This is a genomic window from Pseudomonas sp. 3JA, from assembly GCF_036961705.1.
Taxonomy (GTDB): Bacteria; Pseudomonadota; Gammaproteobacteria; order Pseudomonadales; family Pseudomonadaceae; genus Aquipseudomonas; species Aquipseudomonas fluorescens_Q.
Genome location: NZ_JBAMDJ010000006.1, coordinates 173,015 through 223,966, shown reverse-complemented (window position 1 = coordinate 223,966; position 50,952 = coordinate 173,015). Strand labels below are relative to the sequence as shown.

Genomic DNA, 50,952 nt, shown 5'->3' with positions numbered 1-50,952 from the left:
GCAGCCCAGCGGGAGCAAGCTCCCTCGCCACAGGGGAACTCACTTGTCAAAAGGTTTTGGGGGCCTTTGATCAGGTCGCTGGGCGGATGGCCTTGATCAACGACTGCAACGAATAACCCAGCCTTGGCGCCAGCCCTTCGGCCCTGGCAACCAGCCCTTGCATGTCCAGCTCCTGATCCAGGTCCGCCGGCACGATCAGGATCACATTGCCCTCCTTCACCGGCAGCTCCCAATAATGCCGGTGGTACAAACCGCGCAACAGCGCCGCGCCCAATGGCTTTCCATCGTCGGTGGCCCATTGGTTGATCACCAGCCAGCCGCCCGGGTTGAGGCGTTTCTGGCAGTTTTCCAGGAAGCCCCAGGCCAGGTGCCCGACGCCAGGACCGACATCGGTATAGAGGTCGACGAAAATCAGGTCCGCAGGCTCAGCGCTTTCAAGCAGTTCCAGTGCATCTCCAACACGGATGTACAGTCGCGGATCGTCATCCAGCCCCAGGTATTCGATGGCCAGGCGCGGCACGTCAGGGCGCAATTCGATGGCCTCGACATCTTCCAGCGGCAGGAACTTGAGGCAGGCTTGGGTCAACGTACCAGCGCCCAGCCCCAGAAACAGTGCACTTTCCGGCTGCTCGTGACACAACGCGCCAATGAGCATGGCGCGGGTATAGTCATATTCGAGCCAGCTCGGATCGGCTGTGAACACGCAACTCTGCTCGATGGCATCGCCAAACTCAAGAAACCGATAATCGGCCACTTCGAATACGCGAATCATGCCGAACTCGTCGTGCACCTCGGCGAGCAAATGCTCGACGCGCTCCTCTGTCATTTCATCTCCTGATGGTGACCGTGCCGGCTTGAGCCTGCGGATACGGGACAAAGGCGCGATTGTCCGCGAAGCAACCGGAGCAGGTCACGCACTAATTTGCTGATAACATGGCCGTCCGAGCGTAAATCACCTAGAGATCACGATGAGCCAACCCTGGAGCCCTGACAGCTGGCGCGCCCTGCCGATCCAGCAACAACCCCGCTACCCCGATGCCGCGCACCTGTTGCAGGTGGAGCAGACCCTGGCCAGCTATCCGCCACTGGTGTTTGCCGGCGAAGCCCGGGAGTTGCGCCGTCAGTTCGCCGAGGTGACCCAAGGCCGGGCGTTCCTGCTGCAAGGCGGCGACTGCGCCGAAAGCTTTGCCGAGTTCTCGGCGGCCAAGATCCGCGACACCTTCAAGGTCCTTTTGCAGATGGCGATCGTCATGACCTTTGCCGCCGGCTGCCCGGTGGTCAAGGTTGGGCGCATGGCCGGGCAGTTCGCCAAGCCGCGCTCGGCCAACGACGAAACCATCGACGGCGTGACCCTGCCGGCCTACCGGGGCGACATCGTCAACGGCATCGGTTTCGACGAGAAAAGCCGCGTACCGGACCCGGAGCGGTTGCTGCAGTCCTACCACCAGTCCACCGCCACCTTGAACCTGCTGCGCGCCTTCGCCCAGGGCGGGTTCGCCGACCTGCACCAGGTGCACAAGTGGAACCTGGACTTCATCGCCAACTCGGCCCTGGCGGAAAAATACAGCCACCTGGCCGACCGCATCGACGAAACCCTGGCATTCATGCGCGCCTGCGGCATGGACAGCTCGCCGCAACTGCGTGAAACCAGCTTTTTCACTGCCCACGAAGCGTTGCTGCTCAATTACGAAGAAGCCTTCGTGCGCCGTGACAGCCTGACCAACGACTATTACGACTGCTCGGCCCACATGCTGTGGATCGGCGACCGTACCCGTCAGTTGGACGGCGCCCATGTCGAATTCCTGCGCGGGGTGAACAACCCGATCGGGGTCAAGGCCGGCCCGAGCATGGATCCGGACGACCTGATACGCCTGATCGACGTGCTCAACCCGCAGAACGACCCCGGCCGACTGAACCTGATCGCCCGGATGGGCGCCAACAAGGTCGGCGAACACTTGCCGCCGCTATTGCGCGCCGTGCAGCGTGAAGGCAAGCAAGTGTTGTGGAGCTCCGACCCGATGCATGGCAACACCATCAAAGCCAGCAGCGGCTACAAGACCCGGGACTTTGCGCAGATCCTCGGCGAAGTGAAGCAGTTCTTCCAGGTCCACGAAGCCGAAGGCACCTATGCCGGCGGAATTCACATCGAGATGACCGGGCAAAACGTCACTGAATGCATCGGCGGCGCGCGCCCGATTACCGAGGATGGGCTATCGGACCGCTACCACACCCACTGCGACCCGCGGATGAATGCCGATCAGTCGCTGGAGCTGGCGTTCCTGATTGCCGAGACGTTGAAGCAGGTTCGGCGGTAGGTTCTTCCTCGCCGGTTGGACTGCTATCGCGAGCAAGCTCGCTCCCACAAGGGGGTCCCGGGTGACCACAGGTTTTGTGTTCACAACAGATCTAATGTGGGAGCTTGCTCGCGATAGCGTCGGGTCAGTCACCACTTAACTGGGCCAATGCCACCGCCAAGCGAACCCCACCCACCCGCTGACAATTGAGCTGGACCCTTTCCAACCCCAACCAATCGGCCATGCGCCGCAGGTTCACCGCCAAGGCTTGCACCCCCTCCTCGTCCAACCCCGGCTCTTCCTCATGCACCGCATGCACCGCCAACCGGCCCAGGGCCCGCTCCGCCCGCAGGTCCACCCGAGCGGCGATGCGTTCATTGTGCAGGAACGGCAACACGTAATAGCCATACACCCGCTTGTGGACAGGCGTGTAGATCTCCAACCGGTAGCGAAAGTCGAACAACCGCTCGGTGCGGTCGCGCTCCCAGACCAGCGAGTCGAACGGCGACAACAAGGCACTGGCGGCGACTTTGCGAGGGATTTTCGCCGCGGGTCGGCACCAGGCCGGTTGTTTCCAGCCCTGCACCTGGCAGCGCAGCAGCTCTCCGGCCTCCTCCAACTCAGCCAGGCGCCCGCGGCTGTCGGCCGGAGCGAGGCGAAAGTAGTCGCGCAGGTCTTTCTCTGTCGCAATGCCCAAGGCGTCAGCTGCATGCAGCAGCAAGGCGCGCTGGGCCTGGGCCTCGTCCGGCAACGGTTGCTGCAGGATCGAGGCCGGCAGTACGCGTTCGGGCAAGTCGTAGAGCCGTTCGAACCCGCGCCGCCCCGCCACCGTGACTTCGCCTGCGGCGAACAGCCACTCCAGCGCATGTTTCTCCGCACTCCAGTCCCACCAAGGCCCGGCCTTTTCCTGACGCGTAGACAAGCTGCCCGCACCCAGGGCGCCCTGCTCCTGGACCGCCGCCAGAACGCGGCGGATGACATCCTGGCGTTCTTGGCCGAAACGCGCCAACTGCTGATAAATCCCTTCGCCACCCGACGCCCGATTCATGCGCCAGCGCATCAGCGGATACATCGACATCGGCAGCAGCGAGGCTTCATGCCCCCAGTACTCGAACAGCGTACGACGTCGGCCCTGGCTCCAGGCTGCTTGATCAAGCAAATCGCGATTGTAGTGACCGAGACGGGAGAACAGCGGGAGGTAATGCGCGCGCACCAACGCATTGACTGAGTCGATCTGCAGGACGCCGAGGCGTTCGATCAGGCGGTTGAGGCGTGAGGGTTGCACCGAAGCTGGCGGTGAGCGCCCATCGAATCCTTGGGCGGCCAACGCCAGACGCCGGGCCTGTTTGAGGGTAAAGGACAGAGTCGCGGGCATGGAGATCTCCTTGTCTGCTCGCAACCTACCTCACCAATAAGGGGTTTGTGTAGGAAAGGATGGCTCATTTGTGCATTGGGTCGTCCCAGAATGGCCGAACCACTTCCCGCTCCACATCGGCACGACTCACGCCAATGTCCTTGAGCGCCTCGTCGCTCATTCCGGCCAGCAGTTCGCGCTCGTGGTGCAATTCGTACCAGCGGCTAAACTTGTGCAGCAGGGCGCTGACGGAAAAGCCGTGGGAGAGTTTGTCTATCAGTAGATAACCTTTTTGACCTTTCATCGTGATGTCCTCCGTTGGGGATGGATCAAGTCTCACGCTAACGATAAGATCAATCCAACGAATGTTTCTTATGCAATACATCTCGGAGATTGATCAATTGTCGAGTTACCCGAGCATCGATACGGAAGTGCTGCGTACCTTTGTCGCCATCGCCGACCAGGGCGGTTTCACCCGGGCCGGGGAATTGGTCAATCGCACCCAGTCTGCCGTCAGCATGCAGATGAAGCGGCTGGAAGAAGATGTATTGCAGCGGCGGTTGTTCGAACGTGACGGACGCCAGGTCAAGCTCACCGCTGAAGGCCAGGTGCTGCTGGGTTACGCGCGGCGGATCCTCAAGCTGCACAGCGAAGTGTTCAATACCCTGCGTGAACCGCACATGGTCGGCACGGTGCGCATCGGCACGCCGGACGATTACGTGATGCGCTTTCTGCCAGGCATCCTGCAACGCTTCGCCCAGTTCTACCCGCTGATCGAAATTGAAGTGCACTGCGAATCGTCCAAGCAGTTGCTACTGCGCCAGGACCTGGACCTGTCCATCGTCACCCGCAAACCGGGGGACGAAATCGGCCAGTTGCTGCGCAAGGAACGCTTTGTCTGGGCCGAAGCCGCTTGCTTCAATGTCCATGAACAAACACCACTGCCGCTGGCGATGTTCAACAGTGACTGTTTCTGCCGGCAATGGGCCTGCAATGCGCTGGATGCCATGGGTCGCGATTATCGCGTGGCATACAACAGCTCGAGCCTGTCGGCGCTCATGGCGGTGGTGGGCGCCGGCCTGGCAATCACGGCGCAACTGGAAAGCCTGCTGACCCCGGACATGCGCGTACTGGGCGAAGCTGAAGACCTGCCGGAACTGCCCGAGGCCAGCATCATGCTGATCCGCAACCTGCATAACCCATCGCCGATCACCGAGTGCCTGGCCGAGCACATCGTCGAAGGCTTCAAACTTTAAAGGCGAGCAGCACCGCGCACAGCACCAGGAAACCGCAAAACAGCCCGCGCAACAGCCGCTCCGGCAAGGCGTGGGCGACTTTCACCCCCCAACTGATGCTCAGCAGGCCACCGACGGCCAGCGGCAGGCCGATGCTCCAGTCCACCTCATGGTGAAACGCATAAGTGGCGAGGGTCACGCCAGTACTGGGCAAGGCCAGTGCCAGGGATAACCCCTGGGCGACCACCTGGCTGGTGCCAAAAATGCTGGTCAGGATCGGCGTCGCGACCACGGCCCCGCCAACACCGAAAAGGCCGCCCATGGTACCGGACGCCGCCCCAAGCACGGCGAGCCATGGCCAGCCATAACGCATCTGCGCCGAAGCCGGTGCGTTGGCGGCGAACATGCGGGCCATGTTGTAGAGTGTCAGCGCGATCAGGAACGCGACGAAGCCGATCCGCATGCTGTTCGCGTCGATCCCCACGGCCCAGATCGAACCCAGCCAGGCAAAGCAGAACCCCATGGAAGCCAACGGCAGGACATGGCGCAATTCGATGCGATTGCGCTGGTGATAGCGCCACAACGCAAGCATCACATTGGGCACCACCATGACCAGCGCTGTCCCTTGGGCCATTTGCTGGTCGAGGCCGAACCAGACGCCCAGCACCGGAATGGCAATCAGGCCACCACCGATCCCGAACAATCCCCCCAAGGTGCCCAACACGGCACCAAAGACCAAGAACAGTGCAAATTCGAACACAGAAGACTCCCCTTTTCCTCAGGGCGCTTATCCTACGCAGTCGGCGCCAGCGGGGAAACGTAACATCCATCCGAAATATCAGAATTATCTGGTGCATTAAAGATTCGCCCGCTAGATTCGTATCGATCATTGATTGAAGGTTCTGCCATGAACACCCTGCGCGACACCCCCGAAGCCTGCGAAGCCCTGCTACTCGACAACCAGGTCTGTTTCGCCCTGCACTCCACGTCGCTGCTGATGACCAAAGTCTACAAGCCGCTGCTACAGGCCCTCGGCCTGACCTATCCGCAATACCTGGCGATGATGGTGTTGTGGGAAAAGGACGGATTGACCGTCGGTGAAATCAGCACGCGCCTGCTGACAGACCCCGGCTCGCTGACGCCACTGCTCAAGCGCCTGGAGGTCGAGGGCCTACTGAGCCGCACCCGCAGCCGTGAAGACGAACGTGTGGTGATTGTCGAACTCACCGAACAGGGCCGCGCCCTGCGCGAAAAAGCCCTCGACATCCCCCAATGCATCCTCGCCGCCAGCGGCCAGACCCTGGAGCAGTTGAAGAAGCTGCAACTTGACCTGCAGGCACTGCGCGGGCATTTGCAAGACAGCCTCTGACTGACCTCCAACCGACCCACCGCTATCGCGAGCAAGCTCGCTCCCACACTTGATGCTCAGTGGCTATAAATCTGCCTTCGACGCAAATCTAATGTGGGCGCGAGCTTGCTCGCGATGGCGGGGTCCTGCCGCTCCTTGATCTCTAACTCGCCCATCTAAATTTTTTTTCTGCGCTGAAACGCTCTAGGTCAAGGGTTACACGCCCTTTTAGTGGCGCCAACTCAACTCGCCTCAAAAAAATATCTTGCGCGCAAAATATTAGCGCTATACATTTGCCTCACACCTAATTAGCGCGCAAACATTTAGCGCAATAACTCAACCCCAGAAACGAGGCTCTCGCCATGCAAACTCTCTACACCGCAATCGCAACCTCCACCGGCGGCCGTGATGGTCGTGCGATCTCCAGTGACAACATCCTCGACGTCAAACTCGCCACGCCCAAGGAACTCGGTGGTGCAGGCGGTGCGGCGACCAACCCTGAGCAACTGTTCGCCGCCGGCTACTCGGCCTGCTTCATCGGCGCACTGAAATTCGTAGCTAGCCAGAGCAAACGCAAGATCCCGGACGACGCCTCGATTACCGCCCATGTCGGCATCGGCCAGATCCCCGGCGGTTTCGGCCTCGACATCGACCTGCACATCAGCCTGCCAGGGCTGGACCAGGCCGACGCGCAAAGCCTGGTGGATGCGGCTCACCAAGTCTGCCCGTACTCCAACGCCACCCGCGGCAATGTTGATGTGCGCCTGCACGTGACCGTCTGACCACCAACCCTGGACCCGAACCTAAGGAGATGCACATGAACACGCTCAGCAAAGCCTTTGCCGGCACCCTTCTCGCCCTCAGCGTCAGCAGTGCCTTCGCCGACGGCATCGTCGAACACAACACCCAGGCGTTTCTCGACGTGCTGAATGCCGGCACTGGCAAGCCCCTGGAGCAACTGTCGCCCAAGGACGCCCGCGCCGTATTGGTGGGCGCCCAGGCGGGGGTGAAACTGACTTTGCCCAAGGCCGACGTCAGCGAGAAAACCATCCAGGTCGATGGCCAGCCGATCAGCCTGACCATCGTTCGCCCGGCCGGGGTCAAGGGTGAGTTGCCCGTGTTCATGTTCTTCCACGGCGGTGGCTGGGTATTGGGTGACTTCCCGACCCACGAACGCCTGGTTCGAGATCTGGTGGCGGGCTCGGGCGCTGTCGCGGTGTTCGTCAACTACACGCCTTCACCCGAAGCGCATTACCCGGTGGCGATCAACCAGGCCTACGCCGCCACGAAATGGGTGGCCGAACACGGCAAGCAGATCAACGTCGACGGCAAGCGCATGGCCGTGGTGGGCAACAGCGTCGGCGGCAACATGGCGGCGGTCGTGGCCCTGATGGCGAAAGACAAAGGCACGCCGGCGATCCGTTTCCAGGCGTTGCTATGGCCGGTGACCGACGCCAGCTTCGAGACGGCGTCCTACAACCAGTTCGCCGAAGGGCACTTCCTCGGTAAAAACATGATGAAATGGTTCTGGGACAACTACACCACCGATGCCGGGCAACGCGGCGAGATCTATGCCTCGCCGCTGCGGGCCAGCACCGCACAACTCAAGGGTCTGCCGCCAGCGCTGGTGCAGACCGCAGAGGCTGATGTCTTGCGCGATGAAGGCGAAGCCTATGCCCGCAAGCTGGACGCGGCCGGTGTACCCGTCACCGCCGTGCGCTACAACGGCATGATCCACGACTATGGCTTGCTCAACGTGGTCAGCCAGGTGCCAGCGGTGCGTTCGGCGATGTTGCAAGTGTCCGAAGAGCTCAAGCAGCACTTGAAATAACTGGGCACCGGAGCCTTGGTGGCGAGGGAGCTTGCTCCCGCTCGGCTGCGCAGCAGTCGTAAAATGGGCAAATGCGGTATGACTGGATAATCGCGTTGTCTGGGTTTGGGGCTGCTGTACAGCCCAGCGGGAGCAAGCTCCCTCGCCACAGGGTTCTGCTGTGGCACTTTGAAATAAAAAAGCCCGACTCAATGGTCGGGCTTTTTCATACACAAGGCTTCGCTTATTTAGCGCGGCCTTTGTAGGAACCGCCTTCGCGGGTATCGATCTCGATCATGTCGCCGATTTCGATGAAGTCAGCAACCGACAGCTCGGTACCGTTCTTCAGTTTGGCAGGCTTCATCACCTTGCCGGAAGTGTCACCGCGAGCGGAGCCTTCGGTGTAGTCAACCTGACGCACGATGGTGGTCGGCAGTTCTACGGAAACCAGGCGTTCTTCGAAGAACACGGCTTCGCAGACGTCGGTCATGCCTTCTTCGATGAACGGCAGAACGCTTTCGATGTCTTCGGCGTTCAGCTCGTACATGGTGTAGTCAGTGGTGTCCATGAACGTGTAGGTGTCGCCGCTGATGAAGGACAGGGTCGCTTCTTTGCGGTCGAGGATCACGTCGTCCAGTTTGTCGTCGGCGCTGTAGACGATCTCGGTCTTGTAACCGGTCAGCAGGTTCTTCAGCTTGGTCTTCATGATCGCGCTGTTACGACCCGACTTGGTGAACTCAGCTTTCTGAACCAGCCAAGGATCGTTTTCGAGACGGATCACGGTCCCGGGTTTCAGTTCTTTACCAGTTTTCATTGCGAATATCCGAATTTGGATGGGATTTACAAAAATCTAGGCCGCGTATCATATCCAATTTACATAAAACTTCACCAGCGCTGCGGCAAGATCGGCTCGCGAGGCCTGTTCCAGACACCACGCCTGGGCATGTTCGGCCAGTTCCTGCTGCTGTTCACGGGTGGCTTTCCAATATTCGGTCATGTCCTGGCCGGCATTCCAGGCCCGCCAAAGACCGCTGATCGCTTTTTGCGCAGCCGGTGAAAGCCCCTGATTGTAGAGCCTGAGAAATGCCTCGAGCTTTTCCAGGTGGACGTCTTCTTCCTGCTGGTAGATATGCCAGAGCAGCGGCCGACCAGCCCACTGGGCGCGCACGAAGGAGTCTTCGCCACGCACGGCGTTGAAATCACAGCACCACAGCAACTGGTCGTACTGATCCTGGCGAACGAACGGCAGCACCTGCACCGTCAGTGCACCGCGTCGATGCAGCGCACCGACCTTCAGGCCTTCGACACCGAGCCAACGCTCGACGTCGCCCAACACTCGCCCTTCGGGAACCAGCACATGAAATGCCTGGGTATCGGCTGCCATCGCGTCAAACCAACTCGCCAGCCCAGCGTTCTCGTAGGCAAACAGCGAGATCAGGCAGGCTTGCGGCGCCCGCTCCACGCCCAATCCTTGCAGGAAACTGCGTTGCGCTTCGGCATCCTGCTGAAATTGCCGACGGCGCTCCAGCAGGCCGGCCTCGCGCAGCAAGCCACCCGTTCCCTCCCGAAAGCCGGGGAAAAAGAAATATTTCTGCACGTGCTTGTATTTGACTGACGGTAAGCCATGGCAACCGATCACCCAGTCCTCGGCGCTCAAATAATCAAGGTTCATCCACAGGGGCGTCGTCTGGCGCGCGGCCATCGCATCCATGTAGGCGCTCGGCAGTTGGCAGGCAAACGCGGCGATCACCACGTCGGCGGCGTCGGTGGGCGCCCACTCCTCGGGCCAGTGACGCACTTGCACGCCCTGCTGCCATTGCTCGGACAGGGTGATGTCGATTTCCGGGCAAATTCGTTCGAAGGCACGCAGGTCGTCAACCCATAGCCGCACCGCGCATCGATGCTCGGCCACCAACTGCCGAGCCAGGCGCCAAGTGACACCAATGTCGCCAAAGTTATCGACGACGGTGCAAAAAATATCCCAACGCACGGTCATTCCCGACTCCCTGTGGCAAAGGCCTGATTGTCCCGAATAAACCGATCACGCAGAAGAGCCGACGGCGATTAATCTTCATGCGACAATATCGCCTGCCCATGCCCCTGCCAGGAAGCAGCCATGCCCGATCACCCGACACCCTCGCGCCTCACGGCTTTGCAATTGACCTTCAGCATCGCCCTGGGCCTGTGGCTGGGGTTCCTCGCCATCGTGTTGACGGGCTGGCTGCTGTCCAGATTCCTGTTCAACGAACAACTGGCACCCGTGGCCGCCGCCGTCCATCAACTGGCGCAACCACCGGTGGTGCAACCACCTCCAGAGCCGCCCACGCCGATGTTCGAGCAGTACCAGCAAAACCTGCAAAGGAACGAGCAGCGCCAGGCCCTCGATCAGGCCCGCAACAATCCGCGCAACCTGTCCAACCCCAAGTGCCAGTTCTGGCTGCAACAGGACCAGAATGCGCCCAGTGAGAAAAGCCGCGCCAACGTCCTGCAATTCTGCGAATGACCATGAACAAACAGACCGTCCACCAGTTGATTCTCGACAAGCTCAAAATTGATCTCGACATCGCCGAACGCGCCGCGCAGACAGCCTACGAAACCGCGACCCACGAAGAAAACATCGCCGAGAACAAGTACGACACCCTGGGCCTTGAAGCTTCTTACCTCGCTGCCGGGCAAGCCAGGCGCGTGGAAGAAATACGCCAGGCCCTCGCCCTCTGCCAGAACCTGACACTAAGGCCATACGACGAACAGCGCGGCATTCAGGTGGGCACGTTGATTGGTTTAGAGGATGAGGACGGTCGCCAGCAATGGCTGTTCCTGGGACCGGATGCGGCGGGTTTGAAGGTCTCGCTGGTGGGCCAGCCGATCACCGTCATCACCCCTCGCTCACCGCTGGGCCGCGGCCTTTTGGGCAAGTTCGAAGGGGATGAAGTAGAGATCGTGGTAGCGGGCGCCCGGCAACAGTTCGCTGTCACCGAGGCGATCTAGAAGGGTCTTAGTGCACCGGTAGCTCGACGCCGTCGAACAACTCTTCAAGTTCTTGCTTGTTGTGGCACTGGATGGCCTTGGCCATCACTTCCCGGGTCAGGTGCGGTGCAAACTTCTCGATGAAATCGCACATGAACCCCCGCAGGAAAGTGCCACGACGGAAACCGATCTTGGTCACGCTGGATTCGAACAACTCACTGGCATCCAGTACCACCAGGTCGCTGTCGAGCTTGGTATCGACGGCCATCTTCGCGACGATGCCCACACCCAGGCCCAGGCGAACGTAGGTCTTGATCACGTCGGCGTCGGCGGCGGTGAACACCACTTTGGGCGTCAGGCCACGATGGCTGAAGGCTTCGTCAAGTTTGGAACGACCCGTGAAACCGAATACGTAGGTCACGATCGGGTATTCGGCCAGGGCTTCGAGGGTCAGCTTCGGCAGCTTGGTCAACGGATGGCCCTGGGGCACGACCACACAGCGGTTCCAGCGATAGCACGGCATCATCACCAGGTCCCCGAACAGTTCCAGGGCCTCGGTGGCAATGGCGAAGTCCACGGTACCGTCGGCGGCCATTTCGGCGATCTGCATCGGCGACCCCTGGTGCATGTGCAGCGCCACGTCCGGGTATTGCTTGATGAAGTTGCTGATCACCGGCGGCAGCGCATAACGGGCCTGGGTGTGGGTGGTGGCGATCGACAAGGTGCCTTTTTTCTCGTTGGAGAACTCCTGGGCGATCTGCTTGATGCTTTCGACCTTGCGCAGGATCTCGCCAGCGGTGGTGATGATGCGCTCGCCGGCCGGCGTCACGCGGGTCAGGTGTTTGCCACTGCGGGCGAAGACTTCGACGCCCAGTTCATCTTCCAACAGGCGGATCTGCTTGCTGATGCCGGGTTGCGATGTGTAGAGGCTTTGGGCAGTAGCGGAAACGTTGAGGTCGTGGTGCGCCACTTCCCAGATGTAGCGCAGTTGTTGAAGCTTCATATGTATCCCTCAAAGCAGTTGGACGCCACGGGCATCAGCGACGGTATATAACTATATGAAAGGTTTCAGCAATAAATCTAGAACTTTTTATAAAAAGCCATCATTTCGCCTCAGGCCTCTCCCTGGCGTCGGCGCTGTACCAGCGGTACCAGATAGACCGGCACCCGGGATAACTGCAATACCCGTGCAGCGGTTCTGCCCAAGGGGATTTCACCGCTAGCCCCTTGGCAATGACTGCCTACGATCAGCAAGTCGACGGAGAGTTTCGCAGCCTGCTCCAGGATGACTTGGGAAGGATCGCCCTGGTACACCCTGACCGACTTGATCAGTTTCAAGTCCTGCTGCCCTTCCCCCAACTCCTCGCGGAAACTGTCGAGCACCCGCTGTTCGATATTGGCCATCACCGTATTCAGACCTTGGCGGTGAAATTCGTTCAGCGCCTGCTCGTCGAGATAGCTTTGCAGCACCGACTCGGCGAACAGCCCCATCGGTTCTACCGCATGCACCACATACAACTCGGCTTCAAACGTCCGTGCTAACGCCAAGGCATGCTGCATCACATAAGGGGCGTACAGCCCCAGGTCTGTGGCGTACAGCATCGAACGAATCATGTGACCTCCTCGCGTGCCAAAATGGCGGAGATTGATTCAGCTTAGCAGCGCCCAGGGGACTGCGACGTGCGGCTTGACGTCCCGGACCAAGGGCAGTCAGGGCTTCACTTCGTTACTGATACCGTGGGGCACGTGACCGGTGGCGACCACCTCCCGGGCCAGTTCGCAATGGCCGGTCTGGTCATCGAAAAAAACATCGGCGGCGAAGGCTTCGAGGAACGCCGATTTGGTCAGGCCACCCAGGAACAACGACTCGTCCAGGCGAATATCCCACTCACGCAAGGTCCGGATGACCCGCTCGTGGGCCGGTGCCGAACGGGCCGTCACCAACGCCGTACGAATGGGGCAGGCGTCCTCGGGAAACTCGCGCTGCAGTGCATTGAGCGCCGCCAGGAACCCCTTGAACGGCCCGCCTCGTAGCGGCTCGCGGGCGGCCTGTCGCTCGCTGGCCTGGAAGGCCTCCAACCCATCGGCCTGATAGACGCGTTCCGACTCATCGGAAAACAGCACGGCATCGCCGTCGAAGGCAATGCGCAGTTCCTCGCTGGCCGCGCGACTGGCACCACCCGACAGGATGGTCGCGGCGGCAAACCCGGCGTCCAGGGCACTGCGCACGTCTTCAGCGTGGGTGGACAAAAAGAGATCACAACCGAACGCCTTGAGGTACGGGTACGGGCTGCGACCGCCCACGAAAGCCGCGCGCGAGATCGCCAGCCCATAATGATGGATCGAGTTGAACACCCGAAGGCCGGTGTCGGCGCTGTTGCGCGAAACCAGGATGACTTCGACCCGGGCACGCCCCAGGTGCTCGTTAAGGCTCAGCAGCTTTTGCACCAGGGCGAAGGCGTCGCCGGGTGCCAGGACTTCGTCTTCATGCTCGATCTGGTATTGCCGATAGGCTTCGACACCACTCGACAAGTACACCTTGTGGCTTTCCCTAAGGTCGAACAGCGCCCGCGACGAAATCGCCAGCACCAGTTTGTCGTCGATGTTGTTTGCCATACCGCTCCCCTTTTGCCCGCTCAGCGGTTATATCGGTCCACGAACGCCAACGCCTGGTACAAGGCTTCGATTTTCGGCAGCTCACACCCTGCCGCTTTCGCTGCCGCCAATGGCCGGCCGTAGATCGCGTCCAGTTCCAGCACACGCTTGTGGGAATAATCGTGGTACATGCTCGGCCAGTAGTCGGGCATCTTCTCGGTCATCGTGAACAGATACTCGGCATAACCCGGCGCGATATGATGCCCACAGGCTTGCGCACCGCGGACCACCTCCCCCATCAGTGCCTGGATCAATTCGCGGCTATGGTCGTTGGCCATCAATGGTGTGGTACTGGCGCCCAACAGGACCGAAAGGCCGTTGTACGGCACATTCCACACCAGCTTCTGCCAGCGGGCCTGTTGCAGGCCCGGCATGGCCTGGGCGTCGATACCGGCGCTGCGGAACAACGTCGCCGCCTCTTCGACGATCACCATGCGTTGTGCCTGATCGGCGCAAGGCCCACTGTGATAACCGACGTTGACCGCGCCCAGGGCCTGGTGGGTGACGACACCAGGGCCGACGCGATGCACGCAGATCAGGCACAGGCCGCCCAACAGGTGCAACGAATCGGGCAACAGAGGGCGAAGATCGTCTTCGACATCCAGGCCGTTCTGCAGCAAAAGGACTTTTGCCCCCTCAGCGGCAGCCTGGGTAATGACCGGGGCCAGCTCGGTATTGCTGGTGGTCTTGGCGCCAACCAGCAGCCAGTCGCAGGGCGGCATGTCGGCTGCCGAGCGATACGCCTGGACGGGGTTGAGGGCCAGCGTACCGTGGACCGCGCTGTCGATCCGCAAACCGGCTTCGGCCACGGCAGCAAATTCGCTGCGCAGTAAAAAGTGCACGTCAAAACCGGCACGCGCCAGCATCACGCCGTAGAACCCACCGATCGCCCCGGTGCCGATCATCCCGATCCGCGGTTTCACGCCTGCCTGCATCTTTGCAACTCTCCTGGTAAAAGTCCCTGCACACTATCAGCGCGAGCGGCATGGCATGCAATCATCATTACATCTGCTCACGAATCTGCTGCAGAGCCATCGCCAAGGCCTTTTCCCCCGCCTATAGGGCATTAAACCCGTCCCAGCCCATTGTCGAGCCCCCTCGTAACGCGATAAGGTTCGGCTCCCCGACGCGCTTAAAATCCGCTGTGCACCGCCGCGCGGGGATCGCTGGCGGCCGGCACCCGTGACCTGACGAGTAACACGATGGCTGATTTACCGATCAACGACCTTAACGTCGCCTCCAACGAGACCCTCATCACGCCTGACCAGCTCAAGCGCGATATTCCCCTGAGCGACGCTGCCCTGCGCACCGTGACCAAGGGCCGGGAAGTCATCCGCAACATCCTGGACGGCACCGATCATCGCCTGTTCGTGGTCATCGGGCCCTGCTCGATCCATGACATCAAGGCCGCCCACGAATACGCCGAGCGCCTGAAGGTGCTGGCTGCGGAAGTCTCCGACACCTTGTACCTGGTCATGCGGGTGTATTTCGAGAAGCCCCGGACCACCGTCGGCTGGAAAGGCCTGATCAACGACCCGTACCTGGATGACTCCTTCAAGATCCAGGACGGCCTGCACATCGGTCGTCAGTTGCTGCTGGACCTGGCGGAAATGGGCCTGCCCACGGCCACCGAAGCCCTGGACCCGATCTCGCCGCAATACTTGCAGGACCTGATCAGCTGGTCGGCCATCGGCGCGCGCACCACAGAATCCCAGACCCACCGCGAAATGGCCTCCGGCCTGTCGTCGGCGGTGGGCTTCAAGAACGGCACCGACGGTGGCCTCACCGTGGCGATCAACGCCTTGCAGTCGGTCTCCAGCCCACACCGTTTCCTGGGCATCAACCAGGAAGGCGGCGTGTCGATCGTCACCACCAAGGGCAACGCCTATGGTCACGTGGTACTGCGCGGCGGCAACGGCAAGCCGAACTACGATTCGGTCAGCGTCGCGCTGTGTGAACAGGCGCTGAACAAAGCCAAGATCAAGCCGAACATCATGGTCGACTGCAGCCACGCCAACTCCAACAAGGACCCGGCACTGCAGCCGCTGGTGATGGAGAACGTGGCCAACCAGATCCTGGAAGGCAACCAGTCGATTATCGGCCTGATGGTCGAAAGCCACTTGAATTGGGGCTGCCAAGCCATTCCGAAAGACCTCGCCGACTTGCAGTACGGCGTCTCCATCACCGATGCCTGCATCGACTGGAGTGCCACCGAGAACACCCTGCGCAGCATGCATGCCAAGCTCAAGGATGTTCTGCCGAAGCGTCAGCGCGGTTAAAAAACATCGCAGCCTCGTTTCACTCGACAGCTCCTACACAGCTCCTGTACATATTTGGAGCGGGGATGTAGGAGCTGGCGAAGCCTGCGATCCTTTACTTTCCTCAAGGCATAAAAAAACGCCGTGCTCTTCAGCCCGGCGTTTTTTATTGGGAATCCTTTTTTTCAGAGTTTCGCCGCGTGCCGCTGGTGACGCTCCATGTAGCGCTCCACGTAGGAGCAGGATGGGATCACCGTGTAGCCCATTTCTTCGGCGTACTGCAGCGCACTTTCGGTCAACGCCGCCGCAATGCCCCGGCCGCGCAAGGCGTTGGGCACGAAGGTGCGATAGATATCCAGGGTCTGCTTGCCCAGGTCCATATAGGTCAGATAAGCACGATGACCGTCCACGTTGGTCTCGAACTGATGACCAGCCTGGTCATGGTGGATGGTAACCGCCTCGCTCATCACTACTCCTCGCGGGTCTGAATGCCGACCCCTACCTTACCGATGTTTTTCCGGCGAAGGAACATCTACGCCACCCCGTGCCGTCCTGGTCACCGAGCGCCAAAATCGATCCGCTCAAACCCGAGCACGTCGTGAATAGTAGGCACCAATGACGCAAATGCTCAAGGCACGCCTGTCATCGAAGGGGTAAACCTCGTCGGGTTTATCGATTGAGCGCCATCGTCGCGCTGTAGTCGGTCACGGTGCAATAGCTGAACATCGCCAGTTGTTGAGTCTTGAGACGAGCGCGCGTAGTTAAAGTCACCGCCAATACCAATAAAGATGCCTGGGGCATTGCACAAAAAATGTACAAAAGTGTAGGTGAATCAATAAACAACGACGTTAGCGAGGGCTGCTAGAGTTCTCCGCCGCCACGGAACTTTTTTTCGTCGACATGCTCCAGCCAAGGGCTTTGGGCTGTATATTTTTTAAACACCCCTTAGAAAAGTTGCTCGAAAAAGAATCACCGCCTACAATTTTTTTGCTTCTTGCGCTACGTCAGTTTACTTACTACAAGTAATGGGTAGTATGTACGCCGGCTAACTCCTCAGTCTGGGGAGACAGTCACTAATAGAATGTCCTTGAAGGGGAACACGATGAACAACGTTCTGAAATTCTCTGCTCTGGCCCTGGCCGCAGTTCTGGCTACCGGTTGCAGCAGCGCATCGAAAGAAACCGAAGCACGTCTGACTGCTACCGAAGACGCAGCAGCTCGCTCCCAGGCTCGTGCAGACGAAGCTTACCGTAAAGCTGATGAAGCTCTGGCTGCTGCTCAAAAAGCACAACAGACTGCTGACGAAGCTAACGAGCGTGCTCTGCGCATGCTGGAAAAAGCTAGCCGCAAGTAATAGTCCCCCGGGATTGTTATCGAGCCGACCCATTTTTGGGTCGGCTTTTTTTTGGGTTCGAGAGCGGCTGCCCGGTGTTTTCCCAAGCAATAAAAAACCCGCCGACATCGCGAAACGTCGGCGGGTTGTTGTCGAGTCCTTTATTGCTGCAAGTCGATCGGCGCGCTCGTGACCATCGGTGCCGAGGTATTTGGAACAGCGATTTCCACCGGCATGCCATCTTCGGCCGCCACCACGTCCCGCACCACGTCCCAGTTCATGCGCAAGTTGCTGGTGATGTCTTCACGCTTGAGCATCGCGTTGATCACTGAGGTGTGCTTGTCCACCACCGACGGGTTGCCCTTGTCGTCCAGCGGTGTGTGAGCCTCCAAGTACACCTTGCCACCGCTCAACCCCAGCTTGTAGGGGTCGTTGATGATCCGCACCGATGTGCCCACCGGCACCATGCCGGCCATTTCCAACACGTTATTGTTGAACATGCGGAAGCAGCCGTGGCTGGTGCGCATGCCGATGCCGAACTTCTTGTTCGAACCATGGATCAGGTAGCCCGGGGTGCCCAGGGTGAACTTGAAGGGCCCCAGCGGGTTATCAGGGCCGGCGGGCACGACGTTCGGCAGCGGGTCGCCGTCGGCGGCGTGTTCGGCCTTGATCGATGCCGGCGGGGTCCAGGTCGGGTTCGGCGTCTTGGCGATGATGCTGGTGTGGGCGATCGGCGATCCCCAGCCCTCACGCCCGATCCCCAGCGGGAAGGTGTAGACCACGTTCCGCCCCTTGGGGAAATAGTAGAGACGGTACTCGGCAAGGTTGATCACGATGCCTTCGCGCGGGCCCGGCGGCAGGATGAAACGAGTCGGCAGCACGATCTCGGTGCCTGCGCCCGGCAACCAGGGATCGACCCCCGGGTTGGCGGCGACCATCTCGCTGTAGCCCAGGTCATAGGTGGTGCCCAGGTCGGCGAAGGTGTCTTCGTATTTGGCCTTGATAACCTGCACCTGGCCAACGATGTCTTCACCCGGTGGTGGCAGAGGCAGCTCCAGGGCGGCAACGTGGCCCGCCATACACAGGGCGGCAAGAGACAGGCAGCGGGCGACGGCAGGCAAGCGCGGCAACATCCGGGAAATCCTTCGCAGATCGAACAAGGGGTGATGAAAACGGCGATTGTACACTGCCACCTGTTATTTCGGGGAGAGCGGCAATCAAGCGTCCGATGCACAGCATTTTGTTCGGCATTCACCCCGCGCCCTGTGGGAGCCGCGGGTCATGGCACGCGCGAAGAGATTACAACTCGAACCGCAGCTCCGGCCAGATCGGCGATGTGCCGCGCTTCTGGGACTCCAGGATCGCCCGGCACAACGAGCACAGGCGATGATCCTGGAAAATCTTGCGATCGACGCTCGACCAGCGCGGTTGGGCCGGCAGCAGGCTGCCGCAGAGAGTCCGATCGGCCGAGCCACCGAGTTCCAACTGCCGGGTCACCAGGTGCACCCGTACTTCCTGGCAGGCGAACAGATCCAGCTGCTCGTCAGGCTCGATCAGTTGGTAGGCAAACAGGGACCAGGCGGGACGCGGCATCGGGGGCTCCAAATCGGGGGCGCCACATTAGCCGAAAGCCCGCCGGTAGAAAAGCGTCAAAGCAGCGGTTTCAGTGTCGGCCATACATTTTCCAGCAACTTGCCCTGGGCCGCGACGGACGGGTGCAATCCGTCGCCTTGCATCATGGTCGGGATGCCACCGACGTCCTTGAGAAAAAACGGCACCAGGGGGACTTTTTTCTCCTCGGCCAGGGTGCTGTAGACCCGGGCAAAGGCTTCGGTGTAGCGCCGTCCGTAATTGGGTGGCAGTTGCATACCCAGCAAAAGCACCTGGGCACCGCTGGCGCGAGCGCTGTCGATCATCGCTGCAAGGTTTTGTTGCAATTGTGTTGGCGGTTGACCGCGCAAGCCATCGTTGCCGCCCAGCTCCAGGATCACCAGGTCCGGCTTATGGGCTGCAAGCAGCGCCGGCAGCCGCGCCTGGCCTCCGGCGCTGGTGTCGCCACTGATGGAGGCATTGACCACTTTATCGTCAAAACCCTCGGCCTTGAGCCGTTGTTCGAGCAACGACACCCACCCTTGCCGGGTATCCAGGCCGAAAGCCGCGCTGATACTATCGCCAACGATCAGGACTGTACCCGCCGCTGCGTTCTGGGCCATGCACATCAAGGCCAGGCCGGCACTCAAAAACCACACACGCATCGGATTCTCCATGGGCTCAAGCATTCTCACCGCGACGGACCTTAGCAAAGTGGTCTCCAGCGCGGAAGGTGAACTGACCATCCTGCACGAACTCAGCCTGGAACTGAACAAAGGCGATAGCCTGGCCATCGTCGGCGCGTCCGGTTCCGGCAAATCCACCCTCCTGGGCCTGCTGGCCGGCCTCGACCTGCCCAGCAGCGGCGAGGTGACGCTCGCCGGCCGGGCCCTCAGCGCACTGGATGAAGACCAGCGTGCGCGGATCCGCGCCGAGCACGTCGGTTTCGTCTTCCAGTCGTTCCAGTTGCTCGACAGCCTCAATGCACTGGAAAACGTCATGCTGCCGCTGGAACTGGACGGGCGCAAGGATGCCCGCGAACGCGCCACGCAACTGTTGCAGCGCGTCGGCCTGGGCCAGCGCCTGACTCACTCGCCGCGCCAGCTCTCCGGCGGCGAACAGCAACGCGTGGCGATTGCCCGCGCCTTTGCCGCCGAACCCGACGTGCTGTTTGCCGACGAACCCACCGGCAACCTCGACAGCCACACCGGCGAGCGCATCAGCGACCTGCTGTTCGAATTGAACAAGGAACGCGGCACGACCCTGGTGCTGGTGACCCATGATGAACGCCTGGCCCATCGCTGCCGGCGCCTGATCCGACTTGAAGCCGGCGAGATGGTCGCCCCTCTGGAGCCTTGATGGCACGCTTGCCGCTGTTGCGCCTGTTCAGTCTCGCTGTCCGTCAATTGCTTCGCGATGCCCGCGCCGGTGAGTTGCGGGTGTTGTTCTTCGCCCTGCTGGTGGCGGTGGCGGCCAGTACCGCCATCGGTTACTTCGGTGCCCGCCTCAACGGCGCGATGATGATGCGCGCCACCGAATTCCTCGGTGCCGACCTGTTGCTCGAAGGCAGTTCCCCCGCCCGCCCGGAGCAGATCCGCAGCGGCACCGACCTGGGGCTGGAACACGCCCGGGTCGTGGAGTTCTCCAGTGTCGTGGCCACCGACAATGGCATCCAGCTGTCCAGCGTCAAGGCGGCCGATGACCGCTACCCATTGCGCGGCGAACTGAAAAGCAGCCCCACCCCGTTCGCCCCGGAAGAAACCGGCGGACGGCCGAACCCTGGCGAGGCCTGGGTCGAAGCACGGTTGCTGACGGCACTGGACCTGAAGATCGGCGACAGCATCGACGTTGGCAACCAAACCCTGCGGTTGGCCCGAGTGCTGACCTATGAACCGGATCGCGCCGGCAATTTCTACAGCCTCACCCCGCGAGTGCTGATCAACCTCAAGGACCTGGAGGCCACCGGCGTGGTCCAGCCGGGCAGCCGTGTCAGCTATCGCGACCTGTGGCGCGGCCCGGCATCGGCGCTGCAAACCTACCGCGACCTGGTCAAGCCTGGCCTTGAAGCCAACCAGCGCCTGCAGGATGCCCGCGACGGCAACCGGCAGATCGGTGGTGCCCTGGGCAAGGCCGAGCGCTACCTGAACATGGCCAGCCTGGTGGCCGTATTGCTGTCCGGAGTCGCCGTCGCGCTTTCGGCCAACCGCTTTGCCACCCGACGTTTCGATGCCAGTGCGCTGCTGCGTTGCCTGGGCCTGTCACGCCGGGAAACCCTGGTGCTGTTCAGCCTGCAATTGACGGTGCTGGGCCTGCTCGCCAGCATCAGTGGCGCCCTGCTCGGCTGGATCGCCCAACTGGGCCTGTTCGCCCTGCTGCACGACCTGCTGCCCACCACCGTTCCGCCGGGTGGCCTGCTTCCAGCAGTCGCCGGGATCGGTACCGGGCTGGTGGCCCTGGCGGGGTTCGCCCTGCCGCCATTGGCTGCACTGGGCCGGGTACCACCGTTGCGGGTGCTGCGCCGGGATATGCTGCCGATCCCCTCCAGCTCCTGGGTGATCTACGGTGCCGCGCTGGGCGCCCTGGGCCTGATCATGTGGCGCCTGAGCCTGGACCTGGTCCTGACCTTCGCCCTGCTGGGCGGTGGCGTCGTTGCCGCCCTGGTGCTCGGCGGCTTGTTGTTGCTGCTGCTCCAGAGCCTGCGTCGCCTGCTGGCCCGCGCTTCCCTGCCCTGGCGGCTGGGCCTCGGCCAATTGCTGCGCCATCCCTTGGCCGCCGCCGGTCAGGCCTTGGCGTTCGGCCTGATCCTGTTGTCCATGGCGTTGATCGCGTTGTTGCGCGGTGAATTGCTGGACACCTGGCAAAACCAGTTGCCGAAAAACGCGCCGAACTATTTCGCCCTGAATATCCTGCCCAACGACAAACAGGCCTTCACCGACAAACTGCTGGAATTGTCCGCACAATCTGCCCCGCTCTACCCCGTGGTCCCCGGTCGCCTCATCAGCATCAATGGCGAGCCGGCCACGGAGTTCGTCACCAAGGACTCGGCGGGTGACCGGGCGCTGCAACGTGACCTGAGCCTGACCTGGGCTGCCGACCTGCCGGCGGGCAACGTTGTCACCGCAGGGACCTGGTGGCCGCAGCAGCCACCGGACGATATCCCGGGGGTTTCGGTGGAAGGCAAAGTGGCCGAGAACCTCAAGATCAAGCTGGGCGACCGCCTGGTATTCAGCGTGGGCGGCGTCAATCGTGAAGCGAAGGTCACCAGCCTGAGGGAGATCAACTGGGACAATTTCCAGCCCAACTTCTTCATGATCTTCCAGCCCGGCACATTGAAGGATCTGCCAGCGACTTATCTCACCAGTTTCTACCTGGCGTCGGGCCACGACCAACAGATCGTCGACCTGTCCCGGGCCTTTCCGGCGGTGACGATCCTGCAAGTCGAGGCCCTGCTCGAGCAACTGCGCAGCATCCTGGCCCAAGTGACCCTGGCGGTGGAGTATGTGTTGCTGTTTGTGCTGGCAGCGGGGATGGCGGTGCTGTTTTCCGGCCTGCAGGCGACCCTCGACGAGCGCATACGCCAAGGCGCGCTATTGCGCGCACTGGGCGCCGAACGGCCCCTGCTGGTCAAGGCCCGGCGCATCGAGTTCGGCCTGCTGGGCGCAGTCAGTGGCCTGCTCGCGGCCCTGGGTTCGGAGCTGGTGAGCCTGGTGCTTTACCGGTACGCCTTCGACCTGCCCTGGCATCCGCATCCTTGGCTGTTGGTATTGCCGCTGCTGGGGGCCTTGTTGATCGGTGCGGCCGGTGTATTCGGCACCCGTCGAGCGCTCAATGCCAGCCCGCTGACAGTATTGCGCGAGGGTTGATAGACTCCCGGTTTCGCTATTATAAGAAGTTGCCATGAGCCGTTATCGCCCACCCCGCACCGCCGGCACCGCGCTGATCACTCCCGAGGGTGAAGCGCGGATGCGCGCTGAGTTCCATGAGCTGTGGCATGTGCGTCGTCCACAGGTGACCCAGGCGGTCAGCGAGGCGGCGGCCCAGGGTGATCGTTCGGAAAACGCCGAATACACCTATGGCAAGAAAATGCTACGGGAAATCGACAGTCGCGTGCGCTTCCTCACCAAGCGCCTTGAAGCGCTCAAAGTGGTCAGTGAAAAACCCAGCGATCCGAACAAGGTGTATTTCGGCGCCTGGGTGACGGTCGAAGATGAGGACGGTAAGGAATCACGCTATCGCATCGTCGGCCCGGACGAGCTGGACCTGAAACAGAACCTGATCAGTATCGACTCACCGTTGGCACGGGCCCTGGTCGGCAAGGCCCTGGATGCCGAGGTCAGCGTCCAGACGCCTACCGGCGAAAAACGGGTCTACATCGTGGACATCTCGTATCCGTAATCCTCGCCTCAGCGACGCGTGATCAATCCCTGCCGGGCGACACGGGTCAACTGCCGGATCATTTGAGGAGCGTCCGCCGCACTGGGGGACTGGATGACGGCCAGGTCGAAACTGTCATTGGCGAACCGCGCCAGTGACTCGCCGTCTTCGACAAACTGGATCAGGAAAGCTGCGGGCCCATGGTTACGACGCGGCCAGCCGTCGAGATAGCGCAAGAGCGTTGGCTGGTGAGTGCCGCCCAGGAGAATTTTCGGGTTGCGTTGCACTAGGTTCGCCGTGATCGGCGCAAGACGTACTAGGGGGCTGGGTGCGTTCATCGTGTCGTGTCTCTGCCTCAAAAGTCTGCATGGCAGGTGAGAGGCAACACCGAACCAGCGCTTTAGCGGTATTTCGAAGCCTTGTCTTCGGCTTCTATCGGCGACTGGATCGAGTCACCTGGCGCCCCGCAAGTAGCTGTTTAAATCGGCGCATGAGCGGCATCCTAGAGAAGCTGACCGGCCAGTGTCAAGAATCACTTCCCATGAAAAGGCCCGTACAAGACGGGCCTCGAATTCAAATCGTGCAATCAACCCGCGATAGCGCGATCGACCGACAGCTTGCCCGCGCCTTCGATCAGCACGGCAATACTGCCCGCCAGCAACGCCAAGGCAAACTCATAACCGTTGTTGGCCATGAACAAGCCGTTACCGATGTGCACGGCGAAAATCGCCACCAGCGACAGGAAGGCCAGGCCCAGTGCAGCAGGACGCGCCAGCAGGCCGATGATCAGCGCCAGCCCGGCAAAAAACTCGGTACCGCCCGCCAGTGTCGCCATCACGTAGCCCGGGGTCAGGCCGATGCTTTCCATCCACTGCGCCGTGCCTGCAAGGCCGTAGCCACCGAACAGGCCGAAGAGTTTCTGCGAGCCGTGGGCAGCGAATATGACACCAACGGCGATGCGCAGGACAGTCAGGCCGTAGCCAGCGCGGGTAGACAAGACTTTATTGATCAACGAGCTCATGCGGGTTCATCCCTAGGTGTGTGGTTGTTGGTCGCCATATTAATCAAATAAACTTGTACAAAAAGCGCAAAAAAATGCGAGATACAAATCGAATTTATCGATTATTTTCGCTGGGCGACCTTTTGATCTCCAGGTTCCAGCGACTCTCGTTCACGATCAAACGCCAAGTAGTACTTATTGACACTATTAACGTAGCTGACGGCGCCCATTCCCACCTGCTCCATGGCAATGCGTTCGACCTGGAAAAACCACTGGTTGGGGTTCAGACCACGCCGTCGGGCCTCGGCTCGCATACCTTGGACACGCTCGGGGCCCATGTTGTAAGCGGCCAGGACGAAGGCCATGCGCTCGCGCTCGTTGAGCTTGGGGCTGGCAAAGAACTTGCGGCGGATGAGGGCCAGGTACTTGGCGCCAGCCTGCACATTGGCGTCCAGGTTCTGGATGTTATCGACGCCGACCCGCTGAGCCGCCGAGGGGGTGATCTGCATCAGGCCGGTGGGGCCTGTGCCGCTGCGGGCGTTAGGTTGCAGGGCTGATTCCTTGAAGGCCAGGGCCGCCAGGTTAAGCCAGTCCATGCCTTGGGCATCGGCATGTTTTTGCAGCACCGGGCGCAGTTTTTCCAGACGCTGGCGATCAGCCCGGGCCAGCGGATAGTGGACCTGGTACAAACGCCGGTAGATACGCAGGAATGCCGCGTCCTCGTTGGCGGGCACCTTGTAGGTCGCCAGGAAGCGGTCGATGCTCGCCCGCAGCATGGCGGCGTCACGGCGAACGAACCAATACTCGTCACTCGGCTCGCCGATCAGCACCTGCCGGTCGAAGCGCAACTTGGGCAGGATCTTGCTCCAGCGCTCGGCGATGGGCTGCTCGACGATGGTCAAATGGAAAATCCCACCCTGGACCATTTCCAGGACATCCTCCACAGCCAAGGTGGGATCGACCCATTCGACCTTCACCGGCGGCAGTTTGAGCAGCGCCAGTTTCTGGTTGATCTGGCTCACCGAGTCTCCCGCAGCGCTGCCGTTGGGCAGGGCCAGGGTCTTGCCGGAAAGTTGCTCCACACGGGTGTAGCGCTTCTCGCCCTTGATACCCACCAGCAGCAACGGCACGTCGGTACGAATCGGATCGCTGGCGCTGACCGCATGGCCGGCCTGCAGTTCGAGCAACTCACCCGGTGCTACCAGATCGCCCTCCCCGCGCTGTAAAGCGCCGAGCAGTTGGTCCTTGGCCATGGGGATGATCTTGAGGGTGATTTCCTGGCCATCCCGCGCGTGGCCGTTGAGGTATTGCTCGAAGGCTCGCAACCGATGGTATTCGACGCCAATGGGTTGGCCCTGGACTTCACCGGAGCTGTTGCGGCTCTGGTTGACCAAAACCTTCAACACACGGCTGCTGCGGATTTGCGCCAGGTCGCGCACCGTGCCCGGCGCCACCGCCTGCACCGGCCCGGGCAGCCGCGCCTCGGCCGGCATTGGCAACAACAGCGAACAACACAACAGTAGCAATACCTGGGGACGTGTCATCCACTCTCCGGAAGGAATACTGCGGACCGCCTCCCTTGAAAAACGAGGCTGAGTCGACAGAAACAGAGCGCCTGGGGCGCTGAAAAAGTGCGGAAGACTGGCACAGTGATGGCTTTTATACCAACCCGATGTGTCTCGCGGCCTTAACAGACAGCCTCAACTCGTTGTAGTTCTTGGCTTTTCTTATAAATCTACAGCTCTGATATGCTTTCCAGCCTTTGGGCCGAGGTAGCACCATGCAACTCATCGATATCGGCGTCAACCTGACCAACCCCAGTTTCGCCGACAAACATCAGGCGGTGCTCGAGCGCGCCTATGAATCCGGGGTCTGCCAACTGGTCTTGACCGGCACCAGTATCGAGGGCAGCGAACAGGCTCTGGAGCTGTGCCAACGCCTCGACGAAACGGGCGAGCGGCTGTTTTCCACCGCCGGCATTCACCCCCACAGCGCCAGCGACTGGACCGCCGACAGCGCCCGACACCTCAAGGATCTGCTGATGCACAGCCGCGCGCGCGCGGTGGGCGAATGCGGGCTGGATTTCAACCGAGACTTCTCCCCCCGGCCACAACAGGAAAAGGTCCTGGAAGAACACCTCGCCTTGGCGGTCCAATTGCAATTGCCGGTGTTCCTGCATGAACGCGATGCCGATCAACGCTTGCTGGACATCCTCCGGGATTTTCGCGATCAGTTGCCGGCACTCGTGGTGCATTGCTTTACCGGTGAAAAGAAGGCGTTGTTCAGCTATCTCGACCTGGACCTGCACATCGGCATCACTGGCTGGATCTGTGACGAACGCCGGGGCACGCACCTGCACCCGTTGGTGCGCGAAATTCCCCGCAGTCGACTGATGCTCGAAAGCGACGCGCCGTACCTGCTGCCCCGCACGCTGCGGCCCAAACCCAAGAATGGCCGCAACGAACCGGCCTACCTGACGGAGGTCCTGCGTGAAGTAGCCTTGCACCGGGGCGAAACCCAGGAAGACCTGGCAGCCCACAGCACCGCCTGCGCCCGGGCGTTCTTTGGGTTGCCGGCCATCTCCGAATAACACACATCCCCTGTGGGAGCTGGTTACTATTGGCCCACATCAAGACCCAGGGACTTCGTTGCCTGTTGACCCACATCAAAATCCCGTCACCTGAGTAGCGGCAGAATAATGGCACCTTGCCAATGCTGTTTCCGCTATCAGAGAAGACCTTCCATGGGTGCCTGGCTTAGCAATATCTCGCTGAAATACAAATTCTGGGCGGTCAATGCGGTCGCCTTTGTCACCACCTTGCTGCTGGTGCTCTACGCGGTGCACCTCGAACAGCAGGCGCGTAACCAAGCGGCCCAGGCGAACGCCCAGGCCCAGGCGCACCTGCTGGATGCCTGGCCTGCCGGAGCGCCCTTGCCCAAGGTCGATTATCTCCTGGCATTCCCGCGCGACCAGGTCCCCGTTCTCAACGAACAACCGTTGCCTTCGCTGGCCCAGGCCAACGGCTGGGTCGAACTCGATACCGGGCTGCTGTTTGGCGACGACCCGCTGCTGGGCGCCCAAGTGATCCATCGAGGTGAAAGCCAACGACTCGCCGTGCTGGCCCAAGGTGTAAGCCTGAGCCAAGTGTTCAACGAACGCTTCAGCCAATACGCCGCGGCCGTGTTCGTGTTGATGCTGGCGATGCTCGGCGCTTCGCAGTTGTTGATCCGTTTTTTGCTCAGCCAGCTCAACACACTCAAAGACGTGATGCTGCACGTGGAAAAAACCGGCGACCTGTCCGCCCGCGTGCCCCTGGCCTGCGAGGACGAAGTGGGCCAGATGGCGGCGGCGTTCAACGCCATGCAGGCCGGTTATCAACGGGTGGTTGACACCGTTGCCAGCACCGCCCGGCAGTTGGACAGTGGTGCCGCGCGCCTGGCGTCGAGCATGAACGATGTTCGCCACGGCATGCTCGGCCAGCAAAGCGAAACCGATCAGGCAGCCACGGCAATCAACGAAATGTCCGCCACGGTTTATCACATCGCCCAGCATGCCGGCGCCACCCGCGATCTGTCGAAAACCGCCGACACCCTGGCCGGCAACGGTCACGAAGTGGTCGCCCGGGTGCAACAGTCGATCACCGGGTTGTCTTCGGGTGTGCAGCAGACCGCCGAAATGATCCAGCGCCTGGCTGAAGACAGCCAGAAGATCAATGGCGTGGTCAGTGTGATCCACAGCATCGCCGAACAAACCAATCTGCTGGCCCTGAACGCGGCCATCGAAGCGGCGCGGGCCGGAGAAATGGGCCGAGGCTTTGCCGTGGTGGCCGACGAGGTGCGCAACCTGGCCAAGCGGGTACAGACCTCCACGGATGAAATCACCATCATGGTTTCGGCCCTGCAGGCCGGGACCCGAGACGCGGTGGACTTCATGCAGGAGAGCTCGCTCAAGGCCGACGATTGCGTGCAACAGGCCCGCGAGGCCGGCGATGCGTTGGCACAGATCACCGCAGCGGTGGCGCAAATGCGCGAGAGCAACACCCAGATCGCGGTCGCGGCCGAACAGCAAAGCCATGTCGCCGAGGAAATGAACCGGGCGGTGGTGAGCATTCGCGACGTGACCGAGAACACCGTGCGCCAGACCGTCGATTCAGCCACCACCAGCGATGAATTGGCAACCTTGGCGGGCGAGTTGAGCAAGGCGATCGGGCAATTGAAACTGTAGAACGCCGGCTTGCCCGACGCCCTTGTGGTGAAGGGATTCCCTCTGTGGGAACAGGCTTGCCCTTCGATGGGTGCGATGCGGTCCTTGGTGAACCGAGGCGCCTGCATCGCGGCCAAACCTTGCTCCCACAAATAAGCCCCCTCGCCACAACAGCAAAACTGTATGGCCACCTATCGCCTCGATAGCCAACCGCCATTCGCCGCCCCGGTCGCACGGACCTATCCTTGGGTTATTCGGTTTCGTTCAAGGAATAGCATCATGGGCAAACGTCACCCCAATCTTCCAGCCTGGCAATGGCGCGCCTACCCAGACAATCATCGCCACCCCACCAACCTGGTGTTGCACCTGATTGCCGTGCCGCTGTTCATCATCGCTTTTCTGCTGATTGTGTCGGGGGTGTTCAGCTTGAGCCTGGGCGATGTCGCCATCGGCATCATCGGTCTGCTCGCGGCACTCGGCTTGCAACGTCACGGACACAGCCTGGAGACCCAGGCCTCCGAGCCGTTCAGCGATCGCAAGGATGCCGTGTCACGCCTGCTGGTGGAACAGTTCCTGACTTTTCCGCGGTTCTTTCTCAGCGGTGGCTGGTGGCGCGCCTGGCGGGAGCGCCACCGTCACAACCGCAAGTCTTGACCGAAGCAAATCTTGATCGGAGCAGCCTTAGCCAAAGATCGTGACCGTCTGCCGACTCAGGGCGATCAAGCGGCCATCGGCGCTCCAGAACTTCGCGGCGACATGGCCGTAACCGTCCTGGGCATGCTCGATCTCGGCCAGGTACTTGCACCAGTCCAATGTCGTGAGCTCCAGCAGCGGCTGGACGAACTCGATGGTCCACGTGAGCGTGCTGCCCGGGGCCATTTGCGAAAGGTGCGGCAACAAGGCCGGCGGCCAGGCGTCCACCAAGGCCAGGATATGACTTTCGTTCAGCGGCTCCTCCTGCACATCACCGCGCAAGCGCACCCAGCCGCCCATGCTCCGGGACTTGTTGCCGCTGAATGGCAAGCCGCCAACGCTCCAGCGCATCGCCAGGTGACGCATGAATTCCGGCGTAGCGCCTTTGACATAAGGCAGTTCCTGGCATTGCTCCACGCTTTTGAATTCTGGCGCGGGATCGGCCTGCACCGCCACCACGGATGAGCGCGATGCGCCAAAACTGCCTTGCACCACGGTCACCACTTGGCCGTTCTGCACCGCGCGCCCCAGCACCTGGCTCACGGCCTTGCCTTCACGCAATACGTCGACTTCGAAACTGACAGGCACATCGGGTTCGACCGGGCCGACAAAGGTGATCGCCAGCGAGCGCACCGGGCGATCCGCCGGCACTTGGGCACGCATCGCCTCATATTGCAGCGCCGCCACCAACCCGCCAAAACTGGCCCGCCCCTGACCCCATTCAGGCGCGATGCTCACCGCACCTGGCTGCCGGCGCACGGCATCGATCAAATCGGAAAAGCGCATGACGACCTCGAAAACAGGGAAAAGAATGAAGGGATCTTAACCAGCCCCGGCTGGCGGCACAGGGCTCATTCCGGCCAAAGAGACTGACAGAAAAGCCGAGGATCTTGAATTTCCTCTGTGGGAGCGTAATGGTGTTCACTTAAGTAAGGCAATAAACAAACCTGTGGCAAGAGAGCTTGCTCCCGCTGGGCTGCGAAGCGGCCCCTGAATCTGCCAAATGCGCAGCATCAGACACACCGCACCCGCCGGTTTACGACTGCTTCGCAGCCGAGCGGGAGCAAGCTCCCTCGCCACAGGTGCATCATTTTCTTAAGTGAACAGCATTACCGCTGGGAGCGGGGATGTGCTGGGTTCAGGATTTTTCGAAGCAACTGGCAATCAGCTTGTCGAGCACCTTGTCGGACTTGGCCTCGGCCTTTTCCATGGCGGCGTGCCAGGTTGGCACACAAGCGTGCAGATCGGTTTCTTCCTTGGCCCTGGCCAGCCACTGCCAGCAATCGTGCCAGTCGCCCAGTGCGGCCTGGGCGGATTTGAGCCGGGGCAGGGCCGCTTCGGGCAGTCGGTCGAGTTCAGGGTAGGCTTCGATGGCGTAGCGCACGCGCTTGATCAGCAGGCGCAATCGATGGCGGTCATGGGCCGGATCGCGCAGGGCTTCGCCGAGTTTCTTCCACTGTTTTTCCAAGCGCTTTTCGATGCGTTTGCGCAAACCCTTCAGCAACCCCTCGCGCTGGGAGGCACGAATGAAGCTCGGGAAGGCATCGAGGATCATCAGCAACTGCGCCAGTTCAACACTCGCGGCCACGGCGGGGTAAGCCTCGGCCATTTGCACCTGGCGTCGCCGCGCCGTCTCGGCCTGGCCATGCTGCTCCAGGTAGGCGGCCAACACTTCCCGGTCGCGCAATGGCGTGGTCAGGCTGCCGACCGCCGAAGCAGCCGTTTCCAGCTGTTCGACGCCGGGCAAACCACGCAATGGACGAAGCAGGCTGCGCAAACGGCGTACCGTGGTCCGCAAGTCATGCAGCGCTTCGCTGTCGGTATGGGCATTCAAGCGGGCCTGACAGGCCAACAGGCGGACTTCCAGGCCCAGTATCCGGGCCACCAGCCGATCGATCATGGGGCGTACTCCGTACGCAGCTCCAAGCGTCGAGCTGCAAGCTTCAAGAGAGGAGCGGTGTGCGCCCTTCACTTGTAGCTTGCAGCTCATGGCTTGTCGCTGCCGTTATCGTCCTGCGCGGGACTCACGAATGTAGAAACGCGCCTTCTCGGCTTTCTTGGCGCAGCCTTCGAACGCTTCGAATTGCTGCTGGGTCTTGGCGCCCGTCAGCAGGGACAGGGCCTTGGAGTAGCTGACGGTGCCGGCAAAACCTTCGGCCTTGGCCAGGTCCAGTTCACGCCAGGCGCTGTCGAGCTGGCTGCCACAACTGTCGCGGTAAGCGGTTTTGCCTGCGCAACCGGCCAGGGCCAAAACCATCAAAGAAGCCACCAAGGGCAGGCGGATCCGAGCTTTCATCAATAACACCTCAAGTCAGGTCAACAGTCGTGCTATTAAGACGGTGGCAACGGCGAAAAGTGCCTTGCTCGACCGCGTAAATTCAAGTGTGGCCGAGCATACGCAAATGCCGTCACGGCGTGTCAAAAAACGACGCGTGCGCCACAACGATTGAGCCAAGTCGTCGATGGGTGCATTGTTGAAATCTGTTCGACAAGAGGCCGGGTCATGACAAAACGTGTCGCATTGGTATTGGGTTCGGGTGGCGCCCGGGGCTATGCCCATATCGGGGTGATCGAAGAAATCGAACGACGTGGCTACGACATTGCCTGCATCGCCGGTTGTTCCATGGGCGCGGTCGTGGGTGGGATCTATGCGGCGGGCAAGCTTGAGGAGTACCGCAACTGGATTGAAAGCCTGGATTATCTGGACGTCCTGCGCCTGGTAGACGTCAGTTTTCGCCTGGGGGCGATCCGTGGCGAAAAGGTCTTCGGACAGATCCGCAAGATCGTCGGCGAAATCAACATTGAACAATTGCGTATCCCCTACACCGCCGTCGCGACCGACCTGACCAACCAGCAGGAAATCTGGTTCCAGGAAGGTTGCCTGCATCAGGCAATGCGCGCCTCGGCGGCGATTCCCAGCCTGTTCACGCCCGTGATGCAAGGCAACCGCATGTTGGTGGATGGCGGCCTGCTCAACCCATTGCCGATCGTGCCGGTGGTATCGAGCCACTGCGACCTGATCATCGCGGTCAACCTCAACGCCACCAACCAGAAACAATATCGGTTACCGGTGATCCCGCGCCCCGCCGCGTTCCGGCGGCGCTTCGACACCCTGGTCAGCTCCCTGGGATCGCGCCTGCCGTTTCGCCGCAAGCAGGCCGAGCAGCTGTTGCTGCTGGAGCAGGAAGCCTTGAAGGCCGAAGCCGCTGACATCAACCCGTGGATCGACTCGGCCGAGCCCGAAGGCCAACAACCGGCCGCCGCGCCAGAGAACGAAGGCGCACCGAAATCCGCCACCGGTTCGTTCATCATCGACAACGTCGGCCCGGCCTCGTTGCTGGACTTGATCAACCAGAGCTTCGAAGTGATGCAGACCTCGCTGGCCCAGTACAAGATCGCCGGTTACCCGCCGGACGTGCTGATCAACGTGCCGAAACGGGTGTGCCGGTTCTTCGAGTTCTACAAGGCACCGGAGTTGATCGCACTGGGGCGGGAGATTGCCAGCGATACTTTGGATCGGTATGAGAGTGACCAGAACTGAGCACGATCGCTGAGCCCTTGTGGCGAGGGAGCTTGCTCCCGCTGGGGTGCGAAGCGCCCCCCCCAGAACCGCACGCTCGGTGTATCAGGTTCATTGAGTTGGCTGTATCGGGGCTGCTGCGCAGCCCAGCGGGAGCAAGCTCCCTCGCCACATGAGTGCACGACTTGAAGCCTGTTCGAGGCTAAGCCCCACCCTCCCCCAACAACCGATACCCCACCCCCGCCTCGGTCACAATGAACCGCGGTCGGGTCGGGTCGTCGGCCAGTTTCTGACGCAGGTGGCCGACCACGATCCGCAGGTAGTGACTGTCTTCGGTGTGGGTCGGGCCCCAGATGTCCTTGAGCAGTTGCTGCTGGGTAATGACCCGCCCCGGGTGCCGCGCCAGTTGCGCCAGCACGGCGTACTCCTTGCGAGTCAGGGACACTTCGCTGCCGTCCAGCAGCACGCGTCGATACGCCAGGTCCACCGTCAGCGGGCCGAACTTCAGCGCGGCTTCCTGCGGCTCGCCAGCCGGGGCCTGGCGCAACAAGGCGCGGATGCGGGCGAGAAATTCCTGGATGCCGAACGGCTTGGTCACGTAATCGTTGGCACCATTGTCCAACGCCTCGACCTTCTGCGCTTCGCTGGCCCGCACCGAGAGCACCAGCACCGGCACCGTCGACCATTGGCGAAACTCGCGCAACACTTGCTGGCCGTCGATGTCCGGCAGGCCCAGGTCGAGTATCAGCAGATCGGGCTTGTTCAACGCCGCTTGGGCAAGCCCTTCAGCGCCGGTGCCGGCTTCCAGCACCTTGTAACCTTGGGAACTCAGGCTGATGCGCAGGAATTTGCGGATCTGCGGTTCGTCATCGATGACCAAAAGGGTCGCGGTCTGGCTCATGGCGCTCGTTCGTTGCAATCAGGTGAAAAGGCAAGCAGGTAGGACGAGAGTAACGCAGCGCCGCTCAAGCTTCATCGTCCATGCCCGGTTGTGCCTGTAAGGGCAGGTGCAACGTGATGCAGGTGCCGAGCCCGTCGAGGCCATCGGCCACGCTGATTCGCCCGCCATGGGCACCGACCATGCCCTGGCAGATGGCCAATCCCAATCCCGTGCCCTGCCCGCCCCGATCGCCGCGCGCGGCGGTATAGAACATGTCGAAGATGTTCTCTCGCTCTTGCTCAGGGATCCCGGGGCCCTCGTCAGCCACCGCAAAAACCACTTCGCTGTCGGTCACGCCGGCGCTCAGCAGCAGCCGCCCGTGAACGGGTGAGAATCGCGCAGCGTTCTCCAGCACGTTTACCAGGGCCTGTTCGATCAACGCCGCATGGACATACAGCAAGGGCAATTCAGCGGGCACCTCGACACTGAGCGCCAGCGGTGCCAACACCGCCCGCAGGCGGTTCAGCGCGCTGCCGACGATATCGGCTGGCGACACCCAGTCTCGCGCCAGCTTCAGAGCGCCATGGCCAAGACGGGTCATGTCCAGCAGGTTCTGGATGTAGCGATCCAGCCGCTCGGCCTCATCGCGGGTGCCTTCGAGCAGTTCACGGCGATCGGCCAGAGGGATCGCCTCCCCCAGCGCCAACAGGCTGTCGATGCTGCCGCGCATGGACGTCAGCGGCGTGCGCAAGTCATGGGACACCGAAGCCAGCAAGGCGCTGCGCAGTTGCTCGGTTTCACCGTGCAGGCGCGCCGCTTCCAGGTCCTGGGCCAGTTGCGCCCGGGCCAACGCCTGGGCCAATGGTTGACTGAGCGCCGCCAGTAAACGCCGACGCTGGCCGCTCAGCGGCTTGCCTTCGTTCGGGCACACACCCAGCAACCCCAGTGGCCCACCTTCCGCCGACAGCGGCCACCACCACCAGCGTCCGGATGGCAACGTCCCGGTGCCGGCGCCGGCGGGCTGGTCATGCTGCCAAGCCCAATCGGCCGCCGCACGTTCGGCCTCGGTGAATGTCAACGGCTCGCCCGTCTCGACCTTCCAATCTCGCTGGCCGTCGCGATTGAGCAGGCAAAGCTGCAAGTCGTGCAGGCCGTTGAGGTGCTGCGCGGCGGCGCTGATCACCGCCTGCCGGTCGGTGGCGGCAGTGAGTTTACGCGACAGGTCGAGCAGTTCGCCGGTTTCCTGCTGGGTGTCGCGCAAGGCTTGCAATTGTCGGCGCTGACGGGCCGCCAGATTGCCGGTCAGGGCCGCCATCAGCAGAAAAAAAACCAGGGTCAGCACGTCTTCTTCGCGCTGGATGGTGAAGGAAAAATTCGGCGGGATGAACAGGAAGTCATAGGCCAGGAACGACAGCGCCGCGCAGGCCAGCGCCGGACCGAGGCTGCTGCGTACCGCCACCAGCAACACTGCCATCAGGAACACCAGGGAGATATTGGGCAGCGCCAGCCACCCTGAAATACCCCAGGCCAACGCGCTGGCCGCCACGGTCGCCGTCAGCGCCAGCACATAGTCGAACCCAGTCTGGACGGCGTTCGAACGCACGCGGGCGGGACGGGGCTGTTCATCGCTGTCCAGCACGTTGATTTCCAGTCCCCGGGCATCGCGCAGCAAGCGTGAAGCCAAGCCACCGCCGAACAACCGTCGCCGCAAACGCGGCCGGGACTGGCCCACCAACAGCAGCGTGGCGCGACGTTCGGTGGCGTGCTGGATCAAGGTCTTGGCGACTTCGCCGGCCCGCAACAGCACTACTTCGCCGCCGAGACGCTCAGCCAACTGCTGGGCATTTTGCAGATACTGTCGCGATGACTCGTCTTGCGCGACGCCGCTGTCTACGTGGACCAGGCTCCACGGCAGATGCCGGCGCTGGGCGACGCGACTGGCGTGGCGCACCAGACGCTCGGCCTGCACGTCGGCGCCTACCCCCACCAGCAAGCGTCCGCGTACCGCCGGCGCGGCCTGGCCCAGTTGCCGATAACCCTGGGCCAAATCGTTGTCCACCTGGGCGGCGGCGGTCTGCATGGCCAGCTCACGCAACGCGGTCAGGTTGGTCTGGGTGAAAAACGCATCGATCGCCGCTCGCGCCTGCTCCGGCACATAGACCTTGCCATCACGCAGGCGCTCCAACAGCTCGCGCGATGGCAGGTCGATCAGCAGCAGTTCATCGGCTTCCTGCAAGACCCAGTCCGGCAACGTCTCGCGCACCTGCACTCCGGTGATGCCGCGCACCTGGTCGTTGAGGCTTTCCAGGTGCTGGACATTGACGGTGGTGTAGACATCGATGCCGGCGGCGAGCAGTTCCTGAATGTCTTGCCAGCGTTTGGCATGACGACTGCCGGGGGCGTTGCTGTGGGCCAGTTCGTCCACCAGCACCAGGGCCGGGCGGGCCGCGAGCAGGCCGTCGAGATCCATTTCTTCGAGCATGACGCCGCGATATTCCGAACGCACCAACGGTTGCTGCACCAGACCGCCGAGCAGTGCTTCGGTTTCGGCACGACCGTGGGTTTCCACCACGCCGGCGACGACTTTCACGCCTTGACGCAGTTGGGTGTGGGCCGCTTGCAGCATGGCGTAGGTCTTGCCGACACCGGGCGCCGCGCCCAGGAAGACCTTGAGCCGGCCACGATCGTTACGGGGCAGATTGGCTAACAGTGCGTCGGCGCGGCCGGAGTCGCTCATGCTGGGGATTCTCTTGTTTCGAATAGGTTCAGCCATCCTGTGGGAGCGAGCTCGCTCGCGATAGCGGTAGGTCAGCCAACATTGAGAGCGACTGATACACCCTCATCGCGAGCAAGCTCTCTCCCACAAGTTCTACAATTTTTCCAGCGCCAGGTTCAGCGCCAGCACATTCACCACTGGCGGGCCCACCAAGGATTGCTCGGTGTTGTCGTCGAGCAGTTGCTGCAAGGTCGAGGCCGGCAGGTTGCGCGCTGCGGCGACACGCGCCAGTTGATAGGCAATCGCCGCCGGAGGCAAGTGCGGATCCAGCCCGCTGGCGGAGGTGGTCAGCAAGGCCAGCGGCACCGGGCCCTGGCCGGGCACCTGGAGTTTTTGGGCGTCATCGATCACCCGCGAGGCCAGAGCCGGATTGCTTGGGGAGAAGTTGCTGGCGCCGCTGGCAACCGTGGCGAAGGCACCGGCCGACGGCCGTGGATGAAACCACGCATCGCCGGTGAAATCCTGGGCGATCAGCGTCGAGCCACGGACCTTGCCGTCGGCATCGACGACCAGGCTGCCGTTGGCCTGGGCGGGAAACGCGACTTGCGCCACGCCGGTGACCACCAGCGGGTACGCGACACCGGTGATCAGGGTCATCAGTAGTAACAGGCTCAAGGCCGGGCGAATCAAAGTGGACATTTCAAAATCCTCGAATCAAAAAATTCATCGTGGCGAGGGAGCTTGCTCCCGCTGGGCTGCGAAGCAGCCCCAAAACCAGCCACAACTGTGTGTCAGGCGGGTTGCAGTCAATTTCCTGGGGGTTGCTTCGCAACCCAGCGGGAGCAAGCTCCCTCGCCACAAAACCTCTCCTGGCACAAAAAATCCGTGGGCCGAACATCCGGCTCAAACCAGGTGCAACGCCGTCAGCAACATATCGATCGCCTTGATCCCCACGAACGGCACCACGATCCCGCCCAGGCCATAGATCAGCAGATTGCGTCGCAACAGCGCCGCCGCACTTGCCGCTTGCACGCGCACGCCACGCAGGGCCAGGGGGATCAGCACGACGATGATCAAGGCGTTGAAGACGATGGCCGACACAATCGCGCTCTGGGGGCTGCTCAGGTGCATCACATTCAACACGCCGAGCTGTGGATAAATCGAAGCGAACAGCGCCGGCAGGATCGCGAAGTACTTGGCGATGTCGTTGGCGATGGAAAAGGTGGTCAGTGCGCCACGGGTCACCAGCAGTTCCTTGCCGATCTGCACCACATCGAGCAACTTGGTCGGGTCGCTGTCGAGGTCGACCATGTTGGCCGCTTCCCTCGCGGCCTGGGTGCCGTCGTTCATCGCCATGCCGACATCGGCCTGGGCCAGGGCCGGGGCGTCGTTGGCACCGTCGCCGCACATGGCCACCAGTCGACCGTCGTTTTGCTCATGACGGATACGCGCCAGTTTTTTCTCCGGCGTGGCCTCCGCCAGCACGTCATCGACACCGGCCTCGGCGGCAATCGCCGCAGCGGTCAACGGGTTGTCGCCGGTGACCATCACCGTGCGGATCCCCAGCTTGCGCAACTCGGCAAAGCGCTCGCGAATGCCCGGCTTGACCACGTCCTTGAGATGGATCGCGCCGAGCAACTTGCCGTCCACGCACACCAGCAACGGCGTGCCGCCACTCTGGGCGATCTTGTCGACCTCCCGCGCCAATGCCTGTGGCAACTCATTGCGTGCAAGGCCGATGAAGTCCAGCAACGAATCCACGGCGCCCTTGCGGTAGATGCGGCCCTGATAGTCGACGCCGGACAAACGGGTTTCAGCACTGAACGGCACGGCCCTCAGCGCTTCGACGCCAGGCTCGGACTGTGGATGCAAACCTCGCAGGTACTCGACGATGGACTTGCCCTCTGCGGTGTCGTCAGCCAACGAGGCGAACAAAGCGCCTTCGGCCAGTTCCTTGGCACTCACACCGGCGGCGGCATAGACCGCTGTGCAGCGACGATTGCCAAAGGTGATGGTGCCGGTCTTGTCCAGCATCAACACATGCACGTCCCCCGCCGCCTCGACCGCACGGCCGGATTTGGCGATCACGTTCAGGCGCACCAACCGGTCCATCCCGGCGATGCCGATGGCCGACAGCAGCCCGCCGATGGTGGTGGGGATCAACGTCACCAACAGCGCCACCAGAAACACCAGCGGCAGGTTGGCGTTGGCGAAATGGGCGAACGGTTGCAGCGTCACCACCACCAACAGGAAGATCAGCGTCAGGCCGATCAACAGGATATCCAGCGCCACCTCGTTCGGCGTTTTCTGGCGCTTGGCACCTTCGACCAAGGCGATCATGCGGTCCAGGGTGGACTCGCCGGGATTGCTGGTGATGCGGATCAGCAGCCAGTCGGAGACCAGCCGCGTATTGCCAGTCACAGCCGAGCGATCACCGCCGGACTCGCGGATGACCGGCGCCGATTCGCCGGTGATCGCCGCCTCGTTGACCGCGGCGATGCCTTCGATCACCTCACCGTCGCCGGGAATCATGTCGCCGGCCTCGACGCGCACCACGTCGCCTTTGCGCAGGCGGGTGGCGGGGATGATTTCAAAGCCGCTGGCGGTCTGGCGACGTGCGTTGAGACCTTCGCTGCCGGCCTTGAGGCTGTCGGCCCGGGCTTTGCCGCGGCCTTCGGCCAAGGCTTCGGCGAAGTTGGCGAACAGCACGGTGAACCACAGCCACAACGCAATTTGCGCAGCCACAAACGTCGGCACGGCGCTGTCGGGGATGAAGCACAACACCGTGGTGAGGATCGCGGTCAGTTCCACCACCAGCATCACCGGCGCGCGGTGCAACTGGCGTGGATCGAGCTTGACGAAGGCTTGCACCAGCGCCGGCCGCCAAAGGGCCGACAGGTGGGTCTTCGGTTGTTCCGGTGCCTTGGCGGCGACGGTTTTGCTCATCGGCATATTCATCATCAGGTCCTCAGAAGCCCATGCTCAGGTGTTCGGCAATCGGCCCCAGCGCCAGGGTTGGCAAGAAGGTCAAGCCGCCCACCAACAGAATGGTCACGGTCAACAAGGTCACGAACAGCGGGCCGTGAGTGGGGAAGCTGTTCTGGCCAATCGGCGCGGTCTTCTTCAAGGCCAGGCTGCCGGCCAACGCCAGCACCGGCAGGATGTAGCCGAACCGACCGATCAACATGCCCAGGCCCAACATCAGGTTGTGGAAAGGTGTGTTGGCGCCGAACCCGGCGAATGCCGAACCGTTGTTCGCTCCCGCCGAGGTGTAGGCGTACAACAACTGGCTGAAACCGTGGGCACCCGGGTTGCTCACCGCTGCGGCTGGCCCCGGCAGACTCGCGGCGACGGCACCCAGCACCAGCACACTCACGGGCATCACCAGCAGGGTTGCCACCAACAGTTGCACCTCCCGGGCGCCCAGCTTCTTGCCCAAGTATTCCGGGGTGCGACCGATCATCAAGCCGGCCAGGAACACTGCGATCAGTACGTTCAACAGCATCCCGTAGAGCCCGGCCCCGACGCCGCCGAAGATCACCTCGCCGACCATCATGTTCACCAGCGACACCATGCCGCTGAGCGGGCTGAGGCTGTCGTGCATGGCGTTGACCGAGCCGTTAGACGCTGCCGTGGTAGTCACCGACCACAGCACCGTGGCCGTGGTGCCGAAGCGGGCTTCCTTGCCTTCCAGCGGCGCGGTTTGCTCGACGGCCGGATTGTCCAAGGCAGGGTTGGGCTGGTATTCGGCCCACAGCGACGTGGCGCCGCCAATCAGGAACAAGGCAAGCATGCAGGCGATGATCGCCCGGCTCTGGCGCAGGTCCTTGACGTAATGGCCGAAGGTGAACACCAGCGCGGCGGGAATCAGGATGATCGAGGCGACTTCGAACAGGTTGCTCCAGGCCGTCGGGTTTTCGAACGGATGCGCCGAGTTGACGCCGAAGAAACCGCCACCGTTGGTGCCCAGTTGCTTGATCGCGATCTGGCTGGCGGCCGGCCCCAACGGGATGACCTGGTCGGCGCCCTGCAGCGTGACCCCGTGCACATAGTGCGCAAAGGTCTGCGGCACGCCCTGCCAGACCAGGAACAATGCCAGCAGCAGGCACAGCGGCAACAGCCCATAGAGGGTGGCGCGGGTCATGTCGACCCAGAAGTTACCCAGCGTTGCGGCGGACTTGCGCCCGATACCGCGACACAGCGCCACCAGCACGGCCAGTCCCGTTGCGGCGCTGACAAAGTTCTGCACGGTCAGGCCGACCATCTGGCTGAGGTAGCTCAGGGACGCTTCACCGCTGTAGGACTGCCAGTTGGTGTTGGTCATGAAACTCACGGCCGTGTTGAAAGCCTGGGTCCACTCCATGCCGGGCAATTGTTCTGTATTGAGCGGCAGATATCCCTGCAGCAGCAGAATGGCGAACAGCAAGAAAAAACCCGCCAGGTTGAACGCGAGCAGGGCCAGGGTGTATTTCTGCCAGCTCTGCTCAGCGGTGGAATCGACACCGGCCAGGCGATAGCAACCGCGCTCCACCGGACCGAGGATCGGTGAAAGCCAAGTGCGCTGGCCCTCCATCACCTGGTAGTAAAAACTCCCCAGAAACGGTGCCGGAATCAGCACCAGGGCGAAAAAGCCGAGGATCAGCCCGTAGTCATAACCGTGCATAGCCGCTCCTAGTTCCGATCGGCGCGCAACAGCGCAACCAGCAGATAAATGAACAGCGCCCCTGCCAGCAGCAGCGACACCCCGTCCAGAACATTCATGGGATTTCTCCGTGGTACGGCGTCGTGCCGTGTGTGGAGTGATTGTCGGCAGGGAGGCTGTAAAGGAACGAGATCTAGAGATCGGTTGGGGGATAAAGAATCTGTAAAAAAATCGGCTGGATGATTGGCTGGGCGGGCCCCTTCGCGAGCAAGCCCGCTCCCACAGGAGGTCGCGGTGTGAGCTCACCGCAAGTCCAGTGTGGGAGCGGGCTTGCTCGCGAAGGCGGCATTACCAGCGCCAACGCCCCCAACTGGCGCACAACAGGGGCACATCAAGCAAGGAACATCCCCGATACGACACGATTTCACCCATTACGACCGCCCCCGCCACCCTGGCACGCCCACTGCACTGCCCTCCCCAGCGCTTTTGCTATGGATCGAGGGGAGCCACCGATGAACACACAACTCAAACCCACCCTGGGCACCCTGCATTTATGGGGTATTGCCGTCGGCCTGGTGATTTCCGGCGAGTATTTCGGCTGGAGCTATGGCTGGGGCGTGGCCGGGACACTGGGCTTTTTGGTGACGTCCTTCATGGTGGCGGCCATGTACACCTGCTTCATTTTCAGCTTCACCGAGCTGACCACCGCCATTCCCCATGCCGGCGGGCCGTTTGCCTACAGCCGTCGCGCCTTCGGCGAGAAAGGCGGGTTGATTGCCGGCCTGGCGACACTGATCGAATTCGTCTTCGCCCCGCCAGCCATTGCCCTGGCCATCGGCGCCTACCTGAACGTGCAGTTCCCGGCCCTGGACCCGAAACACGCAGCGGTCGGCGCCTACATCGTGTTCATGGGCCTGAACATCCTCGGGGTCAAACTGGCCGCGACCTTCGAGCTGATTGTTTGCGTCCTGGCGGTGGCCGAACTGCTGGTGTTCATGGGCGTCGTGGCCCCGGCGTTCAGTTTCAGCAGCTTTGCCCTGAACGGCTGGGCCGGTTCCGATGTGTTCGGCGCACCGGCCATCGCCGGCATGTTTGCCGCGATCCCCTTCGCCATCTGGTTCTTCCTGGCCATCGAGGGCGCGGCCATGGCCGCCGAAGAAGCCAAGGACCCGAAACGCACGATTCCCAAGGCCTACATCAGCGGCATCCTGACCCTGGTAATCCTGGCGATGGGCGTGATGTTCTTTGCCGGTGGCGTCGGCGACTGGCGCACCCTGTCGAACATCAACGATCCCCTGCCCCAAGCCATGAAAACCGTGGTTGGCGAAAGCTCCGGCTGGCTGCACATGCTGGTGTGGATCGGCCTGTTCGGCCTGGTGGCGAGTTTCCACGGCATCATCCTTGGCTACTCGCGCCAGTTCTTCGCCCTGGCCCGCGCCGGTTACCTGCCCGCCTCCCTGGCCAAGCTGTCACGCTTCCAGACGCCGCACCGGGCGATCATCGCCGGTGGGCTGATCGGCATCGCGGCGATCTACAGCGACGGCCTGATCAACCTCGGCGGCATGACCCTGACTGCGGCGATGATCACCATGGCCGTGTTCGGTGCCATCGTCATGTACATCATGAGCATGCTCAGCCTGTTCAAACTGCGTAAAACCGAACCCAACCTGGAACGCACCTTCCGCGCACCGGGCTATCCGCTGGTACCCGGCATCGCCCTGGTATTGGCCGTGGTGTGCCTGGTGGCGATGGCCTGGTTCAACGCGCTGATCGGGCTGATCTTCCTTGGCTTCATGGTGGTGGGTTTCGTCTACTTCATCCTCACCGCACAGTTGCGTGCAGACGCTCCCGCCGATGCGATGCTGACCGGGCTTTGAGGTGAAGCCGACCGAACGGGCGTAGTATTGAACCACTGCGAGCAACCTTCGCTCATAAGTGGTAGGTGCGATGGACCGGCGAAATGTTCGTCCGTCCATCGCCCCCTCAAGGAGAGCCCTATGCCCTGGTATGCCTGGTTGATTCTGATTGTTGCAATCGGCTCGATCGTTGGTGGTCTGATGATGCTGCGCGACACCGCCCACAAGGTCGAGTTGACCGATGAGCAACGCAAGCGCGTTGCCGAGCGCAATGCGGAAATGGATGCGAAGGAGGCCAAGGATCGTTAACCGCTGCCTCACACACCACTCTTGTGGTGAGGAAGCTTCACACACCGTACCCGTGGCGAGGGAGCTTCACACACCCTACCCGTGGCGAGGGAGCTTGCTCCCGCTGGGGCGCGAAGCGCCCCCTCAAACCTGCCGACGCGGTGCGCCAGGCTGATTGAGTCATGATTTGGGGGCTGCTGCGCAGCCCAGCGGGAGCAAGCTCCCTCGCCACAAGAGCCCCTGCCGCCTTACTTCTCCCAATCCGCCTTGGCAATGTGCAAGCCATGCAACCCGTTGTATGCCGCCCGCTCAGGTTGGCTCCAGCCCTCCAGCAATGAATCCTCCAACCGATAGATCTCCACCCCCAGAGGACGACAGACGCTAAGGGGATCCTGCGCATCCGGCCCCCACATCGCCAGCGACAAGTCACCACCCGGGCAGGTGGACAGGGCGCACAACAGATTGATCTCGGCAAAAAACTCCAGGTAATCGCCCTTCTGCGCCGGACAGGCCTTCATGAAGTACATGTCGTCGTGATTAAGCCCGGTGCACTGGAAAATATTCAGCACATCGTGCACGTCGAACTCCGTCAGGCCGTGAGGCAACACCGCACGGGTCAGGTTCGAGTGACAGTGATGATGAAAATCCTCCCCCGTCAGCATCTTGTTCACATAGGGATCACAGCGCGTACCCAGCAGATCGTGCAGTCGGCCACCATGCTCATCGATGCCATAACCGGCCAGACTGTCATCGGTGATGGTCACCAATGGCCGCAGGAATGGCAGGTTCGACCACAACCGATCATGGGTACTGACGTGGGCGCCCTGAAGCTGACGCGTGCGCGCCGCCCACAGGCGTTCCCGTGGATCGTGGGCGTTCCAGACGTTGAAGTCTCCTACCTGCGGGCCCACCGGAGTCGTGACTCGGAACACATGCCCGGCTGGTACGTGCCAGGCCTTACCGGTACGGATCGGCACTTCGAACTGCTCGATCAGGGTGCGCTTGTCCTGCTGGGTGCGGATGCGGTCGTAGAAGGGTTTGTCCACCAGCAGGGCTGAACCTTTGCTGACCTGGTAGGCGGCTGGGTAGTCTTTATACATGGCGCGGGTCCTTGATCAGGGGTGATAGGTGGGGGTTAGCAGTTGCAAAAGCAGTTGCTCGGAATCATCGAGGTAAAGGCTCATGGCTTCGTGGGCCGCAAGCTTGTCACCTTCGGCCAGGCAATCGTGGATATAGCGGTCACGGGTCAGCCACGGCGCTTGGAAACGAGCCTCATCGGGCGCGGAGCTAAATACCAGGCGCAGCTGTGCAATCACATTGGTGAAAAACTCATCAAGTAATGGACTGCGCATCAATCCGACGATGTGCTGATGGAACGCCAGGCCATGGGTGCCGACCGAACGCCAGTCTTCACGCTCCCGAGCCAAATCCGCCGCTTCGAGGGCTTCGAGCATCCGGTCAGATTGATACTCGCGCAGTGGCTGACTGCCCATGATGGCTTGCAGCTCCAGAGTGCGACGGACCTTGAACAGATCTCGCACGTCATCGACACCTAACCTGCGGACCATCACCCCTTTGTTGCGCACGTAACGGGTTAAGCCTTCCTGGCCTAGACGGTGTAGCGCTTCGCGGATGGTGTTGCGTGAGGCGTTGTAGGCCGAGACCAGGTTGTTCTCCACCAGCGCCATGCCTGGCAGCAAGCGGCCACCGATGATGTCGGCGCGTAGCTCCAGAGTGATCTGGTCGGCCAAGGAAAGTGTATGGATCATGGAAGAAAGGCCTCGGATTGTTGAACAATCGGTTGGCTGTAGATAATCATTATTTATGCCAACGGCGAGATGCCTCCAGAATGCGTGCAAAAATGTGCATCCGCCAGACAGCAAAAAGGCCAGTCAATACGACCGGCCTTCTTCAATCACAAACTCAATTCACTTCCAGCTTGTCACGGTTCCTGTCGAGAATCGCCTTGCCGATCCCCTTGACCTCCAACAACTCCTCCACCGAAGAGAACGGCCCATTATTCTCCCGATACGCAACAATCGCCTCGGCCTTGCCCTTCCCTATTCCTGACAGCTCGCGCTGCAGCGTGGCAGCATCCGCCCCGTTCAAATCCACCTTGGTACTCTGCGTTTTGGCTGGCTGCTCCACTGCTTGCGGCGTAGCGACCACCTCAGGCTTGACCACTGGGGCGGCGATAGCAGCAATCGAGGCGCTGGTGAGAAAGGCAAAAACCAGAGAGTAGAAATAGCCTGTACGCATAAATGACGCTCCATGACATCGTTAAGAGAGAAGCAGCTTTTCCGAAGCTGCCTCTCAAACTTAGGCGATGAGGTGTCGCTGTCAAAAATGTGTACGTTACAGCGTATGTAACAATCAGGGTTCGAGACGACGTTGCTGGTAGATCCAGTCGACAATCTCGCCGTCTGGAGCGTAACCACTGACAGTGTCCCGAAGCAGCTGGCGGACCCTGGTGTAGTCATCGCGCTCGATGGCGGCCAGCAACTCAGCTAGCTTGATCTTGAGCGTGTCCCAAGACAGATGGTCCTCATTGGCACTCATGATCATCGGGTGCTGGGTGGCGACGACGTTGTCGCCAATCAGCAATTCTTCGTAAAGCTTCTCGCCTGGACGCAGGCCAGTGAACTCGATTGCAATGTCGCCGTGGGGGTTCTTTTCCGAACGGACGCTCAAGCCAGACAGGTGAATCATCTTTTCCGCCAGCTCGACGATCTTTACCGGTTCGCCCATGTCCAGCACAAACACGTCTCCACCCAACCCCATGGACCCCGCCTGTATGACCAACTGAGCGGCCTCGGGAATGGTCATGAAGTAACGCGTGATTTTTGGGTGCGTGACGGTCAACGGCCCGCCGGACTTGATCTGTTTGTGGAACAGAGGAATAACCGAACCGGATGACCCCAATACATTGCCAAACCGAACCATGGTGAAACGGGTTTTATTGACCCTTGAAACGTTGGCCTTGTCACCGAATAACACGGGGGCCAGTTCGCGGCTAAGGGCCTGCAAGGTCAGTTCTGCAAGCCGCTTGGTGCTGCCCATTACATTGGTTGGGCGCACCGCTTTATCCGTGGAGATCAGCACGAAGTTCGATACGCCTGCCTGCAACGCAGCCTGTGCCGTATTCAACGTCCCGATCACATTGTTCAGGACGCCTTCGGCAATGTTGTGTTCGACCATCGGGACATGCTTATAAGCGGCGGCGTGATAGACCGTGTCGACATTCCAGGTCTTCATCACGTCCAGCAGTTTGTCCTGATCTCGTACCGATCCAAGGATAGGCAGCAACCGAACCGACAGCGACTCCCGAACCACTCGAGGCTCAAGCTCAGACAGGATGCTATAGAGATTGAATTCGCTATGCTCATACAGCAGCAGCGTAGTCGGCTTCAGTGCCAGTATTTGCCGACAAAGCTCGGAGCCGATCGAGCCACCGGCTCCAGTGACCAGGACCGACTGGCCAGTGATGCAATGCTCCAGCAGGTCAGGTTGTGCGGGAACCGGATCGCGTCCTAGAAGGTCGGCGATGTCCACTTCCTGGATGTCATCTACCTTGACCCGGCCGCTGGCCAGGTCCATGAACCCAGGGACGCTACGGACATGCAGGGGGAAGCCTTCAAGCAGCGTCAAGATCTCCCGACGGCGCCCACGTGACGAGGAAGGCACCGCCAGCAGAATTTCCTGCGCGCCGGTTGTGTCGATCATTTTCTGGATATGCTTGGGCGCGTAGACCTGTAGCCCAGCGATCACGCGGTCAGCGATGCTGTTGTCATCATCGATGAATGCGACCGGTCGCATCACCCGCCCCATGCGCAACGCAGCCACCAGTTGGTTACCTGCGGCCCCGGCACCATAAATAGCAACCTTGGGCAGACCGTCGTCACGGTTGGTGAAGGGCACATGCTGGGCTGCGGTAAACCAGTCCCCCAGGAAATACTGCCGCATCATCAGGCGCAAGCCGCCAATCATGATCAGGCTCAGCCACCAGTAGTTGAAGATGATGGAGCGTGGCACTACGGTTTTATGGTTGCTGTACCAATACACCACCAAAGCCAGCAGCAAGGCCGAAAGGCTGACCGCCTTGCAAATTGTGATCAGCGCGTCATTACCGAAATAGCGCATGACCGCGCGATACATGCCAAAGCGGATGAAGATTGGAATAGCGATCAAAGGAGCCGATGCGAAAAGCCAAAGGTGCGTTTCAATTGGGCTGGCCAATGCTTCGACGCCCAGGCGAACGACGAACGCCAGCCATAGGGCGACCCAGACAAGTACAACGTCCGTTGCCAGCTGGATTGCGCGCTTGTGGCGTCTCGGCAATCCCAGCAAGGCTGTTCTAAATTTGCTCATAACCCCTTCATGCACCTTCGCTAGCTCCTTAAAATAATATCCATTTCCGACTGTAGGCTACCTTGGGGCTCGGTCCACGACGGGACTACCTACGAAAAAGCATCGGCCTTGTCATCTATTATGGTGAAGAGACTTTTCCAGTCCGCGCGCATGATTTAACCCTTGAAGTCAATACAAAGCGACACGCCAGAGCCGGAACCAACCATCTTCCTGCCTTCTATCATACTCACGTAGCGTCGTTTTGGCCTCCAGCACGAGAAAGGCCCGACGGTGGTTGCCAGCGAGCTGACCATGAGCTGATGTTCTGCGCCCTGCACTCCTGAGATTAGCGACATTAGCAGCTTGCGTGGCAGAATGGACGTATTGCTGTTGGCTTTCGGCACGCCAGGTGTGAATTTAACGGGGTACTGATGGGCGAGGAAGACAATCAGCCCAAGGTAAAACCAAGCGACCCACCGACCAAGCAAATAATTGAAGACATAGTATATTGGCAGCGACTTTTCATTCCGCACTTCCAGCCAAAAGTCTGTCCACACTTAAGCCTTTATAAAAATGCAAAGACAACCGCCCTTTCACCAAACCTCTTACCAAAGCGGAACAAGATCAAAAATAGCAGGCGAATACTTTAGATGACATTCAGAAAAGACATAAACGGCCTCCGCGCATGGGCAGTAACACTGGTTGTTCTTTTTCATTTCGACATTCCTATTTTTAGCGGGGGCTTCATAGGTGTAGATGTATTCTTCGTAATATCTGGCTTTTTAATGGCAGGAATACTAACCAAAAAACTGGAAAACAGCTCTGCCTGGACGCTCCCAAAAGAAATAATAAACTTCTACATTGCTAGAGCCAGAAGAATATTGCCCGCGCTGCTTGCGCTGTGCACCGTCACAATAATTTCAGGTTGGTTCTACTTATCACCAGCTCAATACAACGCACTTGCCGATCAAGTACTCACGACATTAGGATTCTACTCTAATAATTTTTTCCTTGATCAAAATGGCTACTTCGAGACAAGCTCCAATCAAAAACTGCTTCTCCATACATGGTCCTTATCAGTAGAGTGGCAGTTCTACATCATGCTCCCCCTCCTCATGAGCGCCGTTTGGTTTTTCCGAAAGAATAGACGCTGGCAGCTCCTAGCCACTTGCACCGCAGGTGTCACATCGCTTATCTATTGTATTTATCTTGCAAACTCAGAACCCGACGCGGCTTTTTATTCTACTTTTTCTAGAGCATGGGAAATGCTAGCAGGCAGCCTGGTATATTTTCTTACGTCCCAAAACCAAAGAAAAATCAAGGGATTGGAAACCGCCGGCTTCTTGATGATTATTTTCTCCGCCATCCTGTTAAATTCCTCCTCCGCATGGCCTGGCATCATAACAATCTTCCCCGTCCTTGCTGCAGCCATGATCATTTATTCGAAATCCAATTCATACTGGACCTCAGGGAAGTTAATTCAACACATTGGCGAACGCTCTTATTCTATTTATCTATGGCACTGGCCTTTGGCGGTATCAATAAGACTTATAAACCCTCAGAATCTCACACTCGCCACAATCCTTGGAGTTTTGCTGACATTAGTATTTGCCGAAATCTCGTACAGCCTGATAGAGAGAAGAGCAAGAACGGCATTTCTACCGAGCAAACGTAATCTGGCTTTTTTAATATCATTGGCTCCGATTTTTTTTGTAGCATCGCTCGGTTTGATAATTCAAAGGGCTGATGGCTATCCGAACCGTTTTCCGGCGAAAGCATCAGACTTAGCCAAGTATAAATTTTCACTTAACGAATACCGAGACGGCCAGTGCTTCATGCGCCCCGAACAAACCTATAAAGCTTTCTATAACTGCAGCGATTTGCGGGGGAGTACTGCCAGGACGATACTGCTTTGGGGAGACTCACATGCGGCGCATTTGTACCCCGGCATTCTAAAAAATCTGCCAGAGGACAAAAACATTACACAATTCACAGCAAGTGGCTGCCCTCCACTTATTGGGGTAACCATTGATGATCGAAAAAACTGTAGAGACATTAATAGCTTCGTTGCAGATTGGATTATTAAGAATCAACCTGGCGAGGTAATCCTTTCCGCTCGCTGGTCTAAATATAATTGGGAGTCATTAAGGTATACATTAGAGTTTCTCCAGGCTAAAGGTGTCAAAAAAATCACCGTGTTCGGTCCTGCACCTATTTGGAATAGAGTGCTCACTGATATTCTTTTAAAGAATTCACTATTTAATGACACCTCTCTACCCGAAAGAGAAAAAAACCATTTGATTAACGACAATGAAACCGAGGAAGGCATCAGCAAAATAACTCAAGAATACGGAGTTAACTTCGTATCCGTTAGGGAAATCCTCTGCACCGATCAAGGCTGCATGACTCATTTGAATACAAAAAACGGGCCAGTACCTACGGCCTGGGATACCGCACACTTATCTTCAGAAGCTTCTAGCTACTTGATTGTTCATAGTCGAATATTCGATTAAGTTTTTTAAGGACGCCAATAACGTTGGAGTCCTTAATATTCCTACACAGTGCAAGCAAACGCCTTATCATTACCTGCACCTCAACAAAGGGCCATTAACTTAATTGACGTTTTCGTGTTCCAACCGCCGCTTTTTCTTCATCCTAATCCAGTTGGTCAGCGTATCGACCCTCCTCATTGCCGGTCGCTCGACAAATCGAAATGTCAAACCACAGACAATCATCAGAATTGGAGTAAGCAGTATAATAACCCCCCAATACTGGAGGGGTGTTAATTGACTAGCACTGACACTACCAAATACAAATCTAAAAACCACAAACAATAAAACCCCATGAAGCAAGTAAATACTATATGCCATTTCACCCATCGTGCGTGACACCTTAAGCCTGAGCAAACCGAAGATACTATTACCTCCCGAAATCAGACAAAACGCGGCTACCAATAGCACTCTTGGCACACTGCCTTCATAAATTGTTGGATAGTACGCCACGCTCCAAGCAAGAGATCCGACTATCAGACATGTTGCCCATTTTGAAACAGCAAAAACCGTAAAACGCTCATAACGAACTAAAACAGCTGCCGCCATCCCCCCCAAAAACAACCAGCCAAAATCCCGACTATAACCGTATATATCGAACACGTACAATGCAATTGCCGCCAAATACAAATACTTGACAGGCGGGCGATTCCCTATCAGCAAAGCAACAAATGGTAGAAACAAATAAAAAAACCACTCGTAGGGTAACGTCCAGGTCACTCCCGCATGTATATATCTTGTACCTAATAGACCATTCAAGTCAGGAGCACCAAAAACCCTAAAACCAACCCACTTCAACCCGTCTACTACAATTTTTCCAGTCGGCTGCGCCGGTTCATTCTTGGTAAGTATCCACACGATCAAAAACAATAGAACCATGGAAAGCAGATAGAGAGGCGTCAATCTCAAAAATCGAGAAACATACAAGCGGAGCCAATCAGTACCGTGCGCGCGTCCTTCCAGCAATTTATTAAAAAAAAGAAACCCCGTGATCATGAAAAATAGCGCAACGCCAACTTGCCCAAAATATACAAAAAGC

The 50,952-nt window shown here is 60.2% G+C and carries 50 protein-coding genes (1 of these 50 running past the window's edge); 19 read left to right on the top strand and 31 right to left on the bottom strand.

Annotated elements, in window-relative coordinates; all coding sequences use genetic code 11:
- Window positions 1–70: 70 nt before the first annotated feature.
- On the bottom strand, window positions 71–826 hold the full coding sequence (locus V7773_RS07190; RefSeq protein ID WP_003199402.1) for a spermidine synthase: 756 nt from the start codon (window positions 824–826) through the stop codon (window positions 71–73).
- A gap of 142 nt (window positions 827–968) precedes the next feature.
- On the opposite strand from V7773_RS07190, the gene V7773_RS07185 reads away from it, so the two are divergent.
- Window positions 969–2,315 carry a class II 3-deoxy-7-phosphoheptulonate synthase gene (locus V7773_RS07185; RefSeq protein ID WP_336072813.1) on the top strand — a complete coding sequence of 449 codons (1,347 nt, stop codon included), beginning with the start codon at window positions 969–971 and terminating at the stop codon, window positions 2,313–2,315.
- Window positions 2,316–2,439: 124 nt separating this feature from the next.
- Here V7773_RS07185 and V7773_RS07180 read toward each other — a convergent pair whose 3' ends face one another.
- Window positions 2,440–3,669, bottom strand: a complete 1,230-nt coding sequence (locus V7773_RS07180) for a winged helix-turn-helix domain-containing protein (protein ID WP_336072812.1) — start codon at window positions 3,667–3,669, stop codon at window positions 2,440–2,442.
- 64 nt (window positions 3,670–3,733) lie between these two features.
- Window positions 3,734–3,952 carry a DUF1127 domain-containing protein gene (locus V7773_RS07175; protein ID WP_063322313.1) on the bottom strand — a complete coding sequence of 73 codons (219 nt, stop codon included), beginning with the start codon at window positions 3,950–3,952 and terminating at the stop codon, window positions 3,734–3,736.
- Between the two features lie 97 nt (window positions 3,953–4,049).
- On the opposite strand from V7773_RS07175, the gene V7773_RS07170 reads away from it, so the two are divergent.
- Entirely contained in the window at window positions 4,050–4,904 is an 855-nt protein-coding gene (locus V7773_RS07170; protein WP_027912697.1) for a LysR substrate-binding domain-containing protein, read from the top strand.
- Here V7773_RS07170 and V7773_RS07165 read toward each other — a convergent pair.
- Window positions 4,894–5,643, bottom strand: coding sequence for a sulfite exporter TauE/SafE family protein (locus V7773_RS07165; protein WP_063322314.1), 750 nt, complete (start codon window positions 5,641–5,643; stop codon window positions 4,894–4,896). The genes V7773_RS07170 and V7773_RS07165 overlap by 11 nt on opposite strands.
- Window positions 5,644–5,790: 147 nt before the next feature.
- Between V7773_RS07165 and V7773_RS07160 the strand changes: the two genes are divergently transcribed.
- From V7773_RS07160 to V7773_RS07150, 3 genes are all read left to right on the top strand, one after another.
- On the top strand, window positions 5,791–6,252 hold the full coding sequence (locus tag V7773_RS07160; protein WP_063322315.1) for a MarR family winged helix-turn-helix transcriptional regulator: 462 nt from the start codon (window positions 5,791–5,793) through the stop codon (window positions 6,250–6,252).
- A gap of 341 nt (window positions 6,253–6,593) precedes the next feature.
- Complete coding sequence (locus V7773_RS07155) at window positions 6,594–7,013, top strand: organic hydroperoxide resistance protein (RefSeq protein ID WP_003199389.1); 420 nt, start codon at window positions 6,594–6,596, stop codon at window positions 7,011–7,013.
- A 35-nt stretch (window positions 7,014–7,048) separates the two neighbouring features.
- Complete coding sequence (locus V7773_RS07150; RefSeq protein WP_336072811.1) at window positions 7,049–8,062, top strand: alpha/beta hydrolase; 1,014 nt, start codon at window positions 7,049–7,051, stop codon at window positions 8,060–8,062.
- A gap of 223 nt (window positions 8,063–8,285) precedes the next feature.
- Here the strand turns inward: V7773_RS07150 and V7773_RS07145 are convergent, their stop codons facing one another.
- Window positions 8,286–8,855, bottom strand: a complete 570-nt coding sequence (locus V7773_RS07145; RefSeq protein WP_003199385.1) for an elongation factor P — start codon at window positions 8,853–8,855, stop codon at window positions 8,286–8,288.
- A 48-nt stretch (window positions 8,856–8,903) separates the two neighbouring features.
- Window positions 8,904–10,037 (bottom strand): elongation factor P maturation arginine rhamnosyltransferase EarP, encoded by a 1,134-nt coding sequence (gene earP, locus V7773_RS07140; RefSeq protein ID WP_063322317.1) that lies wholly within the window; start codon window positions 10,035–10,037, stop codon window positions 8,904–8,906.
- 120 nt (window positions 10,038–10,157) lie between these two features.
- On the opposite strand from earP, the gene V7773_RS07135 reads away from it, so the two are divergent.
- Both V7773_RS07135 and V7773_RS07130 read left to right on the top strand, forming a co-directional pair.
- Complete coding sequence (locus V7773_RS07135; protein WP_092463391.1) at window positions 10,158–10,544, top strand: hypothetical protein; 387 nt, start codon at window positions 10,158–10,160, stop codon at window positions 10,542–10,544.
- Between the two features lie 2 nt (window positions 10,545–10,546).
- Window positions 10,547–11,029: a GreA/GreB family elongation factor gene (locus V7773_RS07130; protein WP_025212614.1), complete on the top strand. Its 483-nt coding sequence runs from the start codon at window positions 10,547–10,549 to the stop codon at window positions 11,027–11,029.
- A 7-nt stretch (window positions 11,030–11,036) separates the two neighbouring features.
- Here V7773_RS07130 and cysB read toward each other — a convergent pair whose 3' ends face one another.
- From cysB to V7773_RS07110, 4 genes are all read right to left on the bottom strand, one after another.
- Window positions 11,037–12,011 (bottom strand): HTH-type transcriptional regulator CysB, encoded by a 975-nt coding sequence (cysB, locus tag V7773_RS07125; RefSeq protein WP_003199376.1) that lies wholly within the window; start codon window positions 12,009–12,011, stop codon window positions 11,037–11,039.
- 110 nt (window positions 12,012–12,121) lie between these two features.
- Window positions 12,122–12,622 (bottom strand): universal stress protein, encoded by a 501-nt coding sequence (locus V7773_RS07120; protein ID WP_336072809.1) that lies wholly within the window; start codon window positions 12,620–12,622, stop codon window positions 12,122–12,124.
- 96 nt (window positions 12,623–12,718) lie between these two features.
- Window positions 12,719–13,624 carry a 5'-nucleotidase gene (locus V7773_RS07115; RefSeq protein WP_063322319.1) on the bottom strand — a complete coding sequence of 302 codons (906 nt, stop codon included), beginning with the start codon at window positions 13,622–13,624 and terminating at the stop codon, window positions 12,719–12,721.
- A 20-nt stretch (window positions 13,625–13,644) separates the two neighbouring features.
- Window positions 13,645–14,598, bottom strand: coding sequence for a putative 2-dehydropantoate 2-reductase (locus V7773_RS07110; protein WP_063322320.1), 954 nt, complete (start codon window positions 14,596–14,598; stop codon window positions 13,645–13,647).
- Window positions 14,599–14,865: 267 nt separating this feature from the next.
- Here V7773_RS07110 and V7773_RS07105 point away from each other — a divergent pair, with 267 nt between their 5' ends.
- Complete coding sequence (locus V7773_RS07105) at window positions 14,866–15,942, top strand: 3-deoxy-7-phosphoheptulonate synthase (protein ID WP_003199364.1); 1,077 nt, start codon at window positions 14,866–14,868, stop codon at window positions 15,940–15,942.
- Window positions 15,943–16,106: 164 nt separating this feature from the next.
- On the opposite strand, the gene V7773_RS07100 is transcribed toward V7773_RS07105, so the two are convergent.
- Window positions 16,107–16,388, bottom strand: coding sequence for a GNAT family N-acetyltransferase (locus V7773_RS07100; protein ID WP_003199362.1), 282 nt, complete (start codon window positions 16,386–16,388; stop codon window positions 16,107–16,109).
- A gap of 635 nt (window positions 16,389–17,023) precedes the next feature.
- Between V7773_RS07100 and oprI the strand changes: the two genes are divergently transcribed.
- The gene (oprI, locus tag V7773_RS07095) at window positions 17,024–17,275 is read left to right on the top strand and encodes an outer membrane lipoprotei OprI (RefSeq protein WP_003183784.1); all 252 of its coding nucleotides are present in this window, start codon (window positions 17,024–17,026) and stop codon (window positions 17,273–17,275) included.
- A gap of 140 nt (window positions 17,276–17,415) precedes the next feature.
- Here oprI and V7773_RS07090 read toward each other — a convergent pair whose 3' ends face one another.
- The 3 genes from V7773_RS07090 to V7773_RS07080 form a co-directional block, all read right to left on the bottom strand.
- Window positions 17,416–18,387 carry a L,D-transpeptidase family protein gene (locus V7773_RS07090; RefSeq protein ID WP_063322321.1) on the bottom strand — a complete coding sequence of 324 codons (972 nt, stop codon included), beginning with the start codon at window positions 18,385–18,387 and terminating at the stop codon, window positions 17,416–17,418.
- Between the two features lie 166 nt (window positions 18,388–18,553).
- Window positions 18,554–18,847, bottom strand: coding sequence for a hypothetical protein (locus V7773_RS07085; protein ID WP_003199347.1), 294 nt, complete (start codon window positions 18,845–18,847; stop codon window positions 18,554–18,556).
- A 56-nt stretch (window positions 18,848–18,903) separates the two neighbouring features.
- Window positions 18,904–19,509 carry an arylesterase gene (locus V7773_RS07080; RefSeq protein ID WP_063322322.1) on the bottom strand — a complete coding sequence of 202 codons (606 nt, stop codon included), beginning with the start codon at window positions 19,507–19,509 and terminating at the stop codon, window positions 18,904–18,906.
- Between the two features lie 10 nt (window positions 19,510–19,519).
- Here V7773_RS07080 and V7773_RS07075 point away from each other — a divergent pair, with 10 nt between their 5' ends.
- From V7773_RS07075 to greB, 3 genes are read left to right on the top strand one after another with little or no spacing between them, the layout of a single operon-like run.
- The gene (locus V7773_RS07075) at window positions 19,520–20,203 is read left to right on the top strand and encodes an ABC transporter ATP-binding protein (RefSeq protein ID WP_336072803.1); all 684 of its coding nucleotides are present in this window, start codon (window positions 19,520–19,522) and stop codon (window positions 20,201–20,203) included.
- Window positions 20,203–22,707 (top strand): ABC transporter permease, encoded by a 2,505-nt coding sequence (locus V7773_RS07070; protein WP_336072801.1) that lies wholly within the window; start codon window positions 20,203–20,205, stop codon window positions 22,705–22,707. Before V7773_RS07075 ends, V7773_RS07070 begins: the two co-directional genes overlap by 1 nt.
- Before the next feature lie 34 nt (window positions 22,708–22,741).
- Window positions 22,742–23,239: a transcription elongation factor GreB gene (greB, locus tag V7773_RS07065; protein WP_336072800.1), complete on the top strand. Its 498-nt coding sequence runs from the start codon at window positions 22,742–22,744 to the stop codon at window positions 23,237–23,239.
- Window positions 23,240–23,247: 8 nt separating this feature from the next.
- Here greB and V7773_RS07060 read toward each other — a convergent pair whose 3' ends face one another.
- The 3 genes from V7773_RS07060 to V7773_RS07050 form a co-directional block, all read right to left on the bottom strand.
- Window positions 23,248–23,556 (bottom strand): hypothetical protein, encoded by a 309-nt coding sequence (locus V7773_RS07060; protein WP_063322325.1) that lies wholly within the window; start codon window positions 23,554–23,556, stop codon window positions 23,248–23,250.
- A 248-nt stretch (window positions 23,557–23,804) separates the two neighbouring features.
- The gene (locus V7773_RS07055) at window positions 23,805–24,239 is read right to left on the bottom strand and encodes a DoxX family protein (RefSeq protein WP_092222939.1); all 435 of its coding nucleotides are present in this window, start codon (window positions 24,237–24,239) and stop codon (window positions 23,805–23,807) included.
- Window positions 24,240–24,340: 101 nt separating this feature from the next.
- On the bottom strand, window positions 24,341–25,762 hold the full coding sequence (locus V7773_RS07050; RefSeq protein ID WP_063322327.1) for a transglycosylase SLT domain-containing protein: 1,422 nt from the start codon (window positions 25,760–25,762) through the stop codon (window positions 24,341–24,343).
- 236 nt (window positions 25,763–25,998) lie between these two features.
- Here V7773_RS07050 and V7773_RS07045 point away from each other — a divergent pair, with 236 nt between their 5' ends.
- From V7773_RS07045 to V7773_RS07035, 3 genes are all read left to right on the top strand, one after another.
- Entirely contained in the window at window positions 25,999–26,808 is an 810-nt protein-coding gene (locus tag V7773_RS07045) for a TatD family hydrolase (RefSeq protein ID WP_336072799.1), read from the top strand.
- A gap of 153 nt (window positions 26,809–26,961) precedes the next feature.
- Complete coding sequence (locus tag V7773_RS07040; protein WP_336072797.1) at window positions 26,962–28,443, top strand: methyl-accepting chemotaxis protein; 1,482 nt, start codon at window positions 26,962–26,964, stop codon at window positions 28,441–28,443.
- Between the two features lie 258 nt (window positions 28,444–28,701).
- On the top strand, window positions 28,702–29,076 hold the full coding sequence (locus V7773_RS07035) for a terminase (protein ID WP_336072795.1): 375 nt from the start codon (window positions 28,702–28,704) through the stop codon (window positions 29,074–29,076).
- A 27-nt stretch (window positions 29,077–29,103) separates the two neighbouring features.
- On the opposite strand, the gene V7773_RS07030 is transcribed toward V7773_RS07035, so the two are convergent.
- The 3 genes from V7773_RS07030 to V7773_RS07020 form a co-directional block, all read right to left on the bottom strand.
- Window positions 29,104–29,901, bottom strand: a complete 798-nt coding sequence (locus V7773_RS07030; RefSeq protein ID WP_072340546.1) for an acyl-CoA thioesterase — start codon at window positions 29,899–29,901, stop codon at window positions 29,104–29,106.
- A gap of 352 nt (window positions 29,902–30,253) precedes the next feature.
- Entirely contained in the window at window positions 30,254–31,015 is a 762-nt protein-coding gene (locus V7773_RS07025; protein WP_336072791.1) for a CHAD domain-containing protein, read from the bottom strand.
- Window positions 31,016–31,120: 105 nt separating this feature from the next.
- The gene (locus V7773_RS07020; protein ID WP_057448452.1) at window positions 31,121–31,411 is read right to left on the bottom strand and encodes a hypothetical protein; all 291 of its coding nucleotides are present in this window, start codon (window positions 31,409–31,411) and stop codon (window positions 31,121–31,123) included.
- A gap of 207 nt (window positions 31,412–31,618) precedes the next feature.
- On the opposite strand from V7773_RS07020, the gene V7773_RS07015 reads away from it, so the two are divergent.
- Entirely contained in the window at window positions 31,619–32,656 is a 1,038-nt protein-coding gene (locus V7773_RS07015) for a patatin-like phospholipase family protein (RefSeq protein ID WP_003199314.1), read from the top strand.
- Window positions 32,657–32,837: 181 nt separating this feature from the next.
- Here V7773_RS07015 and V7773_RS07010 read toward each other — a convergent pair whose 3' ends face one another.
- From V7773_RS07010 to kdpF, 6 genes are all read right to left on the bottom strand, one after another.
- The gene (locus tag V7773_RS07010; protein WP_092144854.1) at window positions 32,838–33,536 is read right to left on the bottom strand and encodes a response regulator; all 699 of its coding nucleotides are present in this window, start codon (window positions 33,534–33,536) and stop codon (window positions 32,838–32,840) included.
- 64 nt (window positions 33,537–33,600) lie between these two features.
- Window positions 33,601–36,252, bottom strand: coding sequence for a sensor histidine kinase KdpD (locus tag V7773_RS07005; RefSeq protein ID WP_336072788.1), 2,652 nt, complete (start codon window positions 36,250–36,252; stop codon window positions 33,601–33,603).
- A gap of 132 nt (window positions 36,253–36,384) precedes the next feature.
- Window positions 36,385–36,930, bottom strand: a complete 546-nt coding sequence (gene kdpC, locus V7773_RS07000; protein ID WP_092463393.1) for a potassium-transporting ATPase subunit KdpC — start codon at window positions 36,928–36,930, stop codon at window positions 36,385–36,387.
- Between the two features lie 204 nt (window positions 36,931–37,134).
- A complete protein-coding gene (gene kdpB / locus V7773_RS06995) occupies window positions 37,135–39,189 on the bottom strand; it encodes a potassium-transporting ATPase subunit KdpB (protein WP_092222928.1) in 2,055 nt (684 codons plus the stop codon).
- A 10-nt stretch (window positions 39,190–39,199) separates the two neighbouring features.
- Window positions 39,200–40,894 carry a potassium-transporting ATPase subunit KdpA gene (kdpA, locus tag V7773_RS06990; protein WP_336072786.1) on the bottom strand — a complete coding sequence of 565 codons (1,695 nt, stop codon included), beginning with the start codon at window positions 40,892–40,894 and terminating at the stop codon, window positions 39,200–39,202.
- 8 nt (window positions 40,895–40,902) lie between these two features.
- Window positions 40,903–40,992, bottom strand: a complete 90-nt coding sequence (gene kdpF / locus V7773_RS06985) for a K(+)-transporting ATPase subunit F (protein ID WP_063322338.1) — start codon at window positions 40,990–40,992, stop codon at window positions 40,903–40,905.
- Window positions 40,993–41,385: 393 nt separating this feature from the next.
- Here kdpF and eat point away from each other — a divergent pair, with 393 nt between their 5' ends.
- The gene (eat, locus tag V7773_RS06980; protein ID WP_092144864.1) at window positions 41,386–42,750 is read left to right on the top strand and encodes an ethanolamine permease; all 1,365 of its coding nucleotides are present in this window, start codon (window positions 41,386–41,388) and stop codon (window positions 42,748–42,750) included.
- 120 nt (window positions 42,751–42,870) lie between these two features.
- Window positions 42,871–43,038 (top strand): DUF2897 family protein, encoded by a 168-nt coding sequence (locus V7773_RS06975; RefSeq protein WP_014337248.1) that lies wholly within the window; start codon window positions 42,871–42,873, stop codon window positions 43,036–43,038.
- A gap of 227 nt (window positions 43,039–43,265) precedes the next feature.
- Here V7773_RS06975 and V7773_RS06970 read toward each other — a convergent pair whose 3' ends face one another.
- From V7773_RS06970 to V7773_RS06955, 4 genes are all read right to left on the bottom strand, one after another.
- Window positions 43,266–44,117 (bottom strand): urea carboxylase-associated family protein, encoded by an 852-nt coding sequence (locus tag V7773_RS06970; protein WP_336072785.1) that lies wholly within the window; start codon window positions 44,115–44,117, stop codon window positions 43,266–43,268.
- A 15-nt stretch (window positions 44,118–44,132) separates the two neighbouring features.
- A complete protein-coding gene (locus tag V7773_RS06965) occupies window positions 44,133–44,786 on the bottom strand; it encodes a GntR family transcriptional regulator (protein WP_336072784.1) in 654 nt (217 codons plus the stop codon).
- Window positions 44,787–44,940: 154 nt separating this feature from the next.
- Entirely contained in the window at window positions 44,941–45,276 is a 336-nt protein-coding gene (locus V7773_RS06960; protein WP_063322342.1) for a ComEA family DNA-binding protein, read from the bottom strand.
- 114 nt (window positions 45,277–45,390) lie between these two features.
- Window positions 45,391–47,385, bottom strand: coding sequence for a polysaccharide biosynthesis protein (locus V7773_RS06955; RefSeq protein ID WP_336072781.1), 1,995 nt, complete (start codon window positions 47,383–47,385; stop codon window positions 45,391–45,393).
- Window positions 47,386–48,014: 629 nt separating this feature from the next.
- On the opposite strand from V7773_RS06955, the gene V7773_RS06950 reads away from it, so the two are divergent.
- Window positions 48,015–49,877 carry an acyltransferase family protein gene (locus V7773_RS06950; protein WP_336072780.1) on the top strand — a complete coding sequence of 621 codons (1,863 nt, stop codon included), beginning with the start codon at window positions 48,015–48,017 and terminating at the stop codon, window positions 49,875–49,877.
- A 99-nt stretch (window positions 49,878–49,976) separates the two neighbouring features.
- On the opposite strand, the gene V7773_RS06945 is transcribed toward V7773_RS06950, so the two are convergent.
- A protein-coding gene (locus V7773_RS06945) for an acyltransferase family protein (protein ID WP_336072779.1) crosses the window boundary here: on the bottom strand, window positions 49,977–50,952 show its 3' portion. Its footprint extends 218 nt past the window's final position; 976 of the gene's 1,194 nt are visible here — the last part of the coding sequence; its start codon lies off the right edge, out of view — the gene reads right to left on this strand; its stop codon occupies window positions 49,977–49,979.

Excerpts from the sequence above, each read along its gene's own strand:
- kdpC (WP_092463393.1), bottom strand. The coding sequence starts at position 36,930 with ATGTCCACTTTGATTCGCCCGGCCTTGAGCCTGTTACTACTGATGACC.
- V7773_RS07085 (WP_003199347.1), bottom strand. The coding sequence starts at position 18,847 with ATGCCGCGTCCCGCCTGGTCCCTGTTTGCCTACCAACTGATCGAGCCT.
- V7773_RS07010 (WP_092144854.1), bottom strand. The coding sequence starts at position 33,536 with ATGAGCCAGACCGCGACCCTTTTGGTCATCGATGACGAACCGCAGATC.
- V7773_RS07030 (WP_072340546.1), bottom strand. The coding sequence starts at position 29,901 with ATGCGCTTTTCCGATTTGATCGATGCCGTGCGCCGGCAGCCAGGTGCG.
- V7773_RS07120 (WP_336072809.1), bottom strand. The coding sequence starts at position 12,622 with ATGATTCGTTCGATGCTGTACGCCACAGACCTGGGGCTGTACGCCCCT.
- V7773_RS07070 (WP_336072801.1), top strand. The coding sequence starts at position 20,203 with ATGGCACGCTTGCCGCTGTTGCGCCTGTTCAGTCTCGCTGTCCGTCAA.
- V7773_RS07025 (WP_336072791.1), bottom strand. The coding sequence starts at position 31,015 with ATGATCGATCGGCTGGTGGCCCGGATACTGGGCCTGGAAGTCCGCCTG.
- V7773_RS07130 (WP_025212614.1), top strand. The coding sequence starts at position 10,547 with ATGAACAAACAGACCGTCCACCAGTTGATTCTCGACAAGCTCAAAATT.
- V7773_RS07055 (WP_092222939.1), bottom strand. The coding sequence starts at position 24,239 with ATGAGCTCGTTGATCAATAAAGTCTTGTCTACCCGCGCTGGCTACGGC.
- V7773_RS07020 (WP_057448452.1), bottom strand. The coding sequence starts at position 31,411 with ATGAAAGCTCGGATCCGCCTGCCCTTGGTGGCTTCTTTGATGGTTTTG.
- V7773_RS07100 (WP_003199362.1), bottom strand. The coding sequence starts at position 16,388 with ATGAGCGAGGCGGTTACCATCCACCATGACCAGGCTGGTCATCAGTTC.
- earP (WP_063322317.1), bottom strand. The coding sequence starts at position 10,037 with ATGACCGTGCGTTGGGATATTTTTTGCACCGTCGTCGATAACTTTGGC.
- V7773_RS07015 (WP_003199314.1), top strand. The coding sequence starts at position 31,619 with ATGACAAAACGTGTCGCATTGGTATTGGGTTCGGGTGGCGCCCGGGGC.
- V7773_RS06955 (WP_336072781.1), bottom strand. The coding sequence starts at position 47,385 with ATGAGCAAATTTAGAACAGCCTTGCTGGGATTGCCGAGACGCCACAAG.
- V7773_RS07150 (WP_336072811.1), top strand. The coding sequence starts at position 7,049 with ATGAACACGCTCAGCAAAGCCTTTGCCGGCACCCTTCTCGCCCTCAGC.
- kdpB (WP_092222928.1), bottom strand. The coding sequence starts at position 39,189 with ATGAATATGCCGATGAGCAAAACCGTCGCCGCCAAGGCACCGGAACAA.
- V7773_RS07075 (WP_336072803.1), top strand. The coding sequence starts at position 19,520 with ATGGGCTCAAGCATTCTCACCGCGACGGACCTTAGCAAAGTGGTCTCC.
- V7773_RS07005 (WP_336072788.1), bottom strand. The coding sequence starts at position 36,252 with ATGAGCGACTCCGGCCGCGCCGACGCACTGTTAGCCAATCTGCCCCGT.
- V7773_RS07105 (WP_003199364.1), top strand. The coding sequence starts at position 14,866 with ATGGCTGATTTACCGATCAACGACCTTAACGTCGCCTCCAACGAGACC.
- V7773_RS07135 (WP_092463391.1), top strand. The coding sequence starts at position 10,158 with ATGCCCGATCACCCGACACCCTCGCGCCTCACGGCTTTGCAATTGACC.
- eat (WP_092144864.1), top strand. The coding sequence starts at position 41,386 with ATGAACACACAACTCAAACCCACCCTGGGCACCCTGCATTTATGGGGT.
- V7773_RS07145 (WP_003199385.1), bottom strand. The coding sequence starts at position 8,855 with ATGAAAACTGGTAAAGAACTGAAACCCGGGACCGTGATCCGTCTCGAA.
- V7773_RS07090 (WP_063322321.1), bottom strand. The coding sequence starts at position 18,387 with ATGTTGCCGCGCTTGCCTGCCGTCGCCCGCTGCCTGTCTCTTGCCGCC.
- V7773_RS07175 (WP_063322313.1), bottom strand. The coding sequence starts at position 3,952 with ATGAAAGGTCAAAAAGGTTATCTACTGATAGACAAACTCTCCCACGGC.
- kdpF (WP_063322338.1), bottom strand. The coding sequence starts at position 40,992 with ATGAATGTTCTGGACGGGGTGTCGCTGCTGCTGGCAGGGGCGCTGTTC.
- kdpA (WP_336072786.1), bottom strand. The coding sequence starts at position 40,894 with ATGCACGGTTATGACTACGGGCTGATCCTCGGCTTTTTCGCCCTGGTG.
- V7773_RS07185 (WP_336072813.1), top strand. The coding sequence starts at position 969 with ATGAGCCAACCCTGGAGCCCTGACAGCTGGCGCGCCCTGCCGATCCAG.
- oprI (WP_003183784.1), top strand. The coding sequence starts at position 17,024 with ATGAACAACGTTCTGAAATTCTCTGCTCTGGCCCTGGCCGCAGTTCTG.
- V7773_RS06965 (WP_336072784.1), bottom strand. The coding sequence starts at position 44,786 with ATGATCCATACACTTTCCTTGGCCGACCAGATCACTCTGGAGCTACGC.
- V7773_RS07110 (WP_063322320.1), bottom strand. The coding sequence starts at position 14,598 with ATGCAGGCAGGCGTGAAACCGCGGATCGGGATGATCGGCACCGGGGCG.
- V7773_RS06970 (WP_336072785.1), bottom strand. The coding sequence starts at position 44,117 with ATGTATAAAGACTACCCAGCCGCCTACCAGGTCAGCAAAGGTTCAGCC.
- V7773_RS07050 (WP_063322327.1), bottom strand. The coding sequence starts at position 25,762 with ATGACACGTCCCCAGGTATTGCTACTGTTGTGTTGTTCGCTGTTGTTG.
- V7773_RS07180 (WP_336072812.1), bottom strand. The coding sequence starts at position 3,669 with ATGCCCGCGACTCTGTCCTTTACCCTCAAACAGGCCCGGCGTCTGGCG.
- V7773_RS07040 (WP_336072797.1), top strand. The coding sequence starts at position 26,962 with ATGGGTGCCTGGCTTAGCAATATCTCGCTGAAATACAAATTCTGGGCG.
- greB (WP_336072800.1), top strand. The coding sequence starts at position 22,742 with ATGAGCCGTTATCGCCCACCCCGCACCGCCGGCACCGCGCTGATCACT.
- V7773_RS06960 (WP_063322342.1), bottom strand. The coding sequence starts at position 45,276 with ATGCGTACAGGCTATTTCTACTCTCTGGTTTTTGCCTTTCTCACCAGC.
- V7773_RS07035 (WP_336072795.1), top strand. The coding sequence starts at position 28,702 with ATGGGCAAACGTCACCCCAATCTTCCAGCCTGGCAATGGCGCGCCTAC.
- V7773_RS07115 (WP_063322319.1), bottom strand. The coding sequence starts at position 13,624 with ATGGCAAACAACATCGACGACAAACTGGTGCTGGCGATTTCGTCGCGG.
- V7773_RS07155 (WP_003199389.1), top strand. The coding sequence starts at position 6,594 with ATGCAAACTCTCTACACCGCAATCGCAACCTCCACCGGCGGCCGTGAT.
- V7773_RS06950 (WP_336072780.1), top strand. The coding sequence starts at position 48,015 with ATGACATTCAGAAAAGACATAAACGGCCTCCGCGCATGGGCAGTAACA.
- V7773_RS07080 (WP_063322322.1), bottom strand. The coding sequence starts at position 19,509 with ATGCGTGTGTGGTTTTTGAGTGCCGGCCTGGCCTTGATGTGCATGGCC.
- V7773_RS07190 (WP_003199402.1), bottom strand. The coding sequence starts at position 826 with ATGACAGAGGAGCGCGTCGAGCATTTGCTCGCCGAGGTGCACGACGAG.
- V7773_RS06975 (WP_014337248.1), top strand. The coding sequence starts at position 42,871 with ATGCCCTGGTATGCCTGGTTGATTCTGATTGTTGCAATCGGCTCGATC.
- cysB (WP_003199376.1), bottom strand. The coding sequence starts at position 12,011 with ATGAAGCTTCAACAACTGCGCTACATCTGGGAAGTGGCGCACCACGAC.
- V7773_RS07045 (WP_336072799.1), top strand. The coding sequence starts at position 25,999 with ATGCAACTCATCGATATCGGCGTCAACCTGACCAACCCCAGTTTCGCC.
- V7773_RS07060 (WP_063322325.1), bottom strand. The coding sequence starts at position 23,556 with ATGAACGCACCCAGCCCCCTAGTACGTCTTGCGCCGATCACGGCGAAC.
- V7773_RS07160 (WP_063322315.1), top strand. The coding sequence starts at position 5,791 with ATGAACACCCTGCGCGACACCCCCGAAGCCTGCGAAGCCCTGCTACTC.